The organism is Pseudonocardia ailaonensis, assembly GCF_039531635.1.
Taxonomy (GTDB): Bacteria; Actinomycetota; Actinomycetes; order Mycobacteriales; family Pseudonocardiaceae; genus Pseudonocardia; species Pseudonocardia ailaonensis.
This window is the reverse complement of the sequence record NZ_BAAAQK010000003.1, coordinates 1-57,544: the sequence shown is the minus strand read 5'-3', so window position 1 is coordinate 57,544 and position 57,544 is coordinate 1. Positions and strand designations below refer to the sequence as shown.

53 protein-coding genes and 1 pseudogene (1 of these 54 cut by a window edge) are annotated in these 57,544 nt (G+C 74.4%); 14 read left to right on the top strand and 40 right to left on the bottom strand.

Annotated elements, in window-relative coordinates; translation table 11 throughout:
* The 12 genes and pseudogenes from ABD324_RS03100 to metK all read right to left on the bottom strand — a co-directional run.
* Positions 1-366: the start of an HAD family hydrolase gene (locus tag ABD324_RS03100; protein ID WP_344412108.1), read on the bottom strand. The gene continues 471 nt to the left of window position 1, outside the view; 366 of the gene's 837 nt are visible here — the first part of the coding sequence; it begins with the start codon at positions 364-366; its stop codon lies off the left edge, out of view.
* A gap of 291 nt (positions 367-657) precedes the next feature.
* Positions 658-1,152: a PH domain-containing protein gene (locus ABD324_RS03095; protein WP_344412106.1), complete on the bottom strand. Its 495-nt coding sequence runs from the start codon at positions 1,150-1,152 to the stop codon at positions 658-660.
* On the bottom strand, positions 1,149-1,631 hold the full coding sequence (gene ribH, locus ABD324_RS03090) for a 6,7-dimethyl-8-ribityllumazine synthase (RefSeq protein WP_344412104.1): 483 nt from the start codon (positions 1,629-1,631) through the stop codon (positions 1,149-1,151). Before ribH ends, ABD324_RS03095 begins: the two co-directional genes overlap by 4 nt.
* A gap of 43 nt (positions 1,632-1,674) precedes the next feature.
* Positions 1,675-2,991, bottom strand: coding sequence for a bifunctional 3,4-dihydroxy-2-butanone-4-phosphate synthase/GTP cyclohydrolase II (locus tag ABD324_RS03085; RefSeq protein WP_425565717.1), 1,317 nt, complete (start codon positions 2,989-2,991; stop codon positions 1,675-1,677).
* The gene (locus tag ABD324_RS03080; protein ID WP_344412102.1) at positions 2,988-3,620 is read right to left on the bottom strand and encodes a riboflavin synthase; all 633 of its coding nucleotides are present in this window, start codon (positions 3,618-3,620) and stop codon (positions 2,988-2,990) included. The genes ABD324_RS03085 and ABD324_RS03080 overlap by 4 nt, the downstream gene beginning before the upstream one ends.
* A gap of 19 nt (positions 3,621-3,639) precedes the next feature.
* Positions 3,640-4,629, bottom strand: a complete 990-nt coding sequence (ribD, locus tag ABD324_RS03075; protein ID WP_344413369.1) for a bifunctional diaminohydroxyphosphoribosylaminopyrimidine deaminase/5-amino-6-(5-phosphoribosylamino)uracil reductase RibD — start codon at positions 4,627-4,629, stop codon at positions 3,640-3,642.
* Positions 4,630-4,694: 65 nt separating this feature from the next.
* The gene (gene rpe, locus ABD324_RS03070) at positions 4,695-5,381 is read right to left on the bottom strand and encodes a ribulose-phosphate 3-epimerase (protein WP_344412100.1); all 687 of its coding nucleotides are present in this window, start codon (positions 5,379-5,381) and stop codon (positions 4,695-4,697) included.
* 97 nt (positions 5,382-5,478) lie between these two features.
* Positions 5,479-6,921: pseudogene (locus tag ABD324_RS03065) on the bottom strand (RsmB/NOP family class I SAM-dependent RNA methyltransferase); the annotation flags it as partial.
* Between the two features lie 1,099 nt (positions 6,922-8,020).
* Entirely contained in the window at positions 8,021-8,953 is a 933-nt protein-coding gene (gene fmt / locus ABD324_RS03060; RefSeq protein ID WP_344412098.1) for a methionyl-tRNA formyltransferase, read from the bottom strand.
* Positions 8,950-9,498, bottom strand: a complete 549-nt coding sequence (gene def, locus ABD324_RS03055) for a peptide deformylase (protein WP_344412096.1) — start codon at positions 9,496-9,498, stop codon at positions 8,950-8,952. Before def ends, fmt begins: the two co-directional genes overlap by 4 nt.
* A 166-nt stretch (positions 9,499-9,664) precedes the next feature.
* Positions 9,665-11,701: a primosomal protein N' gene (locus ABD324_RS03050; protein ID WP_344412094.1), complete on the bottom strand. Its 2,037-nt coding sequence runs from the start codon at positions 11,699-11,701 to the stop codon at positions 9,665-9,667.
* A 184-nt stretch (positions 11,702-11,885) separates the two neighbouring features.
* The gene (metK, locus tag ABD324_RS03045) at positions 11,886-13,088 is read right to left on the bottom strand and encodes a methionine adenosyltransferase (protein ID WP_344412092.1); all 1,203 of its coding nucleotides are present in this window, start codon (positions 13,086-13,088) and stop codon (positions 11,886-11,888) included.
* A 319-nt stretch (positions 13,089-13,407) separates the two neighbouring features.
* Between metK and ABD324_RS03040 the strand changes: the two genes are divergently transcribed.
* Positions 13,408-14,058, top strand: coding sequence for an SH3 domain-containing protein (locus ABD324_RS03040; RefSeq protein WP_344412090.1), 651 nt, complete (start codon positions 13,408-13,410; stop codon positions 14,056-14,058).
* Between the two features lie 127 nt (positions 14,059-14,185).
* Here ABD324_RS03040 and coaBC read toward each other — a convergent pair whose 3' ends face one another.
* The 11 genes from coaBC to pyrR form a co-directional block, all read right to left on the bottom strand.
* Positions 14,186-15,412, bottom strand: coding sequence for a bifunctional phosphopantothenoylcysteine decarboxylase/phosphopantothenate--cysteine ligase CoaBC (gene coaBC / locus ABD324_RS03035; RefSeq protein WP_344412088.1), 1,227 nt, complete (start codon positions 15,410-15,412; stop codon positions 14,186-14,188).
* Between the two features lie 9 nt (positions 15,413-15,421).
* The gene (rpoZ, locus tag ABD324_RS03030) at positions 15,422-15,694 is read right to left on the bottom strand and encodes a DNA-directed RNA polymerase subunit omega (protein ID WP_344413367.1); all 273 of its coding nucleotides are present in this window, start codon (positions 15,692-15,694) and stop codon (positions 15,422-15,424) included.
* A gap of 2 nt (positions 15,695-15,696) precedes the next feature.
* Entirely contained in the window at positions 15,697-16,281 is a 585-nt protein-coding gene (gene gmk, locus ABD324_RS03025; RefSeq protein ID WP_425565739.1) for a guanylate kinase, read from the bottom strand.
* A 25-nt stretch (positions 16,282-16,306) separates the two neighbouring features.
* Positions 16,307-16,621: an integration host factor, actinobacterial type gene (mihF, locus tag ABD324_RS03020; protein WP_344412084.1), complete on the bottom strand. Its 315-nt coding sequence runs from the start codon at positions 16,619-16,621 to the stop codon at positions 16,307-16,309.
* Between the two features lie 288 nt (positions 16,622-16,909).
* Positions 16,910-17,485 carry a response regulator gene (locus ABD324_RS03015; protein WP_344412082.1) on the bottom strand — a complete coding sequence of 192 codons (576 nt, stop codon included), beginning with the start codon at positions 17,483-17,485 and terminating at the stop codon, positions 16,910-16,912.
* Positions 17,486-17,908: 423 nt separating this feature from the next.
* Positions 17,909-18,739 carry an orotidine-5'-phosphate decarboxylase gene (gene pyrF / locus ABD324_RS03010; RefSeq protein ID WP_344412080.1) on the bottom strand — a complete coding sequence of 277 codons (831 nt, stop codon included), beginning with the start codon at positions 18,737-18,739 and terminating at the stop codon, positions 17,909-17,911.
* 88 nt (positions 18,740-18,827) lie between these two features.
* Positions 18,828-22,130, bottom strand: a complete 3,303-nt coding sequence (carB, locus tag ABD324_RS03005; protein WP_344412078.1) for a carbamoyl-phosphate synthase large subunit — start codon at positions 22,128-22,130, stop codon at positions 18,828-18,830.
* Positions 22,130-23,335 carry a glutamine-hydrolyzing carbamoyl-phosphate synthase small subunit gene (gene carA / locus ABD324_RS03000; RefSeq protein WP_344412075.1) on the bottom strand — a complete coding sequence of 402 codons (1,206 nt, stop codon included), beginning with the start codon at positions 23,333-23,335 and terminating at the stop codon, positions 22,130-22,132. Before carA ends, carB begins: the two co-directional genes overlap by 1 nt.
* Positions 23,332-24,624: a dihydroorotase gene (locus ABD324_RS02995; RefSeq protein WP_344412073.1), complete on the bottom strand. Its 1,293-nt coding sequence runs from the start codon at positions 24,622-24,624 to the stop codon at positions 23,332-23,334. The genes carA and ABD324_RS02995 overlap by 4 nt, the downstream gene beginning before the upstream one ends.
* Positions 24,625-24,635: 11 nt before the next feature.
* Complete coding sequence (locus ABD324_RS02990) at positions 24,636-25,580, bottom strand: aspartate carbamoyltransferase catalytic subunit (RefSeq protein WP_344412071.1); 945 nt, start codon at positions 25,578-25,580, stop codon at positions 24,636-24,638.
* Positions 25,577-26,182: a bifunctional pyr operon transcriptional regulator/uracil phosphoribosyltransferase PyrR gene (gene pyrR, locus ABD324_RS02985; protein ID WP_344412069.1), complete on the bottom strand. Its 606-nt coding sequence runs from the start codon at positions 26,180-26,182 to the stop codon at positions 25,577-25,579. The genes ABD324_RS02990 and pyrR overlap by 4 nt, the downstream gene beginning before the upstream one ends.
* A gap of 644 nt (positions 26,183-26,826) precedes the next feature.
* On the opposite strand from pyrR, the gene bldD reads away from it, so the two are divergent.
* Positions 26,827-27,315, top strand: coding sequence for a transcriptional regulator BldD (gene bldD, locus ABD324_RS02980; protein ID WP_344412067.1), 489 nt, complete (start codon positions 26,827-26,829; stop codon positions 27,313-27,315).
* 173 nt (positions 27,316-27,488) lie between these two features.
* On the opposite strand, the gene ABD324_RS02975 is transcribed toward bldD, so the two are convergent.
* The 7 genes from ABD324_RS02975 to ABD324_RS02945 form a co-directional block, all read right to left on the bottom strand.
* The gene (locus ABD324_RS02975) at positions 27,489-28,127 is read right to left on the bottom strand and encodes an energy-coupling factor transporter transmembrane component T family protein (protein WP_344412065.1); all 639 of its coding nucleotides are present in this window, start codon (positions 28,125-28,127) and stop codon (positions 27,489-27,491) included.
* Positions 28,124-28,798 (bottom strand): energy-coupling factor ABC transporter ATP-binding protein, encoded by a 675-nt coding sequence (locus tag ABD324_RS02970; protein WP_344412063.1) that lies wholly within the window; start codon positions 28,796-28,798, stop codon positions 28,124-28,126. The genes ABD324_RS02975 and ABD324_RS02970 overlap by 4 nt, the downstream gene beginning before the upstream one ends.
* A complete protein-coding gene (locus ABD324_RS02965) occupies positions 28,795-30,063 on the bottom strand; it encodes a thiolase family protein (RefSeq protein WP_344412061.1) in 1,269 nt (422 codons plus the stop codon). Before ABD324_RS02965 ends, ABD324_RS02970 begins: the two co-directional genes overlap by 4 nt.
* 205 nt (positions 30,064-30,268) lie before the next feature.
* Positions 30,269-31,519: an AMP-binding protein gene (locus ABD324_RS02960; RefSeq protein WP_344412059.1), complete on the bottom strand. Its 1,251-nt coding sequence runs from the start codon at positions 31,517-31,519 to the stop codon at positions 30,269-30,271.
* Entirely contained in the window at positions 31,516-32,112 is a 597-nt protein-coding gene (locus tag ABD324_RS02955) for a biotin transporter BioY (protein ID WP_344412057.1), read from the bottom strand. The genes ABD324_RS02960 and ABD324_RS02955 overlap by 4 nt, the downstream gene beginning before the upstream one ends.
* A gap of 92 nt (positions 32,113-32,204) precedes the next feature.
* A complete protein-coding gene (locus ABD324_RS02950; protein ID WP_344412055.1) occupies positions 32,205-32,981 on the bottom strand; it encodes a DUF5995 family protein in 777 nt (258 codons plus the stop codon).
* Between the two features lie 57 nt (positions 32,982-33,038).
* Positions 33,039-33,785 carry a dienelactone hydrolase family protein gene (locus tag ABD324_RS02945; protein ID WP_344412053.1) on the bottom strand — a complete coding sequence of 249 codons (747 nt, stop codon included), beginning with the start codon at positions 33,783-33,785 and terminating at the stop codon, positions 33,039-33,041.
* A gap of 135 nt (positions 33,786-33,920) precedes the next feature.
* On the opposite strand from ABD324_RS02945, the gene ABD324_RS02940 reads away from it, so the two are divergent.
* Positions 33,921-35,390, top strand: coding sequence for an aldehyde dehydrogenase (locus ABD324_RS02940; RefSeq protein ID WP_344412051.1), 1,470 nt, complete (start codon positions 33,921-33,923; stop codon positions 35,388-35,390).
* A gap of 82 nt (positions 35,391-35,472) precedes the next feature.
* Positions 35,473-36,687 (top strand): DNA polymerase IV, encoded by a 1,215-nt coding sequence (gene dinB / locus ABD324_RS02935; protein WP_344413364.1) that lies wholly within the window; start codon positions 35,473-35,475, stop codon positions 36,685-36,687.
* A gap of 198 nt (positions 36,688-36,885) precedes the next feature.
* Here dinB and ABD324_RS02930 read toward each other — a convergent pair whose 3' ends face one another.
* Positions 36,886-37,449, bottom strand: coding sequence for an Rv1733c family protein (locus tag ABD324_RS02930; RefSeq protein ID WP_425565738.1), 564 nt, complete (start codon positions 37,447-37,449; stop codon positions 36,886-36,888).
* A 126-nt stretch (positions 37,450-37,575) separates the two neighbouring features.
* Between ABD324_RS02930 and ABD324_RS02925 the strand changes: the two genes are divergently transcribed.
* Complete coding sequence (locus ABD324_RS02925; protein WP_344412046.1) at positions 37,576-38,874, top strand: acyl-CoA dehydrogenase family protein; 1,299 nt, start codon at positions 37,576-37,578, stop codon at positions 38,872-38,874.
* A 109-nt stretch (positions 38,875-38,983) separates the two neighbouring features.
* Here the strand turns inward: ABD324_RS02925 and ABD324_RS02920 are convergent, their stop codons facing one another.
* Positions 38,984-39,772 (bottom strand): carbon-nitrogen hydrolase family protein, encoded by a 789-nt coding sequence (locus tag ABD324_RS02920; protein WP_344412043.1) that lies wholly within the window; start codon positions 39,770-39,772, stop codon positions 38,984-38,986.
* Between the two features lie 49 nt (positions 39,773-39,821).
* Between ABD324_RS02920 and ABD324_RS02915 the strand changes: the two genes are divergently transcribed.
* Complete coding sequence (locus ABD324_RS02915; protein ID WP_344412041.1) at positions 39,822-40,475, top strand: GntR family transcriptional regulator; 654 nt, start codon at positions 39,822-39,824, stop codon at positions 40,473-40,475.
* Here ABD324_RS02915 and ABD324_RS02910 read toward each other — a convergent pair.
* Positions 40,447-41,784 (bottom strand): MFS transporter, encoded by a 1,338-nt coding sequence (locus ABD324_RS02910; protein WP_344412038.1) that lies wholly within the window; start codon positions 41,782-41,784, stop codon positions 40,447-40,449. The two genes, ABD324_RS02915 and ABD324_RS02910, sit on opposite strands and share 29 nt — an antisense overlap.
* A 103-nt stretch (positions 41,785-41,887) precedes the next feature.
* On the opposite strand from ABD324_RS02910, the gene ABD324_RS02905 reads away from it, so the two are divergent.
* Positions 41,888-42,577, top strand: a complete 690-nt coding sequence (locus ABD324_RS02905; protein WP_344412036.1) for a DUF2848 domain-containing protein — start codon at positions 41,888-41,890, stop codon at positions 42,575-42,577.
* 121 nt (positions 42,578-42,698) lie between these two features.
* On the opposite strand, the gene ABD324_RS02900 is transcribed toward ABD324_RS02905, so the two are convergent.
* On the bottom strand, positions 42,699-43,523 hold the full coding sequence (locus ABD324_RS02900; protein WP_344412034.1) for an ArsR/SmtB family transcription factor: 825 nt from the start codon (positions 43,521-43,523) through the stop codon (positions 42,699-42,701).
* Positions 43,524-43,598: 75 nt separating this feature from the next.
* Here ABD324_RS02900 and ABD324_RS02895 point away from each other — a divergent pair, with 75 nt between their 5' ends.
* Entirely contained in the window at positions 43,599-44,654 is a 1,056-nt protein-coding gene (locus ABD324_RS02895; RefSeq protein WP_344412032.1) for a methyltransferase domain-containing protein, read from the top strand.
* Positions 44,655-44,774: 120 nt separating this feature from the next.
* Positions 44,775-44,915, top strand: coding sequence for a hypothetical protein (locus ABD324_RS02890; RefSeq protein WP_344412029.1), 141 nt, complete (start codon positions 44,775-44,777; stop codon positions 44,913-44,915).
* Here ABD324_RS02890 and ABD324_RS02885 read toward each other — a convergent pair.
* Together ABD324_RS02885 and ABD324_RS02880 are read right to left on the bottom strand one after the other, a co-directional pair.
* Positions 44,912-45,946, bottom strand: coding sequence for an LLM class flavin-dependent oxidoreductase (locus ABD324_RS02885; RefSeq protein WP_344412027.1), 1,035 nt, complete (start codon positions 45,944-45,946; stop codon positions 44,912-44,914). The two genes, ABD324_RS02890 and ABD324_RS02885, sit on opposite strands and share 4 nt — an antisense overlap.
* Positions 45,946-46,455 carry an SRPBCC family protein gene (locus ABD324_RS02880; protein ID WP_344412024.1) on the bottom strand — a complete coding sequence of 170 codons (510 nt, stop codon included), beginning with the start codon at positions 46,453-46,455 and terminating at the stop codon, positions 45,946-45,948. The genes ABD324_RS02885 and ABD324_RS02880 overlap by 1 nt, the downstream gene beginning before the upstream one ends.
* A 132-nt stretch (positions 46,456-46,587) precedes the next feature.
* Here ABD324_RS02880 and ABD324_RS02875 point away from each other — a divergent pair, with 132 nt between their 5' ends.
* The 4 genes from ABD324_RS02875 (at position 46,588) to ABD324_RS02860 (ending at position 52,297) form a co-directional block, all read left to right on the top strand.
* A complete protein-coding gene (locus ABD324_RS02875; protein ID WP_344412022.1) occupies positions 46,588-47,589 on the top strand; it encodes a beta-ketoacyl-ACP synthase III in 1,002 nt (333 codons plus the stop codon).
* Between the two features lie 119 nt (positions 47,590-47,708).
* On the top strand, positions 47,709-48,773 hold the full coding sequence (locus ABD324_RS02870; RefSeq protein WP_344412020.1) for an FO synthase: 1,065 nt from the start codon (positions 47,709-47,711) through the stop codon (positions 48,771-48,773).
* Complete coding sequence (locus ABD324_RS02865) at positions 48,770-50,260, top strand: flavin-containing monooxygenase (RefSeq protein WP_344412018.1); 1,491 nt, start codon at positions 48,770-48,772, stop codon at positions 50,258-50,260. The genes ABD324_RS02870 and ABD324_RS02865 overlap by 4 nt, the downstream gene beginning before the upstream one ends.
* Positions 50,261-50,308: 48 nt before the next feature.
* The gene (locus ABD324_RS02860) at positions 50,309-52,297 is read left to right on the top strand and encodes a potassium transporter Kup (RefSeq protein ID WP_344412016.1); all 1,989 of its coding nucleotides are present in this window, start codon (positions 50,309-50,311) and stop codon (positions 52,295-52,297) included.
* On the opposite strand, the gene ABD324_RS02855 is transcribed toward ABD324_RS02860, so the two are convergent.
* On the bottom strand, positions 52,240-55,068 hold the full coding sequence (locus ABD324_RS02855; protein WP_344412014.1) for a hypothetical protein: 2,829 nt from the start codon (positions 55,066-55,068) through the stop codon (positions 52,240-52,242). The two genes, ABD324_RS02860 and ABD324_RS02855, sit on opposite strands and share 58 nt — an antisense overlap.
* A gap of 323 nt (positions 55,069-55,391) precedes the next feature.
* Here ABD324_RS02855 and ABD324_RS02850 point away from each other — a divergent pair, with 323 nt between their 5' ends.
* Positions 55,392-56,036 carry a carboxymuconolactone decarboxylase family protein gene (locus ABD324_RS02850; RefSeq protein WP_344412012.1) on the top strand — a complete coding sequence of 215 codons (645 nt, stop codon included), beginning with the start codon at positions 55,392-55,394 and terminating at the stop codon, positions 56,034-56,036.
* A gap of 16 nt (positions 56,037-56,052) precedes the next feature.
* On the opposite strand, the gene ABD324_RS02845 is transcribed toward ABD324_RS02850, so the two are convergent.
* The 3 genes from ABD324_RS02845 to ABD324_RS02835 form a co-directional block, all read right to left on the bottom strand.
* Positions 56,053-56,826 carry an NADP-dependent oxidoreductase gene (locus ABD324_RS02845; protein ID WP_344412010.1) on the bottom strand — a complete coding sequence of 258 codons (774 nt, stop codon included), beginning with the start codon at positions 56,824-56,826 and terminating at the stop codon, positions 56,053-56,055.
* A 3-nt stretch (positions 56,827-56,829) separates the two neighbouring features.
* Positions 56,830-56,961: a hypothetical protein gene (locus tag ABD324_RS02840; RefSeq protein WP_344412008.1), complete on the bottom strand. Its 132-nt coding sequence runs from the start codon at positions 56,959-56,961 to the stop codon at positions 56,830-56,832.
* 134 nt (positions 56,962-57,095) lie between these two features.
* The coding region (locus ABD324_RS02835) for an integrase core domain-containing protein (protein WP_344412006.1) at positions 57,096-57,544 on the bottom strand (449 nt) is incomplete at its 5' end.

Sequence of the window (57,544 nt, the reverse complement as noted above, 5' to 3'; positions counted from 1 at the left end):
CAGCGCGTCCGCCACGATCCGGTCGAAGGGCGGCGGGGTCCCGCCGGCCAGGGCGAGGCCCCGCGCGTCGCGCAGCGCGTGGGCCAGGAAGAGCTCGTACTCGTGCGCCGGGCGGCCGACGTCGAGGAAGCGCGCCCGCAGCGCCTCGACCTGCAGGAGGGTGCCGTACACGTCCACCAGCACCGCCCGCGGCCGCCGGGCCGCGACCGGCTCCGCCGTGGGGACCCGCGGTTGGGGGGCCGGTCGCCGGGCCAGCTCCACCACGGTCCCGCTCGCCGCGCCGCCCTCCGGGGCGCGGTCCCCCCGCCGGCGACGGGGTCCGCGGAGCCCGCTCCCCCGGGCCGTGCCACGCTGCACGACGGTCATCGGTCCTCCGCCCGACAGGCGTGTCGGTCCCCCGACCGATCCGTACACGCATGATCACGCTCTGCGATTCGACGATCAGTCTGGCGGGCCGGGCGGGCCGCTCCCGGCCACCGGCAGGCCACGGCGCCGAGCGGTCGCGGTGGGTCGCCGAAACGGCTGCGGCCGCCTTCCGGCGGATCGGCCGCGGCTCGGCCCCGGATCGGTCGCGACGGCCCGTCGCAGAGCGGATCCGGCCGCCGCGGATCACAGCAGCCGCCCGCCGCGGAGCGGATCCGCCGCGGCGACCCGGGGTCAGTCGTCGGCGCGCGCGGCGGCGTGGAGGGCGCGGACCCGGCGGATCGCGTCGACCGCGCGCTGCCGGTCCACGGCCTGGATCGCCAGGACCGGGAGGTACTCGAAGTCGGGGAGGTCCAGCCGCGCCCAGGACGCGCCGTCGGGGAACGCCACCCGCTCCACCGCGGACCACGGCAGGTAGCGCGCGAGGCCCGCGTTGCGCACCTCGATGCCGTGCTCGTCCGCGCGGACCCGGGGCCTCGCGAACAACAGCAGGCCGCCCGCGACGAAGAGCCCCAGCAGGACCAGGGAGACCTGGTCGGCGAAGCGGAAGTACACACCGGTGGAGACCTCGCGCAGCACGATCGCGATCGCTACGAAGATCACCACGATGACCACCGCGGACACCCAGCCCAGCCAGCTGGCCAGCCGTGGGCGGATCACGATGGCGTCCTTCCCCACGGTCGTCGGCACGTCCGCCCCGATGTTCCCCTCCCGCGGCGCCGTGCTCACTCCATCCCCCGCAGCTCGGCGAGGACGATCGCGGTGCGCAGCGCGGCCGCGCAGGCCTCGGCGCCCTTGTCCTCGCTGCTGCCGGGCACGCCGCTGCGGTCCACGGCCTGCTCGAGGGTGTTCGTGGTGAGCACCCCGTTGCCGACCGGGGTGGACTCGTCGAGCGCGATGCGCGTGAGCCCCGCCGTCACCGAGTCGCAGACGTACTCGAAGTGCGGCGTGCCGCCCCGCACCACCACGCCCAGCGCGACCACCGCGTCGTGGGTGCGGGCCAGCTCCTGGGCCACCACGGGCAGCTCGACCGTGCCCGGCACCCGGACGACGGTGGGCACCGCGCCGGCCTTCTCCGCGACCGCCAGCGCCCGCTCCACCAGGACGTCGACGATCTCGGCGTGCCAGGTCGCCGCGACCACACCCACCCGGAGCCCGGCGGCCCCGGTCAGGTCTCCCGGGCCCTCGGGCCTGCCCTCACCACTCATGCCGGTGATTCTCCCAGGCCAGATCCGCGGGTGCGGCCGCGGGTCAGAGTCCGACGCCGTCCGTCAGGTTGCCCGGTCCGTCCGATTCGCCCAGATCGGGCAGATCGTGGCCCATCCGGTCCCGCTTGGTGCGCAGGTACCGCAGGTTCTCCGGGTTCGGCCGGATCGGCATCGCGATGCGCTCGAGGATCCGCAGCCCGTAGCCCTCCAGCCCGGCGCGCTTCTCCGGGTTGTTGGTGAGCAGCCGCATCGACTTCACGCCCAGGTCGGAGAGGATCTGCGCGCCGATGCCGTAGTCCCGCGCGTCGGCGGGCAGGCCCATCGCGAGGTTGGCGTCGACGGTGTCCGCCCCCGCCTCCTGCAGCTGGTAGGCCTGCAGCTTGTGCAGCAGGCCGATGCCCCTGCCCTCGTGCCCGCGCATGTAGAGCACGACCCCGCGGCCCTCCTTGTCGACGGCCTCGAGGGCGGCGTCGAGCTGGGGGCCGCAGTCGCAGCGCAGCGAGCCCATCACGTCCCCGGTCAGGCACTCCGAGTGCACGCGGACCAGCACGTCCTCGCCGGTGCCGTCCGGGGTGCCGACGTCGCCCTTCACCATGGCGATGTGCTCGATGCCGTCGAGCAGGGAGTCGTAGCCATAGGCCACGAACTCACCGTGGGCGGTGGGGATGCGCGCCTGCGCCACGCGCTGGATGTGCTTCTCGAAGCGGCGCCGGTAGGAGATCAGGTCCGCGATCGTGATCAGGGTGAGCTCGTGCGCGTCCGCGAAGACCTGCAGCTCGTCGCCGCGGGCCATCTCCCCCTCGTCCTTCTGGGAGACGATCTCGCAGAGCGCACCGGCGGGCGCGAGCCCGGCCATGCGGGTGAGGTCGACGGCGGCCTCGGTGTGCCCCGGCCGGCGGAGCACGCCGCCCTCGCGGGCGCGCAGCGGCAGCACGTGCCCGGGCCGGACGAGGTCGACGGGCTGGGTGTGCGGGTTCGCGAGCAGGCGCATGGTGTGCGCGCGGTCGGCCGCGGAGATGCCCGTCGTCACCCCGTCCTTGGCGTCGACGGTCACGGTGAACGCGGTGCGGTAGGCGTCGGCGTTCGTGTGGTGCATCGGCGGGAGGTCGAGGCGGTCGCACTCGCCGTCCGTGAGCGCGACGCACACGTAGCCAGAGGTGTAGCGCACCACGAAGGACACCAGCTCCGGCGTCGCCTTCTCGGCGGCGAAGATCAGGTCGCCCTCGTTCTCGCGGTCCTCGTCGTCGACCACCACGACGGCCTTGCCGTCCGCCAGGTCGCGCAGCGCCCGCTCGATCCGCTCGAAGCCCCCGGAGAGCCCGGCCGCGGCGGCCCGCCCCTGCTGAGCGATCTCGGTCACTTCACACCGTCCTGTCCCTGCGCCCCGCCCAGATAGCCGGCTGCGAGCCGTTCCACGTACTTGGCGAGGACGTCCACCTCGAGATTGACGATATCTCCCGGCTCCCGCAGGCCGAGGGTCGTGTCCGCCAATGTGGTGGGGATCAACGCGACGGTGAACGTCTCGCCGTCCGTGGCCGCGACCGTGAGCGACACGCCGTCGACCGCGATCGAGCCCTTCTCCACGACGTAGCGCGAGAGCTCGGCCGGGAGGGCGAAGCGCACCTCGTCGCTGCGCTCGCCGGGGGTGCGCGAGAGCAGGGTGCCGACGCCGTCGACGTGGCCCTGCATGATGTGCCCGCCCAGCCGGCCGTTGGCCGGGAGCGCGCGCTCCAGGTTGACCCGGGCCCCGGTCGCGGCGGCCCCGAGCGAGGTGCGCTTCAGCGTCTCGGGCACGAGCTCGAGGCGGAACTCGTCGTCTCGTGCACCCTCGTCGTCGGCCACGGTCAGACAGCAGCCGTTCACCGCGATCGAGTCCCCGTGCGCGGCGTCGGTCGACACGACCGGACCCCGCACCGTCAGCACGACGACCTCGCCCGTCTGCCGGACGCCGACGATCTCGCCGACCTCCTCGACGATCCCCGTGAACATCCGCTCGCCTTCCCTTCCGTCAGGGACGCCCGTCGACGAGAACATCGCCGCCATCGCCCCCCACCACCCGCACGCTGTCGACCTTCAACCGCATGAGGTCCGAGATCGTTCCCACCCCGGCGTCCGCCAGTGCCGCCGCACCCGCTCCGAGCAGCGCCGGGGCCAGATAGGCCAGCACCCGGTCCACCCGCTGCGCCCCGAGGAACGCCCCGGCGAGCCGCGGCCCGCCCTCGAGCAGCACGTCGACCACCCCCCGGTCGGTGAGCTCCTTGAGCACGTCGTCCGGGGAGTGTGTGCGCAGATGTAGCACGTCCGGTGCGTCGAGGCGCGCTCCGGCGGGCACGTCGCGGTTGCCCACCACGACGCGCAGCGGCTGGCGCTCGCGATCGGTGCCGTCCGGGTACCTGGCCGTCAGCGCGGGGTCGTCCGCGATCACCGTGCCGGTGCCGGCGACCACGGCGTCGACGTGCGAGCGGAACTCGTGTACCTCGGCCCGCGCGGCCTCGCCGGTGATCCACCGGCTGGTCCCGTCCGCGGCGGCGCTGCGGCCGTCGAGCGTGGCGGCGAACTTCCAGGTCACATGGGGACGACCGGTGCGCACGGCGTGCAGCCAGGCCCGCAGCGGGCCGGTGGCCACCTCGTCGCCGAGCGTGCCGAGCACGACCTCGACGCCGGCCGCGCGCAGCCGCTCGGTGCCGCCCGCGGCCTTCGGGTTCGGGTCCGCGACCCCCGCGTGCACCCGCGCGATCCCGGCGGCGACCAGGGCCTCCGAGCACGGCGGGGTGCGGCCGTGGTGGTTGCACGGCTCGAGGGTGACGACGGCGGTCCCGCCCCGGGCCCGCTCCCCCGCCTCGCGCAGGGCGACGACCTCGGCGTGCGGGCCACCGGGCGGGGCGGTCGCACCGGTGCCGACGATCTCGCCCGCGGCGTCGAGGATCACGGCGCCGACCGGCGGGTTCGGGCTGGTGGTGCCGTGCACGGCGACCGAGGCGGCCAGCGCCGCCCGCATCGCCTGCTCCGGCGTCGTCCCCGGCACCCCGTCAGCCCTCCCGCTCCGTCGGCCCGGCCACCCGGTCAGCCCCGCCACCGGGTGTGGGCGGAGACCACCTGCTCGCGCAGCGCGGCGACGGCGCGGCCCGGGTCGTCGGCGCCGTAGACGGCCGAGCCCGCGACGAAACAGTCCACGCCCGCCTCGGCCGCCGCCTCGATCGTCGACGCCGCGATGCCGCCGTCGATCTCGACCAGGACCTGCAGGTGCCCGGTGTCCACGAGCCGGCGCGCGGTGCGGACCTTGTCGAGCACCTCCGGCATGAACGCCTGCCCGCCGAAACCGGGCTCGACGCTCATCACCAGCAGCGTGTCGTAGTGCTTGAGGACCTCGACGTACGGCTCCAGCGGGGTGCCGGGCTTGATCGACAGCCCCGCCCTGGCCCCGGCCGCACGCAGGTTCTTCGCGAGCATCACCGGATCCGCGGCGGCCTCCACGTGCACCGTGACGTTGTACGCGCCGGCCTCGGCGTACGACGGCGCCCAGCGGTCCGGGTCGTCGATCATGAGATGGCAGTCGAGCGGGGTCGGGGTCGCCTTCAGCAGCGACTCGACGACCGGCAGCCCGAGCGTCAGGTTCGGTACGAAGTGCGCGTCCATCACGTCGACGTGCAGCCAGTCCGCGCCCTCGGCGCCGGCCGACACGACCGCGGCCTCCTCGGCGAGGCGGGCGAAGTCGGCGGACAGGATGCTCGGGGCGATCAGGGGACGCACGCTGGCAGGTTACTGCCCGCTCCGGGTCGCCGCGTCACCCCGAGACCGCGCGGCACGCACGGTCACGGGGTGACGAGAGTCCGGTCACACGTCCGGGTCAGGCGGTGCGCCGCAGCAGCGCGAGGAACATCGCGTCCGTGCCCTGCCGGTGCGGCCACAGCTGCACGGACGGTCCCTCGCCGAGCTGCGGGACCCCCTCCAGGTACGGCCGGGCGTCGATCCACTCCGCCGTGACCCCGAGATCCTTCCGGCGCACCAGCCCCCCGATCACCCCGACCGTCTCGGAGAGATGCGGGGAACAGGTGACATAGGCCACGACGCCCCCGATCCGGGCGTGCCGCAGCCCGGCGAGCAGCAGCTCGCGCTGCAGCTTCGCCAGCGCCGAGACGTCGTCGGGGGTGCGGCGCCAGCGTGCCTCGGGCCGGCGGCGCAGCGCACCGAGACCGGTGCACGGCGCGTCGACGAGCACCCGGTCGAAGGTGTCGTGCGGGAGCGGGGCCTCCCGGCCGTCCGCGGTGTGGACCGTGACGGGCAGCCCGTCGACGGCCCGGCGCACCAGGTCGGCACGGTGCTCGGCGGGCTCGACGGCGTCCAGCGTCCCGCCCTCGATCGCCGCCAGACCGCCGAGCAGCACGGACTTGCCGCCCGGGCCGGCGCAGAGGTCCAGCCAGCGCCCGGTGTCCGCGCTCTGCAGCCCGGCCCGGGCGAGCGCCAGCGCCACGAGCTGGCTGCCCTCGTCCTGGACGATGGCCAGGCCCTCCCGGACGGCGTCGAGCTCGCCGACGTCCCCCGAGCCGGGCTCCAGGTGCACGCCGTACGGCGAGTACGGGGCCTCGGTACCGCCGGTGACCAGCGCGAGCTCCTCGGCGCTGATGTCCCCCGGCTTCGCCAGCAGGTGGACGACGGGGCGGGCGTCGTCGGCCTCGAGGGCCGCGGGCAGCTCCTCGCGGCTGCCCAGCGCGTCCGCGAACGCCTGGCCGATCCACTTCGGGTGGGCGTGCAGGAAGGCGGCCCGGCCGATCGGGTCCTCCTGCTCGTCCGGCGCGAGGGAGGTCAGCCAGTCCTGCGCGCCCTGCTCGGCGACCGTCTCGGCCATCTTGCGCAGGATCGCGTTCACGAAGCCCGACGACGCGGTGCCGGCGATCCCCCGCACGATGTCGACGGTCGTCGCCACGGCCGCGTGCTCGGGCACCCGCATGCGCAGCAGCTGGTAGGCGCCGAGCCGCATGGCGTCGACCAGCGGGCCCTCGATGCGGTGCAGCGGGCGGTCGGCACACGCCTGGATGGCGGCGTCGAGCTGGCCCTGGGCGCGGAGGGTGCCGTACCCCAGCTCGGTCGCCAGCGCGGCGTCGCGGTCGCGGAGCCGGTGGCGGCGCAGGATCCCGGGAAGCGCGAGGTTGGCGTAGGCGTGGCGCTCGCGCACCGCCGTGAGCAGCTCGAACGCCGCCGACCGGGCGGGATCGCCCGAGGGCGGGCCCGCGGGGTTCTCGCGGCCGCGGGGCGGGCCGGAGTTGCGGGGCCCCGAGGGCCGGCCCTGCCGGCCACCGGTTCGCGGCGTGCGGTCGCCGTACCCGCCCCGCTCACCGGGCTGGGGCCGCTCGTCTCGCCGCGGCCGGTCGCTGTGCTGGGGTCGGTCGGAGCGCTGGGGTCGATCGGAACGCTGCGGCCGGTCGCCGTACCCGGGGCTGTCGCCGCGGTCGGGACGGTCGGACCGTTGGGGCCGGTCGCCGGCACCGCTCCGGTCCCGCTGCGGCCGGTCGCCCCGGTCGCCCCGCGGGCCGCCGCGATCGTCCCGGCGCTCGCCGTCACGGTCGGAGCGGTCCGGCCGGTCGGAGCCGCCCCGGTAGCCACCGCGTTCCGGCCGGTCCCCGCGGAAGCCCCCGCGGTCCCCACGGTCGCCGCCGCGGTCGTCACGGCGGTCAGCGTCGCGACGGGGGCCGCCCCGGTCGTCCCGGCGGTCACCGCCGCGAGCACCGGCCCGGTCGTCCCGGCCCCCGCGAAATCCGCCGCTCCGGTCGCCACCCGAACGGCCGGCCGCGCCCCGGTCGTCGCGGACACCCGAGCGGCCGTCACCACCCGGCCTCCCACCGCGGTCGTCACGCCCACCACGGTCCGGCCGGCCCGAACCGCTCCGCCCACCGCGGTCGTCCCGGTCACCCGAGCGCGGAGCCCAGCCGCTGCCCCGGCGCTCCCCCGAGCCCGAGCCGCGACGGTCGCCGGAGCCGCTGGAGCGGGCACCGCCCCCACTGCCGCCCTGCCGGTCCGCGGAACGCGGCGCACTCCGATCGCCGCTGCCGCGGTCGTCACGACCCCGGCTCTCACGCCCGGTGCCGGACGCCCGCTCCTCGCGCTCCGGGCGACCGCCCTCGGGGTCGCTCATCGCCGGCCCTCGCCGATCATCGGCAGGCGCGTCGCGCGGGCAGGCCGCCCACGGTTCGCTCGCTGGCGCTCGCTCACTGGAACTCTCCTCGTCCGGGCCGTCACGGCCGGTCGTCCGGCCCCCGAGGGACCTCGTTCGTCTCGGCGGCACGCGTCACCGCGACCACCGCGTCCATCGTCCCAGGCATCCGCCGGCGGCCCGGGAGTGGAGGGAACGATCGCCGCGCGAGCGTGTCCCTCCGGTCGCGGACGCGGCCGGTTCAGCCCAGGATCTCGCCGGGCTCGATCCGCACCCCGCGCGCCCAGTCGGCGGCGGGCATCGCCCGCTTGCCCACCGGCCGCACCTCACCGAGCTGCACCGGCACGGTGGCGGTCCCCACGAGCACCCGCTTCTTCTCCGCCAGCAGCTCACCCGGCTTCAGCTCGACCTCGCCGGTCCGCACCGGCGCGACCGGGCCGAGCCCGAGCCGCGCGTCCCGGAACCCGCACCAGGCCCCCGGCTCCGGCGTGACCGACCGGACCAGCCGGTCGATCGCGAGCGCCGGGCCCGACCAGTCCACCCGCGCATCCGCCACGGTCACCTTCGGGGCGTGCGACACCCCGTCCGCCGGCTGCGGGACGGCGCGCAGGGTACCGTCCTCGATACCGTCCATGGTGGCCGCGAGCAGCGCCGCGCCGGAGCGGGAGAGCCGCCCCAGCAGGTCGCCGGACGTCTCCCGCTCGCTGATCGCGTCCGTGACCACGCCGTAGGTCGGGCCGGTGTCCAGCCCCTCCTCCAGCAGGAACGTGGTGGCGCCGGTGATCTCGTCGCCCGCCCGCACCGCGGCCTGCACCGGCGCCGCCCCGCGCCAGGCGGGCAGCAGCGAGAAGTGCAGGTTGACCCAGCCGTGTGCCGGGATGTCGAGCGCCACCCGCGGTACCAACGCCCCATAGGCGACGACCGGCACGCAGTCCGGCGCCAGCTCGCGCAACGCCTCGAGGAACTCCGGCTCGCGGGGCTTCGCCGGGGTGAGCACCGGGATGCCCGCCTCGTCGGCCAGCGCGCCGATCGGCGACCGGACGAGCTTGCGCCCTCGCCCCGCGGGCGCGTCCGGCCTGGTCAGGACTGCGACGACCTCGTGGCGCGGCGAGTCGAGCAGCGCCCGCAGCGCCGGCACGGCCGGATCCGGGGTGCCCGCGAAGAGCAGCCTCACCGCGACTTCCCGAACATCGGGTGCGGGCTCACCTTCACGACGGGCTCCTGCTCCCCGAACCACGACGCCGCCCGGATCTCCGCCATCGCGATCTTGCGGGTGGCCGCGTCGAGGCGGTCCACGAACAGCACCCCGTCGAGGTGGTCCGTCTCGTGCTGGATCGCGCGCGCCAACCGGGCCGTGCCCTCGACGGTGATTGGCTCGCCGTGCATGTCCCACCCCGCGGCCACCACGTTCAGCTTCCGCAGGCACTCCCACCCCAGCTCGGGGATCGAGAGGCAGCCCTCCATGCCGAGCTGCTCCTCGGCGTCCGTCGCGGTCCAGGTGGGGTTGACCATGTGCCCGGCCGCGCCGTCGACGTCGTAGGTGAACACGCGCAGCCCCACGCCGATCTGCGGTGCGGCCAGGCCGGCACCGCCCTCGTCGTGCATGGTGTCGGTGAGGTCGGCGACGAGCTTGCGCAGCTCGGCGTCGAAGGTGGTGACGGCGGCGGCGGGGGTGCGCAGCACCGGATCGCCGAAGAGGCGGACGGGCTGGACGGACACGGAGCTCCCAACGGTCGAGCGACAGCCCCACGATTCTGCCACTCGCCCCGCCCGGCCCCCGACCCGAGCATCGCCACCCCGGGCGAGCGCACCCCCGGGTCCGGACCTCGCGAGCCGGGCGCCGCCCCGACCACCCCGGCGCCGGGCTCCACGCGAGTCGAGAGCCTCAGCCCACCTCGGACGGATCCAGCCGCACCCGCACCGGATCGGGAGCCTTGCGGCTGCTGCGCGTCGCCTGCGCCACCGCGAGGTGCTTCGCCAGCACCCGCCCCTGCGTGCGGGGTACTCGCACCAGCGCCCGCTCGCGCACCTCGTGCGTGGTGGCTCCCGGCTCGTCCGGCGGGTCGATCTCCACGGGCCCGAGCACCTCGATCCGCGGCTCGGCCGCCAGCACCGCGTCGACGACGTCCGCGACCGCGCCGGGCGAGCCCTCGACCGCCGCCATCCGCACCGCGGGCGGGAACCCGACCTCCGCGCGGGCGGCCAGCTCCTCGGCGGCGAACCCGGCCGGGTCCCACCGCACCAGCGCCTGCACCACCGGGATCGCGGAGTCGGCCACCACGATCACCCGCCCGCCCTCCGAATGCGGCCGGACCAGCGCCGAGGCGGCGAGCCAGCGCCGCAGCGCCTCCTCCATCACCCGCAGGTCCGCCCGCGAGAGCATCGCCCAGCCGTCGAGCAGCAGCGCGGCCCCGTACCCGCCCTCGGCCGGGGGCTCGGCCCCCGGTGTCGCGACCACGATCCCGGCCGCGGACGGCACCGACGCCAGCACCGGCGCCCCGCCCCCGGACGACCTCACCGACACCCCCGGGAACGCCCGGCCCAGCTCCTCCGCGGTCCGCCGGGAACCGACCACCCCGGCCCGCAGCCGCCGCCCGCCGCACCCGCCGCAGCGGTAGGTGGACTCGACCCGCCCGCACCACCGGCACGTCGGCAGGCCCGCGTCGTGCTCGGCGCCCCGCGGGAGCCCCATCGGCCCGGCGCAGTGCCGGCAGCGCGCCGGCTCGCGACACTGCGCGCAGGACAGCCACGGCAGGTAGCCCGCCCGCGGAACCTGGACCAGCACCGGACGGTCGGCCCCGAGCGCCTGCCGCGCCGCCTCGAACGCGACGGCCGGCACCCGCGCGCCGCGGGCGTCGGGATCCCGTGCCAGCTGGGTGTCCGACTCCCCGATCGCCGTGACCCGCGGCGCCGCGGCCCGCACGACCGCCCGGTCCGGCGAGATCGGCCGCGCCCATCCGGACTCGACGAGCAGCTGCGCCTCGGCCGTGCGCGCGTGGCCGCCGACCAGCAGCGCGGCGCCTGCCGCGTGCGCGCGCGTGATCAGCACGTCCCGGACCTGCGGATACGGCGACCGGGGCTCGGCGTGGCTGTCGTCCCCGTCGTCCCAGACGGCGAGCAGCCCGGGCTTCTCGACGGGCGCGAACGCGGCCGACCGCGTCCCCACCACCGCCCGCACGGCACCCCGCCGCACCGCGAGCCAGCGCCGGTAGCGCTCGGCCGGCCCCAGATCGGCGGTGAGCGCCACGACGCCGTCCGCCCCGAGCCGCGCGGCGAACGCGGCGTGCGCGGCCTCGACGTCCCGCTGGTCCGGCACCACGAGCAGCGCCCCGCGCCCGGCCGCGACGGTCGCGGCCGCGGCCTCCGCCAGCCGTTCCGGCCACGACTCCCCCGGCAGCGCCTGCCACACCGCATGCGCCGCGCGGCCGCTCCCGAGCGCCTCCAGGAAGGCGGCCCCGTGCTGGTAGCGGGCCCAGGCCGCAGGATCCGGCGACTCCACCGGTGCGATCTCCCGCTCGCGGGGCGCCTCCTTCTCCACGCGGGCGTGCCGCGGCGGCACCGCCATCCGCACGACGTCCGCGAACACCCCCGCGTACCGGTCCGCCACCGCCCGGCACAGGGCCGCCACCTCGGCCGACAGCACCGGCTCCGGGGACACCACCTTGTCGATCCAGGCGAGCTTCCCCCGCCCCGACCCGTACTCCGACTCCTCGACCCGTTCGATCAGGAACCCGTCGAGCAGCCGGCCGGCGAACCGCACGCGCACCCGCACGCCCGGCACCGCCTCGGCGTCGAGATGCGTGGGCACGCGGTAGTCGAACGGCCGGTCCAGGTGCGCCAGCGGGACGTCCACGGCGACCCGCGCCACGGGCAGCACGGCAGCGGCGGTCCACTCCCCGCGCGTCCGGCTCGCTGTACTCACGCCGCAGTCCTACCCGATCACCCCGACAACCCCGCACCCACCCATGAGCGAACGGCGCTCTCGCTCACTCCTACTGAGCGAACGACCCACTCGCTCAAGTCCTGCACCCGTCGAGCGAACGGCACCGGGAACGCGAACGGCACCCCCACCGCAGCAGGGGTGCCGTCCGGACGTGCGGCGGGGATCAGACCCCGGCAGCCGCCTTCAGCGCCTCGGCGCGGGAGGTGTCCTCCCACGGCAGGGCCACGTCGGTGCGGCCGAAGTGGCCGTACGCCGCGGTGGGCGCGTAGATCGGGCGCAGCAGGTCGAGGTCGCGGACGATCGCGGCCGGACGGAGGTCGAACACCTCCGTGATGGCGGACTCGATCTTCGCCGGGTCCACGTGCGCGGTGTCGAACGTCTCGACGAACAGGCCGACCGGGGCCGCCTTGCCGATCGCGTACGCGACCTGGACCTCGATCTTCTCGGCCAGCCCGGCGGCCACGACGTTCTTCGCCACCCAGCGCATCGCGTACGCGGCGGAGCGGTCCACCTTCGACGGGTCCTTGCCCGAGAAGGCACCGCCGCCGTGGCGGGCGAACCCGCCGTAGGTGTCGACGATGATCTTGCGGCCGGTCAGGCCGGCGTCGCCCATCGGGCCGCCGATGACGAAGCGGCCGGTCGGGTTGACCAGCAGCCGCACGTTGGAGGTGTCGAGACCGAGCTCCGAGATCTCCGGCGTGACGATCTTCTCGAGCACGTCGGGCGCCAGCATGCCGTCGAGGTCGACGTCCGCCGCGTGCTGCGTGGAGAGGACGACCGTGTCGAGGCGGACCGGCTTGTCGCCGTCGTACTCGATGGTGACCTGGGTCTTGCCGTCCGGGCGCAGGTAGGGCAGCACGCCGGTCTTGCGGACCTCGGTGAGCCGGCGCGCGAGCCGGTGCGCGAGCGCGATCGGCAGCGGCATCAGCTCGGCGGTGTCCGTGTTCGCGTAGCCGAACATCAGGCCCTGGTCGCCCGCGCCCTGCCGGGCGATCTCGTCCTCGCTGGACTCGACCCGGCTCTCGTACGCGGTGTCGACGCCCTGTGCGATGTCCGGCGACTGGGCGCCGATCGCGATGTTGACGCCGCAGGAGTTGCCGTCGAAGCCCTTGGACGACGAGTCGTAGCCGATCTCGAGGATCTTCTCCCGGACCAGGCCGGGGATGTCGACGTACGCCGAGGTCGTGACCTCGCCGGCGACGTGCACCTGCCCGGTGGTCACCAGGGTCTCGACGGCGACCCGGCTCTTCGGGTCCTGCGCGAGCAGCGCGTCGAGGACGGTGTCGCTGATCGCGTCACACATCTTGTCCGGGTGACCTTCGGTCACCGACTCGCTGGTGAACAGCCGACGGCCCACGTTCGCCACTCGCCACTCCGTTGCTCTTCGCGCGCCCCTGCCGCGACGGTGGGGTGGGGTGCTGTTGTCCACTGGCCGAGGGAGGCCCCTGCCTTGCCAGACTAGTCGACACGGGCCCGGGACCCGTTACCGGCCGGGCCTCACCGAGCGTGACGAACGGGCCCGGGTTCCCGTCTCCGTTCACCGCTTCGGGTGGACCCCGGTCGAGGTCCCGAATCGGTCACGGCCGCCGTCGTTGGGCCCCATGACAGTTCGCGTCCGGACCGGACGCGGAGCACATCGACGGACGCCCGCTCCCCAACCGGCGTCCCACGGAGGTTCTGCTCGGATGAAGGCCCTGTTCTCGGCCCTGAGGATCTCGGCGCGCCCGGGCCGCGCGGCGGCCGCCGTCGGCGGTGTGGTCGCGGTCGGCGCCGTCGGCGCGATGGCCCTGCTCGCCCCCGCCGCCTCCGCCGCCACCGCCGGCACCTGCACCGACAACGTCAACGTGCGTGCCGAGGCGTCCGCGACCTCGCGCATCGTCGCCGTCTGCGACCGCGGCACCGCCGTCCAGGTCGGCGAGAAGAAGAACGGTTTCGTGAAGCTGGAGAACCTCCACGGCTGGGCCGTCGAGCAGTACGTCAAGACCTCCACCGGCCCGGCCGCCACCCGCGGCACCGAGTCGACCGGCGGCACGACGGCGACCCCGCGCAGCGGCAGCGCCACGACGACGACCACCCCGGCCCACGGCACCACGACCACCCGCCCGGCCCCGGCCGGCGAGGAGCGCAGCGCCCGCACCCCGAGCGGTCACGGCACCACGACCAGCGCCCCCGCCACGACCCCGGCCACGACCTCGGCCACCCCGGCCCCGGCCCGCACCGCGGGCCCCGCGGACGCCGCAGCGGCCGACCCGTCCGACAGCGGCACCGACCCCGGCACCGACCAGGGCACCGGCCCGGCCGCGCCCGGTGGCCTCGGCAGCCTGCTCGGCCGCTGACCCGGCCCGGGTCGGGCGCCCCGGTCAGGCCCTGACCCGGCGCCGGTCCTCGGCCGATCGGCGCTGACCGGCCGCACACGACGAGGGGCGCCCCGACCCGGGGCGCCCCTCGTGTGCGGTCGGCGGACTACCGGCCGAGCCGGGCACCCACGGCGTCCCACAGCCGGGACGCGAGCAGCGCCTTGGAACCCTGCGGGATCACGGTCTCGGCCCCGTCCGCGCCGAGCAGCCAGCCCTGGTTGTCGGCGTTCTCGAAGGCCCCGCCCTCACCGACCCAGTTGACGAGCAGCAGGTCGGCGCCCTTCTTCACGAGCTTGCGGCGGCCGTACTCCAGCGCGTCCGTGGTCTCGTCGCCCGTCTCGGCGGCGAACCCGACCACGACCTGGCCGGGCTCCCGCGCCGAGACGAGCTCGGCGAGGATGTCGGGGTTCAGGGCGAGGCGCACCGGCTCGGGTTCCGAACCGTCCTTCTTGATCTTGTGCGCGGCGAGCGCGGTCGGGCGGAAGTCCGCCACCGCGGCCGACATGACGACGGCGTCCGCGCCCTTCGAGGCCCGGTGCATCGCCTCGCGCATCTCGACGGCCGATCCGACGTGCACGACCTCGACCGCGGCCGGATCGGCCAGCTCGGCGGTGTGCCCGGCGACGAGCGTGACGTGCGCGCCGCGCTGCGCCGCGACCTTGGCCAGCGCGTACCCCTGCCGCCCCGACGAGCGGTTGCCCAGGAACCGGACGGGATCGAGCGGCTCCCGGGTGCCCCCGGCGGACACGACGACGCGCCGGCCCTCGAGATCCCGCGGCAGCGCGTCCGGCCGCTCGAGCAGGAGCCGCGCGAGCTCGGCGATCTCCTCCGGGTCCGGCAGCCGGCCCGGGCCGGTGTCCTTGCCCGTGAGCCGCCCCGACGCGGGCTCCATCACGATCGCGCCGCGCGAGCGCAGCGTGGCGACGTTGGCCTGCGTGGCCGGGTGCTGCCACATCTCGGTGTGCATGGCCGGCACGTAGAGCACCGGACAGCGGGCGACGAGCAGGGACCCGGTGAGCAGGTCGTCCGCCCGGCCCGCCACCGCGCGGGCCAGCAGGTCCGCGGTGGCGGGGGCGACGACGACGAGATCCGCGTCCTGACCCAGCCTCACGTGCTGGACGGACGGCACGTCCGAGAACACGCCGGTGTGCACCGGCTGCCCGGACAGCGCCTCGAACGTGGCGGCGCCGACGAAGTTCAGCGCCGACTCCGTCGGGACGACGCGCACGGAGTGCCCCGACTCGGTCAACCGGCGGAGCAGCTCGGCGCTCTTGTAGGCCGCGATCCCCCCGGCGACCCCGAGCAGGACCCGGGGCCCCGGGTGATCGACCATGACGTGCGGCTACTCGCCCTCGGTGTGCTCGAGCAGCCCTGCCTGGATCTCGCGCATGGCGATCGACAGCGGCTTCTCGCGCGGGCCCGGCTCGACCAGCGGCCCGACGTACTCGAGCAGGCCCTCGCCCAGCTGCGAGTAGTAGTCGTTGATCTGGCGGGCGCGCTTCGCCGAGTAGATCACCAGCGCGTACTTCGAGCTGACCTTGTCCAGGAGGTCGTCGATCGGCGGGTTGGTGATGCCCTCGGGGAGGGCTCCGGCCACGGGGCCGGTCAGCGGCATGCTCACTCAGGAACTCCAGAGACTGTGGGGCGCGGGTCGGGTCCCGCGGGTGCGACCAGCAACTCTACCAACCGGTCGACGACGACCTGCACCTCGTCGTTGACCACGATCACGTCGAACTCGTCCCGGGCCGCCATCTCCTCGACGGCGGTGCGCAGCCGGCGCTCCCGGACCTCGGCGCTCTCGGTGCCCCGGTCGGTGAGCCGGCGGGCCAGCTCCTCGAACGACGGCGGCTCCACGAACACCGTGACCGACTCGGGCATCGCCCGCTTGACCGACCGGGCGCCCTGGAGATCGACCTCCACGAGCACGGGCCTGCCCTGCGCGATCGGCCCCTCGACCTCGGCGCGCGGCGTGCCCGAACGCTGCAGGCCACCGTGCACCTCCGCCCATTCCAGCAGCTCGCCGGCCGCGATCAACCGGTCGAACTCCTGGCGCGAGACGAAGTGGTAGTGGATCCCCTCGACCTCCCCCGGACGCATCGCCCGCGTGGTCGCGGACACCGAGAAGTGGAGCTCGGGGAGCTCCGTACGGAGCCGGTCGACGATGCTGCTCTTACCGACCCCGGAGGGTCCTGCGAGCACCATCAGCCGGCCCCGGGCGGTGCTCACCTCAGGAGGGGAACTCGTTCAGCAGCGCCTTGCGCTGCCGCTCGCCCAGGCCGCGCAGCCGGCGGCTGGGGGCGATCTCGAGGCGCTCCATGATCTGGGCCGCGCGGACCTTGCCCACGCTGGGCATGGCCTCGAGCAGGGCCGAGACCTTCATCTTGCCGAGCACCTCGTCGGTGTCGGACTGCTTCAGCACCTCGGCGAGGGTGATGCCCCCGCGCTTGAGCCGCTCCTTCAGCTCCGCCCGGGCTCGGCGGGCGGCCGCGGCCTTCTGCAGCGCGGCAGCACGCTGTTCCTCGGTCAGCTGGGGAAGGGCCACGGTCTCCTCCGTCTTTCGTCGTGCAGTGCGGGATCGCCAGGCGGTGCGATCGCCGTCCCGGGCGGGTCTCCGGCCGGGGCTCGAACGAACGTACCCACGCACCCCCGGGGGATGCCAACGGGGGTGCCACCAGTGGGTTTGATGCCACACCCACTCCCGTGGACCCCCGGACGGGTGATAACACACCCGCGGCCCCGGACGGGTACCCGACGCGCCCGCTCGGCGACGGCGACCGTCCGTTCGGCGGCAGCGCACAGCGGCACCCGGCGGCGCGCCGGCAGGCCGGGCTCAGCCCGTGGGGCGCAGCGCGCGCAGCCGCGCGGGTGTGAGGTCTTCCTTGTTGACGTACGCCACAGCGCCGCAGTCGGCCGCGTCGGACGGCAGGTCGTCCAGGGCGTACGTGGACAGCAGCACGATGCGCGTGTCCGGGGCCGCCGCGAGGATCCGCCGGGTCGCCTCGATCCCGCTGATCCCGGGCAGGTTGATGTCCATCAGCACGACGGCGGGCCGGATCCGCAGCGCCTCGGCCACGGCCTGCTCACCGGTCTCGGCCTCGGCGGCGACCCGCCAGCCCCCGACCATGCCGACGACGGTGCGTGCGATGGTCCGGAACGGCCGCTGGTCGTCGACGATCAGCACCTCGACCGCAGTGGTACCCGGCTCGACCGCCGTGCCCCCGGCGGTCCCGGCAGCCGACACCCCACCCGTCGACGCACCCGTCGAACCGGCCGTCGACGCACCCGTCGAACCGGCCGTCGGCGCGGGCGTCGAACCGGCCGTGGGCAGCGGCACGGGCGTGGGCAGCACGGCGCCGACCGTCGTCCCCGGTGCCGGTCCGGCCGCCCCGGGGTCCGCAGCCGTCACCGCACCCCCCGCCGGGTCGACCGCTGATCCGGCCGGCTCCCGAACCCCGTCCACTGCCACCTCCGTGCTCCCCCGCGTGCCACCGGGACACGTACCTCCCGGTCGGGCCAGCGTGACGGTCGAGCGCCCGAGGCACCAGGGTGCCACCATCCCCACCGAACGGGTGAACGATATCGGCCACTCACTGGGCCGAACGGCCCACTAGTCGGTCCTCGATGCCTGTTCCGCCGCTCCCGGCAGCCCCTCGCGCCGGCGCACCCCAACGCCGATCATCACCGCGGGCGCCGCCGACAGCCCGGCGCAGGGAGGTCGCGGCGGGTCGTCCCGACCACCCGACCCGATACGCCGAGATGAACCTGAGGGCGATTCCGACCCCACCGAAATCGCCCTGAGGTTCATCTCGGCCGGTGTGGATGGTCGGCGTCAGCTCAGGACGGTGAGTGCCGCCGCGAGCTCGTCCCGCTGGGCTTCCGCCGCACCCCGCAGCGCCGCGACGTCCGGGCCCGCCTTGAGGATCGACCGGCTCGCCGCGGGCAGCACGAGCCCGCGCAGCCCCGCGAAACGCTCGGCGATGTCCGCCGGGGTCGCCCCCTGCGCCCCGAGGCCCGGGGCCAGCACGGCGCCGTTCAGGGCCCCGAGGTCGAGTCCGTGGTCGTGGGTGGCGCCCACGACCACCCCGATCCCGCCCAGCGGCGAGGCGCCGGCGTTGCGGACACCGGCGGCGGTGACCATCCCCTGCGCCACCGTGACCCCGTCGACCGACGCGAGCTGCACCGTCCCGCCCTCCGGGTTCGAGGTGCGGGCCAGCACGAACACCCCGCGCCCGGCCTCCTCGGCGGCCCGGAAGGCAGGTTCCAGCGACCCGAAGCCGAGGTAGGGCGACACCGTGATCGCGTCCGCCGCGACGGCCGCGCCGACGCCGAGGTAGGCGTCCGCGTACCCGTCCATCGTGGAGCCGATGTCCCCGCGCTTCACGTCGAGCAGCGAGAGCGTGCCCGTCCCCGCGAGGTCCGCGAGCGTCTGCTCGAGGACCGCGATCCCCCGCGACCCGTGCCGCTCGAAGAACGCCGCCTGCGGCTTCACGACGGCGACGTGCCCGGCGAGCGCCGCGACGGCGGCCGAGCAGAACCCGGCCAGCCCCTCCGCGTCGTCCGTCAGCCCCCACTCGGCCAGCAACGACGGGTGCGGATCGATCCCCGCACACAGCGGCCCGAACCGCCCCACGGCGGCAACGAGCCGCTCCCCGAAACTCACCGCCGACCTCGCACCATGGAACCATGACGCGCGATTCCGAGCCCGAAATCAGCGTTATGGTTCCATGACGCGATCCGGGACGGCGTGATCACGGGCGGGCCTTGCGGAGGGCCGCGTGGGCGTCCTGCAGGCTCCGCACGCCGATGTCGCCCCGCTGCATCGCCTCGATCCCCTGCACCGCGGCGCCGGCACCCTGGACCGTGGTGATGCACGGGACCCCGCGCGAGACCGCGGCCGCCCGGATCTCGTAGCCGTCCACGCGCGGCCCGGAGTTGCCGTACGGCGTGTTGATGATCAGCGCGATGTCCCCGGCCAGGATCTGATCGACGATCGTCTCCCCGTGATCCTTCTCGCTGTGCTTGCGCACCACCGTCGTGACGATCCCGTGCCGGCGCAGCACCTCCGCCGTGCCCTCGGTGGCCAGCACCTCGAAGCCCAGGTCGGCGAGCCGGCGCACCGGGAACACCATGGCGCGCTTGTCCCGGTCCGCCATGGACACGAAGACCTTGCCCGACGAGGGCAGCGAGCCGTAGGCGGCGGCCTGGGACTTGGCGAACGCCGGCCCGAAGGACGCGTCGATGCCCATGACCTCGCCCGTGGACTTCATCTCCGGGCCGAGCAGCGGGTCCACGCCCTGGCCGGACGGCGTGCGGAACCGGTTGAACGGCAGCACCGCCTCCTTGACGGCGACGGGCGCGTCCGCGGGCAGGTCCCCCACGTCCCCGGTGGCGGGCAGCAGCCCCTCCACGCGCAGGTCCGCGATCGAGGCACCGAGCATGATCCGCGCCGCGGCCTTGGCGAGCGAGACCGCCGTGGCCTTGGAGACGAACGGCACCGTGCGCGAGGCCCGCGGGTTCGCCTCCAGCACGTAGAGGGTCTCGCCGTGCAGCGCGTACTGCACGTTCAGCAGCCCGCGCACCCCGACTCCGTGCGCGATCGCCTCGGTGGAGCTCCGCACCGTCTCGAGGACGCTGCGCCCCAACGTGATCGGCGGCAGCGTGCAAGACGAGTCGCCGGAGTGCACCCCGGCCTCCTCGATGTGTTCCATCACGCCGCCGAGGAAGACCTCCTCGCCGTCGCACAGGGCGTCGACGTCGATCTCGATGGCGTCGTCGAGGAACTTGTCGACGAGCACGGGCCGGTCCGGCGAGATCGTCGTGGCCCGGGCGATGTAGCCGGCCAGCGTGGCGTCGTCGTAGACGATCTCCATGCCGCGCCCGCCGAGGACGTAGGACGGCCGCACCAGCACGGGATAGCCGATCCGCTCGGCGATCTCGCGGGCCTGCTCGAACGACGTCGCGGTGCCGAACGCCGGCGCGGGCAGCCCGGCCTTGCGCAGCACCTCGCCGAACGCCCCGCGGTCCTCCGCGAGGTCGATGGCCGCAGCCGAGGTCCCCACGACGGGAACGCCCGCGGCGGTCAGCCTGGCCGCGAGCCCCAGCGGCGTCTGCCCGCCGAGCTGCACGATCACGCCGACGACCTCGCCGGACTCCTGCTCGGCGTGCACGACCTCGAGGACGTCCTCGAAGGTGAGCGGCTCGAAGTACAGCCGGTCCGCGGTGTCGTAGTCCGTGGAGACGGTCTCCGGGTTGCAGTTGACCATCACGGTCTCGAACCCGGCCTCGCGCAGTGCCTGCACCGCGTGCACGCAGGAGTAGTCGAACTCGATGCCCTGCCCGATGCGGTTCGGCCCGGAGCCCAGGATCAGCACCTTGGGCTTCTCCGTCTGCGGCGCGATCTCGGACTCGGCCGACGGGTCGGTCTCGTACGCGCTGTAGTGGTAGGGAGTGCGAGCGGCGAACTCGGCGGCACACGTGTCGACCGTCTTGTAGACGGGCCGGATGCCGAGCCGGTGCCGCAGCGACCGGACGCCGTCCTCCCCCGCGAACTCGGGCCGGACGGCCGCGAGCTGCCGGTCCGACAGCCCGGCCCGCTTCGCGCGCCGCAGCAGGTCGGCGTCGAGCACGGGAGCGTCCTCGATGACGGCGCGCAGCTCCACGAGCAGCGCGATCTGGTCGAGGAACCACGGGTCGATGCCGGAGATCGTCGCGACCTCCTCGACCGACCGCCCGGCCCGCAGCGCCCGCTCGACGCTGTAGATCCGCCCGTCCGTGGGCGTGCGGATCTCCTCGTCGGTGGGCGGCGAGGCCGGGTCCGGCGTGGTCCAGAAGCCGATCGCCGTGGTCTCCATGGACCGCAGTGCCTTGCCGAAGGCCTCCTGGAAGGAGCGCCCCAGCGCCATCGCCTCGCCCACGGACTTCATGGTCGTGGTCAGCTCGGTGTCCGCGCCGGGGAACTTCTCGAACGCGAACCGCGGGATCTTGACGACGACGTAGTCGAGCGTGGGCTCGAAGGCCGCCGGCGTCTCCCCGGTGATGTCGTTGGTGATCTCGTCGAGCGTGTACCCGACGGCCAGCTTCGCGGCGATCTTGGCGATCGGGAAGCCGGTGGCCTTCGACGCCAGCGCCGAGGACCGCGACACCCGCGGGTTCATCTCGATGACGACGAGCCGCCCCGTCTCCGGGTGCACGGCGAACTGGATGTTGCAGCCGCCGGTGTCCACGCCGACCTCGCGCAGGACGGCGATGCCCACGTCCCGCATGTGCTGGTACTCGCGGTCCGTCAGCGTCATCGCCGGGGCGACGGTGATCGAGTCGCCCGTGTGGACGCCCATCGGGTCCAGGTTCTCGATGGAGCACACCACCACCACGTTGTCGTGGTGGTCGCGCATGAGCTCGAGCTCGTACTCCTTCCAGCCCAGCACCGACTCCTCGATGAGGACCTCGGTGACCGGGGAGGCCGCGAGCCCGCCGCCGGCGAGCCGCTCCAGGTCCTCCTCGGTGTGGGCCATGCCGGAGCCGAGCCCGCCCATGGTGAACGACGGGCGGATGACGACCGGGAGCCCCAGCTCGCCGACCGCGGCCCGGACCTCGTCCATGGAGTGGCAGACGGCGGACCGGGGCACCTCGCCGCCGATCTTGAGCACGATCTCCTTGAACTTCAGCCGGTCCTCGCCGCGCTCGATGGCGTCGACGTCGGCCCCGATGAGCTCCACGCCGTAGCGCTCGAGCACACCGTTCTGGTGCAGGGCGATCGCGGTGTTCAGCGCCGTCTGGCCGCCCAGGGTGGCCAGGATGGCGTCCGGCCGCTCGGCGGCGATGACCTTCTCGACGAAGTCCGGGGTGATCGGCTCGATGTAGGTGGCGTCGGCGAACTCCGGGTCCGTCATGATCGTGGCCGGGTTGGAGTTGACCAGCGAGACGCGGATCCCCTCGGCGCGCAGCACGCGGCAGGCCTGGGTGCCGGAGTAGTCGAACTCGCAGGCCTGACCGATGACGATCGGCCCGGAGCCGATGACCATCACGTGCCGGATGTCCTCACGGCGCGGCATCAGACGTTCTCCCCGTTCTCGGTGGCAGCGGCGGTGTCGGACACGCCGGCGTTCTCGACGATCCGGTCGGCGTTGAGGTGGTGGCGCCCGGCCGAGCGGCGGCCCGTCTCCATCAGCCGGCAGAACCGGTCGAAGAGGTCCGCGGCGTCGTGCGGGCCCGCGGCCGCCTCCGGGTGGTACTGCACGGAGAAGGCCGGGAAGTCCACTCCCGCAAGGCCTTCGACACAGCCGTCGTTGGGGCAGGTGTGCGTGATCTCCGCGGTGCCGTAGGGCGTGGTGAACCGCTCCCCGGCGCTCCCCTCGACCGCGAAGCCGTGGTTCTGCGAGGTGATGGCCACCCGGCCGGTGGCGTGCTCGACGACCGGGATGTTGATCCCGCGGTGGCCGTAGCGCAGCTTGTAGGTGCCCCGGCCCAGCGCGCGGCCGAGGATCTGGTTGCCGAAGCAGATGCCGAACAGCGGGATCCGCTGCTCCAGGACCTGCTTCGTCAGGGCCACGGGCGCGTCCGCGGTGGCCGGGTCGCCCGGGCCGTTGGACAGGAAGAACCCGTCCGGCTCCAGCGCCAGCACGTCCTCGATCGTCGACGCCGCGGGCAGCACGTGCACCTCGATGCCGCGCTCGGCCATCATCCGCGGGGTGTTGAACTTGATCCCGACGTCGAGCGCCGCGACGGTGTAGAGCTTCTCCCCCGCGGCCGGCACGACGTAGGTCTCGCCGGTGGTGACGGCGCCGTAGAGGTCGGCGCCCTCCATCCCGGGGCTGCGGCGCACGCGCTCCACCAGCTCCGGGTCCGCGGCCAGGGCGGCGCCGGAGAACACCCCGGCCCGCATGGCCCCGCGCTCGCGCAGGTGCCGCACCAGGGCCCGGGTGTCGATCCCGGCGATGCCGACGATCCCCTGCGCCGCCAGGGCGTCCGCCAGCGTGCCGGTGGCCCGCCAGCTCGACGCCCGCGGGCTGGGGTCGCGCACCGCGTACCCGGCGACCTGGATGCCCGCGGACTCGTCGTCCTCGTCGTTCCAGCCGGTGTTGCCGATCTGCGGCGCCGTCTGCACCACGATCTGGCGGTGGTACGACGGGTCCGTCAGGGTCTCCTGGTAGCCCGTCATGCCGGTGGTGAACACGGCCTCGCCCAGGGCCTCCCCCACGGCGCCGAAGGGTTCCCCGCGGAAGATCCGCCCGTCCTCCAGCACGAGTACTGCGCTCATGCCACAACCTTCCCGTCGCGGGCCGTGATCCGGCCACGCAGAACCGTGGCGACCACCGCACCGGGCAGCCGCATTCCCTCGTACGGAGTGTTGGCCGACGGCCCGGCCAGGGCCGTACCCCGGACCGTCCACTGGGCGTCCGGGTCGACGAGGCACAGGTTCGCCGGCTCACCGACGGCGATCGGCCGGCCCTGGTCGGGCAGGTTCCCGATCTCCGCGGGCCGCTCGCTCATCACCCGCGCGACGCCGTGCCAGTCCAGCAGCCCCGGCTCGACCATCGTGTGGATCACCACCGAGAGCGAGGTCTGCAGGCCGAGCATGCCCGGCCGCGCCACCGCCCACTCCGTGTCCTTGTACTGGTGGGCGTGCGGCGCGTGGTCCGTGGCCACGACGTCGATCACGCCCTCGGCCAGCGCCTCGCGCATGGCCTGGGTGTCCGCGCCGGTCCGCAGCGGCGGGTTCACCTTGTTGACGGGGTCGTACCCGGCGAGCCGGCCGTCCGTCAGCAGGAGGTGGTGCGGGGTGACCTCGGCGCTCACCCGCACGCCCTGCGCCTTCGCCGCGCGCAGCACCGCGATCGTGTGCAGCGACGACACGTGGCAGACGTGCAGCGCCGCACCGGCCTCGCGGGCCAGCGCGCAGTCCCGGGCGACGATCGTCTCCTCGGCGGTGGCGGGCCAGCCGGCCAGCCCCAGCCGCGCGGCGGTCGCGCCCTCGTGGGCCTGGGCGCCCTCGGTGAGCCGGTGGTCCTCGGCGTGCTGGGCGATCACGACGTCGAGCGCGCTCGCGTACTCCAGCGCGCGCCGCATGATCACCGGGTCGTCCACACAGGACCCGTCGTCGGAGAAGATCCGGACCTGCGCGGCCGAGCTCGCCATCGTGCCGAGCTCGGCGAGCTGGGAACCCTTGCGCCCCTGCGTGACCGCACCCACCGGGTGGACGTCGACCAGGCCGATCTCCGCGCCGCGGCGGCGCACGTGCTCCACCACGACGGCGGTGTCCTGCACCGGGTCCGTGTTCGGCATGGCGAAGACGGCGGTGAACCCGCCGAGCGCTGCGGCGTGGCTGCCGGACTCGATCGTCTCGGACTCCTCGCCGCCCGGCTCACGCAGGTGCACGTGCAGGTCGACCAGGCCGGGGAGCAGGACGTGGCCGTCGGCGTCGAGGATCTCGGTGTCGTCCGGGGCGCCGGTCGGCCCGGTGCCGATCTCGGTGATCACCCCGTCGGTGACGAGGATGTCGACGGCGTCCTCCCCGTAGGGGCGGGCGTTCTTGATCAGGAGTGTCATGCTCGGCTGACTCATTCTGGGGCTCCGGCGAGCAGGTGGTAGAGGACGGCCATCCGCACGTGCACGCCGTTGCGCACCTGGGCCAGGACCGCGGAGTTCGGGGAGTCGGCGACGGCGGGCGCGATCTCCATGCCGCGCACCATCGGGCCGGGGTGCAGCACGGGCGCGCCCTCGGGCAGCAGGCCGAGGCGGTTCTCGTTGAGCCCGTACGCGATCGCGTACTCGCGGGCGCTCGGGAAGAAGCCGCCGCGCATCCGCTCGGCCTGCACGCGCAGCATCATCACCGCGTCGAGCGCCGGCAGCTCGGCGTCGAGGTGGTGGGAGACCCGGCAGGGCCACTCCGCCACACCCGTCGGCAGCAGCGTGGGCGGGGCGATCAGCACGACCTCCGCACCCAGGGTGGAGAGCAGCAGCACGTTCGACCGCGCGACCCGGGAGTGCAGGACGTCGCCCACGATCCCGATCCGCCGGCCCGCGACCGAGCCGAGCCGGTCCCGCAGCGTGGCCGCGTCGAGCAGGGCCTGGGTGGGGTGCTCGTGGGTGCCGTCCCCGGCGTTGACGATCGAGGTGTGCGTGCCGGTCGCGGCCGCGTCCCGGTCCGCCCAGGCGGCCATGCGGTGCGGGGCGCCCGAGGCGGGGTGCCGGACGATCACGCAGTCCGCGCCCATCGCCGAGATCGTCAGCGACGTGTCCCGCAGCGACTCGCCCTTGGAGACCGAGGAGCCCTTCGCGCTGATGTTGATCGTGTCCGCGCTCATCCACTTGCCGGCGATCTCGAAGGAGACCCGGGTGCGGGTGGAGTCCTCGTAGAAGAGGGTGACGACGGTGCGGCCGCGCAGCGTGGGCAGCTTGCGGACCTCGCGGCCCAGCAGCGTGTCCTTGAGCCGGGCCGCGGTGTCGAGCAGACCGGTCGCGGACGCGGCGTCGAGGTCCGCGATCGAGAGCAGGTGCTTCACTCCGCGCCCCCCGTGTCGGGGCCGCGCTCGATCAGGACGCCGTCCACGCCGTCGGTCTCCGTGAAGCGGACCAGGATCTTCTCCGATCGCGAGGTGGGGACGTTCTTGCCCACGTAGTCCGCCCGGATCGGCAGCTCGCGGTGCCCGCGGTCGACCAGGACGGCCAGCTGGACCGCGCGCGGGCGACCCTCGTCCCGCAGCGCGTCGAGCGCCGCGCGGGTGGTGCGGCCGGACATCAGCACGTCGTCGACCAGGACGACGAGCTTGCCGTCGATCCCGCCCTCCGGCACCGCCGTGTCCTCCAGCGCGCGGGCGGGGCCGCGGCGCAGGTCGTCCCGGTAGAGCGTCGCGTCGACCGAGCCGACCGCGGGGACGGCCCCGGCGAACTCGGTGATCGCCACCGCCAGCCGGTGCGCCAGCGTGACCCCGCGCGTAGGCACACCCAGCAGGACGAGGTCCGCGGTGTTCCCGGCGTCGAAGGCCGTCTTCTCGATGATCTGGTGCGCGATGCGCGCGATGGTGCGGGTGACGTCGGCGGCGCTGAGGAGCTCACGAGGAAGCTCACGGGCCTGGCCGGCGCCCCCGCGGCGTTCGTCCGCCACGAGGTGCTCTCCTTTCCCGCCTCACGGGACGGGGTTAAAGGACGTGTTGTGCTCACGACCCTAGCAATCGCGCCACCGGTGCCGGGGCCGGTGCGGGCGAGCCGTCCGTCACGTCCCCCCGGCGTCCCGCCGAACCCGCTGCGACGTGGCCCGCGACGGCGCTCCGACGGCTCCGCCCGGTCACAGGATCGTCACGATCCGACAACACGCCCGCACCGGGCTGGCAGCCGGGCGGAACGCGGTTCCGGTCACCCGCAGTGTGCTCACCGAGCGCTCACGACCGCCACACCCACAGGGCCACCAGGCGTCACAGTGCTCGCGGGCTGTCGTCGGGCTCTCCGCCGACGCGCCGGATTGATACCGCTGACGGGGGAACACACGTCGATCGATCGGGTGGGAAAGGCCCACCGGGCACTCGACCGGGTAGACCCGGCTTGACCAGCGCCGCGCTCCCGGCGCATGATTACTCTCCGTATTGATCGACAGTGGCGAGGGTGGCCGCGGACGCGGGGCGCCGAGCTCGTCCACGAGGCAGCAACTCGCAGGACGACTCGCGACACCCGGTACAGAAATCCATCCACACGTCCAGCGGTACAGGTCCCGTCGGCCCCGCGGCCGACGACCAGGAATGAGGAGATCGCCACATGGGCGACTACGCCAAGGCGCTCGGGAGCAAGCTCCGGGCCATCCGGCAGCAGCAGGGGCTGTCGCTGCACGGCGTCGAACAGAAGTCGGGGGGCCGCTGGAAGGCGGTCGTCGTCGGTTCGTACGAGCGCGGCGACCGCGCCGTCACCGTGCAGAAGCTCGCCGAGCTCGCCGACTTCTACGGCGTGCCGGTGGCCGAGCTCCTGCCCGAGGGCCGCGTGCCGTCGGGCTCCGAGCCGGCCACGAAGATCGTCATCAACCTCGAGCGGCTCCAGCAGCTGCCCGCGGACAAGGTGGGCCCGCTGGCCCGCTACGCCGCCGCGATCCAGTCCCAGCGCGGCGACTACAACGGCAAGGTCCTGTCCATCCGGGCCGAGGACCTGCGCTCGTTGGCGATCATCTACGACATGACCCCCGGCGAGCTGACCGACCAGCTGATCGACTGGGGCGTCCTGCCCCCCGAGGCCCGTCCCTCGCACCGCGAGTGACGCCTCACCGGTGAACCTGCCGGGACCGTGCACCGGGGAAGGGCGCACGGCACCGGCATCCGGCGCGCGGGGCGGCCCACCGTCCCGCGCGCCCACCCGCTGACGGGACCACCGCGTCATGGATCCACCGCGTCATGGATCCACAACGCGAACCGGGACCCCGGAAAAGCGCGTCATGGATCCATAACGCGAGTACCCGGCGGATCGTCCTCGTCGCCGATGCCGCGGGCGGCCAGGGCGTCGCCCAGCTCGTCCGCGTGGGACAGGGTGCGGATCACGAAGGGCACGGCGAAGGCCGTCGGGGAGCGCCCGGCGCCACGGGCCTGCGCCGCCTCCCGCACCGAGCCGGCGATCGCCGAGAGCGTCGCCACCGCCTGCACCGTGAGACCCACGAGCAGGCCCAGGCGGTCCGGCCGCACCCCCACACGCCGCAGCGGGCCGAGCGCCCGCTCGACCACGGACACGACGTCGTCCACCCGCGTGGTCAGCGTGAACAGCGTCGCCGCCGCCACCGCGGCCACGAGCCGCAGCACCGTGACGATCGCGGCCTGCGCACCCACCAGCCAGAGCTGCAACCCGCCCACCAGCACCGCGAGCATCACGACGGTCCGCAGCACCGGCCACAGCCGCACCCACGGCACGCGCGCGACCGCGTAGCCGAGCGCGACCAGCGCGCACGCCCCGCCGAGCCACCAGGGCGAGCCGACCAGCACCGTGGCGGTGACGAACACCAGCAGGACCGGCAGCTTCACCGCCGCCGGGGTCCGGTGCAGCGGGCTGCGGCCCGGGACGTACAGGCCCAGGACGCTCACGTCACGAGCTTGCGGTAGTGGTCGAGCGCGGGCTCCGGCTCGTCGTCGGCCACCACGCGCCCCTCGTCGAGGACGACGACGCGGTCGAAGTCCGCCAGCAGCTCCAGGTCGTGGGTGACCACCAGCACCTGCTGCCGCAGGCCCCGGAGCAGCTCCGCGAAGTGCCGGGCGTTGCGCAGGTCGAGCAGGGTGGTGGGCTCGTCGCAGACCAGGACGTCCGGATCGAGGGCGAGCATCCCGCACACCGCGAGCAGCTGCTTCTGCCCGCCGGAGAGCTGGTGGGCCGGATGGTCCGCATAGCCGGCGAGCCCGTGCTCGGCGAGCACCTCGGCCGCGCGCCGCGCCCGCTCGGCGCGCGGGAGTCCGCTGCGCCGCAACGAGAACGCGACGTCCTCCCCCGCCGTCGGCATCACGATCTGGCTGTCCGGGTTGGTGAAGACGAACCCCACCTTGCGCCGCACCGCCGCGCCGTTGCGCACGGGATCCAGCCCGTCGACGCGGACCGTTCCGCTCGACGGCCGGACCAGCCCGTTCACGGTCCGGGCCAGTGTGGACTTCCCGGACCCGTTGGCGCCCACGAACCCCACCCGCTGCTCGGGCAGGGTCAGCGTGATCTCCTCCAGCACGACCCGCTCGCCGAACCGGTGCCCGACACCCTCGAACTCGATCACGGCGCCATCCTCCCCGGCACCCCGTCGGGCCCCACCGCCTGCCACAGCGTCGCGACGCCGAGCCCGCCCCCGGCGGACAGCGCCGCCAGCCCGACACCGCCCGCGAGCGCCTCGCCCGGGCCCCGACCGGCCGCCACACCGGGCCGCTCCGGCGTACCGGAGCCCTGCCCGGCCTGCCCCGCCGGACCCGCGGCCACACCGGCCGCCTGTCGGACGAGACGGGAGAACAGGCGCACCACCAGCACAGCGCCGGACGCACCCCACGGGTGCCCGAGCGCGATGGCTCCGCCGTCCGGGCTCGCGGTGCGCTCGTCGATCCCGGCGGCATCGAGGCAGGCGAGCGCCTGGCCGGCGAAGGCCTCGTTGAACTCGGTGACGACCGGGCTCCCGGCCTTCAGCACCTGCTGCATCGCCGGGACGGCCCCGAGCCCGAGCCGCCCGGGCTCGACGGCCGAGGTGGCCGCGCCCAGCAGCCGCAGCCCGGGCAGCCCGAGCTCGCGCCGGACCCGCTCGCTGACCAGCAGGACCGCGGCGGCCCCGTCGCTGACGGCGCAGGAGTTCGCCGCGGTCGCGGTGCCCCCCGGGGTGAAGGCGGGGCGGAACCGGGCCAGCCGCTCGGCGGTGAAGCCCGCGCGGGGCCGCTGGTCGCGGTCGACCCCCGCCACCGGCACCAGCTCGCCGGCGAACCGGCCCGCCCGCTGCGCGGCGACGGCGCGCTCGTGGCTGCGCAGGGCGAAGGCGTCCTGCCGAGCGCGCGAGATCCCGGCCTCGGCGGCGACGCGGTCCGCGGCGACCCCCATCTCCGGGTCCTCGTGGCCCGCGGGAGCGAAGGGCGCGCGCGTGTACTCGACGGGCGGGCTCCCCCGCCGGGCCCGGTGCGGCGCGGTCGACGCGCTCTCCACCCCACCGGCGAGGTAGACCTCACCCTCCCCGGCCCGGATCATGGCGGCGGCCAGCGTGATCGCCGCCAGCCCGCTCGCACACTGCCGGTCCACGGTGATCCCCGGCACGGCGTTCCCCAGCCCGGCGGCGAGCGCCGCCACCCGCGCGGTGTTGCCCCCGGGGCCGAACACGTTGCCCAGTAGCACGTCGTCGACCGAGGTGACGCCGACGTCGTCGAGCACGGCTCGCAGCACCGGGGCCGCCAGCTCGTCGCAGCCCAGCGCCCGCAGCAATCCCCCGCCGTTCCCGATCGGCGTCCGGCGAGCCGCCACCACCACGACCCCGCGCTCCCCGTCCCCACCGAGGTCACGCCCCCCGCTCACGACCGACCCCCGGTGCAGACACGGCCCACCACAAATCCCGCGAGTCGGCACTTTCGGTAGGCCGAAACACACATCTGCAACTTCTCGTCGGCGCGGCCCCGCGACGAGCGACCCGCCCGCAACCGGCTCGGGTGCCCGCGGGTCGGCCCGTCGGTCGGCAGTCCGCCCCCGAGCGCAGGCCGGAGCCCGACACCTCTGCGACGTCTCATCGCAGCGGACCCGCGTCGAGGGTCCCGTTCGCGATCGCCTCGACCACCGCCGCCCGCGCCACCTTCCCGGACGCGGTGCGCGGCAACGCCTTGACCACCAGCCACCGCCGCGGACGCGCCTCCGGCAACAGCCCCTCGCGGGCGGCCGCACGCAGGAGGGCGAGCGACGGTGTGCCCTCGCTCTGCACCACCGCGGTGACCAGGGCCCCCAGCCGCGGGTGCGGGGTACCGGCGACCAGCACGTCGTCGACCGCCGGGAGGCCGCGCAGCGCCGCCTCGACCGCCTCGGCCGCGACCAGCCGCCCACCCGTCGAGATCATCGCGCCGCCCCGACCGGCGACCGTGACGACGTCCCCGGCGACTGTCCCGCGGTCCCCGACACCGGACCACGCGGGAGCCGGATCCAGCGCTCCACCGCGCAGGTAGCCGTCGAAGGCCAGCGGCGAGCGGACCCACAGCTCCCCGGCACGCTCCTCGACCTCGACACCCGCCACCACCCGGAGCGGCCCGCCGCCGCGGCGGAGCGCGATGAGGGAGTGCTCGGCGGAGCCGTAGTACTCGACGATCTCCGGCCCCCGCACCCGCTCCCGCAGCTCGCAGGGCAGGTGAGCACCGCCGCACACGATCGTCCGCAGGTCGCCGAGATCCTGGTCCGCGAGCTGCCCGAGCATGGCCGGGACGACGTGCACCGTGCCGGCCTCCCGCGCGTCGGTCACCGTGAGCCGGGGCCGGAACCGCACCGGAACCCCGCTCCAGAGCGCGTGCAGCGCCCCGAACAGGAAGAGCGACGAGCTCAGCGGCCCCGCGATCAGCACGGGCCCGGGGACCGGCCCGAGGGCGGCGAAGCTGCGCAACCACGAGTCGCGGGAACGCTGCAGCACCTTCGGCCGCCCGCTGCTGCCCGACGTCGTCGGGAGGTAGAAGGCGTTCCCCCGCGCGGCCGCACCGACGACACCATCCGGGCCCGGGCCGACAGGGCCGCCCACCGTCACGTCCGGCCGCGCGTCGTCCAGCACCGCCTCGCGCTCCCGCACCGCCCAGCCCGGCTCCAGCACCAGCGCCGCCGCCCCCACCAGGTCCGCGCCCAGGAACCAGGCCAGCACGTCGTCCGCGGACCCGGGGGCGACCGCCACCCGCGAACCGGGCCCGATCCCCCGTCGCCGCAGCTCGGCGGCCGCACCGCGCACCCGGCTGAGCAGCACCGCCGGCAGGGCGGCGCCGCCGAGGACGGGCGGCCCTGCGGTCATCGCGAACGGGCCCCCACGAGCCGGTCCGGCAGGGCCCGGTGCACGACCGACGCGATCAGCGCCGCGATCACGACCTTGGCCAGGTCGCCGGGCACGAACACGAGCGAGCCGGTGAACGCGGTGCTCCACGAGCCCGTCTGCACCGCCAGCCACGGGATGCCGACCGCGTAGTCCACGAGCAGCCCGGCCAGCGCCGCGACCAGGAGCATCGGCAGCCGCGGGGCCCGGGTGCGGGCCGCGGCCTGCGCGATCAGGCCCGCGACCAGCGCGGACAGGATCCAGCCGAACAGGAAGCCGCCACTGGGCCCGACGAACGGCGCGATCCCGCCGCGCCCGCCCGAGAGCAGCGGCAGTCCGATCGCCACGAGCGCGAGCAGCAGCACCACCGCGAGGACCGCGCGGCGTGCCCCGACCAGCACGCCCGCCAGGAAGGGCCCGGCGTTCTGCACGACGATCGGCACGCCCGTGGCCCCGACGTACACGCCGGGGAACAGCCCGAGGACCGCGATGAACGCCGCGACCACGACGGTCGTCGCGATGTCCGCCGCGGGAGTGGCACGGCGGGAGGTCGCGGGAGGCAGCTGTTCGGGCACCTGAGCAGGCTAGACGGCGTCCGGCCGACTTCCCCCACCCGCGGGCTGTCATCCCCGCCACTGTGGGCCGGACGCACGTGCCCGACGCGACCTCAGAAGGGCAGCACCGGGGCCGCGAGCACCGCCCGTCCCAGCCAGGAGGCGTGCTCGTCGAGGATGCGCAGCGAGTCGGAGTACGCCGCGTCGTAGTGCTCGGTCGAGGGCAGCCGCTCCCAGATCTCCTCGGCCTTCTCCCAGGCCAGGTGCCGGGTGAGCCGGACGACGAGGTTCGCCCCGTTGTTGCCCACCAGGTCGCCCACCGAGTCGGTGCCGTCGGCGGAGAGCCACGACTCGAAGTCCGCCCGCAGGCCGTCCATCTCGTCCGCGAAGATGTCGTTGATCGTGTCGTAGTCCGCGCGCCGGGCCGGGGTCGGCGGGAACTTCCGCCAGGTCTCCAGCAGGGCGAAGGTCAGGTCGAAGTTGACGTGCGCGTTCACACCCGCGGCCGCGAAGTTGGCGTGCGGGATGTCGTGGTCGCGGCGGGCGAAGAGCACCCACCAGGCCCTCGGCGTCGCGCTGCGGACGGTCCCGTCCCCGGCGTAGTCCCGGATCGCGGCGAAGTAGCGGCGCGCGAACTCCAGGTCCAGGAGCGTGATGAAGTCCGGATCGGCGAAGCGCCGCTCCGGGTTCTGCCCCGCCGCGGTGCGCCCCACGTTCCGCGTGATCGTCGCGTAGAGGCGGCTGAAGCAGGCGATCCCGTCCCGCGCCTCGCGCCCGGGATGCTCGGCAGCCCGGTCCCGCACCGCCTCCAGCTGCGCGACCACCTCGTCGATGCTCTGCGCGTCGTCGGCGCAGCACGCCGCCAGCGCCGAAGCGCTCCCCGGTCCCACGATCCGTGCTCCTCTCGTCACCGATGGAAGGAGCACGGGCCGCGGTGCTCCGATACGTCAGCCGGACAGATGCGTCCCGAACCACGTCTCGATGCGTTCCCAGCCGTCGAGCGCCGCCTCGACCCGGTAGGCCGGTCTGTCGACGGAGAAGAACGAGTGCCCGGCCCCGTCGTAGCGGTGGAACTCGTAGGTCTTCCCGTTGTCCTGCAACAGCTTCTCGAGCTCGTCGACGTGCGCCGGCGACGGATGGGCGTCGTCGTTGCCGAACAGGCCCAGCACCGGAGCGGTGATGTCCGGGATCCGGTGCCGCAGCGGCACCATCGGCTTCGGCAGGCCCTCCGGCGGGTCCTCCACGACGAACCCGCCGTAGCAGTCCACGACCGCGTCGACGTCCACCTCCGCCGCGGCCAGGATCGACTGCCGGCCGCCGGAACAGTGGCCGATCAGCCCGACCTTGCCGTTCGAGGTGGGCAGGTCGCGGAGCCACCGCGCCGCGCCCGAGGCGTCCCCGGCGAACCGCTCGTCGGGCACCCAGCCGGCCTCCCGGGACACCTTCGCCGCCTCCGCGGGCGGCAGGCCGGGGGCCTCGCGGCTGTAGAGGTTCACGCAGATCGCGTCGTACCCCATGACCGCGAAGCGGCGCACGAACTCCTTGTTCTCGCGGTCGTAGCCGGGCAGGTGATGGACGACGACGACCCCGCCGCGCGGCCCCGGCGCCATCGGGCGGGCGGTGTAGGCCTCGACGAGGTCCCCGCCCGCCCCGCGGATCCCCACGGTCTCGGCCAGCACTGCGTCGTACCCCACGGGCTTCCCCCTTCGCGAGTGATCACTTCCGGTCATTGCCTACACCTGTTCCGTCCCACCCGGAAGGGCGGGGCACCCTAGGCTCGGACCTGCGCGGACCTGGACCAGAGTCGATGCGGACGGAGGGGACGGACCATGACGGAACGGTTCCGGATGCTCATCGGGGGCGAAGCGGTCGACGCCGCCTCGGGGGCGACCTTCGAGTCGGAGAACCCCTACACCGGGCGGCCCTGGGCGACGATCCCGGACGGCGGGACCGAGGACGTCGACGCCGCGGTGGCCGCCGCCCGCGCCGCACTCGACGGCGAGTGGGGCGCCACCACCGGCTTCGCCCGCGCCGCCCTGCTGCGCCGGCTCGGAGACCTCATCGGCGAGAACGCGGAGCGGCTCGCCCGGCTCGAGGTCGAGGACTCCGGCAAGCTCTACCGGGAGATGATCGGCCAGCTCACGGGCCTCGGCGGCTGGTACCACTACTACGCGGGCCTGGCGGCGACGACCGAGGGCCGCCAGATCCCGACGCCCAACCCGAACTACCTCGTCTACACCCGCCGTGAGCCGGTCGGGGTGGTCGCGGCGATCACGCCGTGGAACTCGCCGCTGCTGCTGATGACGTGGAAGGTGGCGCCCGCGCTGGCGGCCGGCTGCACACTCGTCGTCAAGCCGTCGGAGCACGCGCCGGCGTCGACCCTCGGGTTCGCCGAGCTGATCGCGCAGGCCGGGTTCCCGCCGGGCGTGGTCAACGTGGTGACCGGCCTGTCCCGCGAGGTCGGGGCGCACCTGGCCGGGCACCCGGGCGTCGACAAGGTGGCGTTCACGGGATCGACGGCCACCGGCCGGGCCGTCGCGCACGCCGCGGCCGAGAACCTGAACAAGGTCACCCTCGAGCTCGGCGGGAAGTCTCCGCAGGTCGTGTTCGAGGACGCGGACCTGCAGGCCGCCGCCAACGGCCTGATCGCGGGCGTGTTCGCGGCGACCGGGCAGACCTGCATGGCCGGCTCCCGGCTGATCGTCCACGAGTCGGTGCACGACGAGCTGGTCCGGCTGGTCGCCGAGCGCGCGGCGACGATCAGGCTCGGCGACCCCAACGACCCGGACACCGAGATGGGCCCGGTCGCGAACGGCCCGCAGTACGAGAAGGTGCTGGGCTATCTGGAGACCGCCCGCGCGGAGGGCGCGACGGTCGCGTACGGCGGGGCGGCCGAGGAGTCGCTCGGCGGGTACTTCGTGAAGCCGACCGTGCTGACGGGCGTCGGGCCGGAGTCGACGATCGTGCGCGAGGAGGTCTTCGGTCCTGTCCTGTCCGCCTACACGTTCACGGACGAGGCGGAGGCGGTGACGCTCGCGAACGACACCCCGTACGGCCTGGCCGGCGCGGTGTGGACGAAGGACGTGCACCGCGCGCACCGCGTCGCCGCGAAGATCCGGGCGGGCTCGGTGTGGATCAACGCCTACCGCGTGGTGGCCCCGAGCGTCCCCTTCGGCGGCTACGGCCAGTCCGGCCTGGGCCGCGAGAACGGCGCCGCGGCCGTGGACGAGTACCTGGAGACCAAGGCCGTCTGGGTCGAGCTGGGCGGGGGCACCCGGGATCCGTTCACCCTGGGTTGACCGACCCCGTGAGTGGCGATCACCGCTCCGGCGACGATCGCCACTCACGAGGGTCGTTTTTGTCGGTGCTCGATGCGAACATCTGTTCGTGTCCCGAATCCGGTCGCGCGCCGAGGCGAGCATCCTGCACGCCGACCTCGACTCCTTCTACGCGTCCGTCGAACAGCGCGACGCGCCGCGGCTGCGCGGGCGTCCGGTCATCGTCGGCGGCGGCGTGGTGCTCGCGGCCAGCTACGAGGCGAAGGCCTTCGGCGTGCGCACCGCGATGGGCGGGCGGCAGGCGCGGGCCCTGTGCCCCCGCGCGATCGTCGTCCCGCCCCGGTTCGGGGCGTACACCCAGGCCAGCAAGGACGTGTTCGCGGTCTTCCGGGACACCACGCCGGTGGTCGAGGCCGTCTCGATCGACGAGGCGTTCCTCGACGTCGGCGGCCTCTGGCGGATCGCAGGCGCCCCCACGGCGATCGCGCAGCGGCTCCGCGAGCAGGTGCTGGCCGAGGTCGGCCTGCCGATCACCGTGGGCGTGGCCTGCACGAAGTTCCTCGCCAAGGTCGCCTCGGGGGTCGCCAAGCCGGACGGGCTGCTGGAGGTGCCACCCGGCGGCGAGCTCGCGTTCCTCCATCCGCTCCCGGTCGAGCGGCTGTGGGGCGTCGGCAAGGTCACGGCGGCGAAGCTGCACGCCACGGGGATCCGCACCGTCGGGGAGGTGGCCGGCCTGGGCGAGCCCTACCTCGAGTCACTGCTCGGCCGCGGCTCCGGGCGCCACCTGCACGCGCTGGCCCACAACCGGGACCCCCGGGTCGTCGAGACCGGGGTGCGACGGCGGTCGATCGGCTCCCAGCGGGCGCTCGGCCGCCGCTACCGCACGCCGGAGGAGATGGACGTCATCCTGGCCGGGATCGTCGACCGGCTCGGCAAACGGCTGCGCGGGGCGGAACGCACCTGCCGCACGGTCGTGCTGCGGCTGCGCTTCGGCGACTACACCCGCGCCACCCGCTCGCACACCCTGGCCCGCGCCACGGACCACACGCCGACCCTGCTCGACGCGGCCCGCCACCTGCTCCGCGAGGCGCTCACGATGATCCTCGACCGCGGGCTCACGCTGATCGGGATCTCGCTGACGAACCTCGACGCCGACGAGGGCATGCAGCTCGCCCTGCCGTTCGGCCCCACCAGCGGACCGGAGCTGGACCGCACCCTCGACTCGCTGCGCAGCAGGTTCGGCGCGGAGTCGGTCACCCGGGCGGCCCGCCTCGGCAAGGACCAGGGCATGGAGGTGCCGATCCTGCCGGACGGCTGAGCGGTTCGGCGGAGACCCCGGAAACGGGGCCTCTCCGGAACCCACGGGCCCCGGAGAGGGATCTGCCGAGCCGGCGGGGGGCTCCCCAGTTCCCGCCGGCCCGACACCGGGTCCAACGAGCCTGCGGCCGAGGGGTCACCCGTCGATCTCGTTGCGAGCGGGTGAACGATTCGGACGGGTGACGCGACGACGGCGGATTCAGCTGGTCGTGGTGCGACCGGACCAGTGCGGCTCGACCTCGGCCCAGCCCGCTTCCCAGGCCCGGGCGTTGCTCCGACCGGTGGCGCGGCGCACGAGCTGCCACACCCCGAGCAGCAGCATGATCCCGATCACGGCCCCGGCCGCGGCCACGACCACTCCGACGAGGAGCCCGGCGTAGGGGGAGGTGGGGGCGGACGCCTGCCTGCCGTCCCGGTCGAGCCAGACGACCACCTCGGAGCCGGCCACGGCGGCCACAGGCACCGAGAGGCGGCCGGCGCGGGGGGTGCCGTCGGGAGCGGTCCAGGTGACCTCGGCGCGGCGGGTGCCCGCTCCGGCGCCGGCGGCCGTTCCCTCGAGCGCCGTGACCAGGGCCTGGACCCGCACGCGCTCGCTCGACTCGCGACCGGCCCGGTCCACGACGGCGCCGTTCGCGGCGACCCCGCCGATCGCCGCCAGGACCACGACGAGCACGCCGACGGCACAGAGGAACACGGCCACCAGATCCTCGAGGCGATCGGTTCGCCGTCGGGTGGTGCGCGGGGAGGGGTGTCGCTCGTCCACGGGCGGGGACTCGTCCGGCCCCACCCCCGCCGTTACCGGGCTCGTCACCAACCCTGTCCTGAAGCACCTGCATCAACTAGGGTCCGTGACGACGGCAGCGCGGCACGATCCGAGGAGGGACGAACGATGGCGTGGGACTTCTCCACCGAACCCGAGTTCGACACGAAGCTCGACTGGATGCGGGAGTTCGTCCGGGAGGAGATCTACCCGCTGGAGACCCTGGATCTCGATCCTGACCAGTTCGCCCGGATCACCGCACCGCTCAAGGAGCGGGTCAAGGAGCAGGGCCTGTGGGCCGCGCACCTGCCGCCGGACCTCGGCGGCAGCGGGTTCGGCCAGGTCAAGCTCGGGCTCATGCACGAGATCCTCGGCGCGTGCCGCTTCGCCCCGGGCATCTTCGGCAACCAGGCGCCGGACTCCGGCAACGCGGAGCTGCTGGCGATCGGCGGCTCGCCGGAGCAGAAGGAGCAGTGGATGCACCCGCTGCTGCGCGGCGAGATCCGCTCCAGCTTCTCGATGACCGAGCCCGGCGCGGGCGCGGACCCGACGCTGCTCACCACCCGCGCGGTCCTCGAGGGCACCGGCGACGGTGCGGAGTACGTGATCAACGGGCACAAGTGGTTCTCGTCGAACGCCGGCCGGGCGGACTTCCTGATCGTCATGGCCGTGACCGATCCCGACGTGAGCCCGTACCAGGGTTCGTCGATGATCATCGTCCCGGTCGACACCCCCGGGGTGACCATCGTCCGCGACATCCCCGTGATGGACCACTCGTCCGTCACCCCGCAGCTCGAGGGCGGGCACGCGGAGATCCTCTACGAGAACGTGCGCGTGCCGAGGGCGAACCTGGTGGGCAACCCCGGCGACGGCTTCAGGCTGGCGCAGCAGCGCCTCGGCCCGGGCCGCATCCACCACGCGATGCGCTGGCTGGGTCAGTCGAAGCGGGCCTTCGACATGCTGTGCGAGCGGGCGGTGTCGCGGTACTCGCACGGCTCCGTGCTGGCCGACAAGCAGATGGTCCAGGACTGGGTGGCCACCTCGGCCGCGGAGATGCAGGCCGCCCGCCTGCTCACCCTGCAGGCCGCCTGGACCATGGACCGGGTCGGCGCGGCCAACGCGCGCAACGAGATCGCGATGATCAAGTTCTGGGGTGCCCGGGTGCTCCACGACGTGATCGACCGGGCGATCCAGGTCCACGGCTCGCTGGGCTTCTCCGGCGACCTCCCGCTCGAACAGATGTACCGCGCGGCCCGTGCCGCCCGCATCTACGACGGCCCGGACGAGGTGCACAAGGCCACCCTCGCCCGGCGGATCCTGCGCGGCTACGAGCCCCACGAGGTGCCCTCGGAGCACGTGCCCACCCGCACCGCGGCGGCGCGGGAGAAGTTCGCGCAGTACCTGGAGCTGGCCACGGCGAACGACTGACGGCGGCCGTCCGGCACGCCGCCGAACGGACCCGACCGGCTCCGAGCGGGCCGACGATCAAGGCTGACGATCGGGGCCGGCGATCGGGGGCCGGCGATCGGGGCGGCGCTCAGAAGCGGCGGTTCGCCAGCACCGGGATCGCCCGCCGGGCGGCGTCGACCCCGTCGAGGTCGACGTCCGTGACCAGCAGCCCGGGCTCCTCCCCCAGCTGCGCCACGATCGCGCCGAAGGGGCTCGCCACGAGGCTCGCGCCGATCCCGGTGGGCGCCCTGCCGCGCTCCCGGCCGACCGTGGTCGGGTCGGCCTGGTCGCAGGCCGCCACCACGCAGGTCGAGTCCAGCGCCCGGGCGCGCACGAGCAGGTCCCACTGCTCCCGCTTGCCGGGCCCCGCGCCCCAGGACGCCGGCGTGAGGACCAGCCGCGCCCCGGCGTCGCCGAGCTTCTGGAACAGGCCCGGGAAGCGCAGGTCGTAGCAGGTCGCGAGGCCCACGGTCACGCCGTCGACCGTGATCGTCGCGATCTCCGACCCGGGGGCCACGGTGTCGGACTCGGCGAACCCGAAGGCGTCGAACAGGTGGATCTTGTCGTAGTGCGCCTCGACCCCGCCGCCCGTGGCGAGCAGCGTGTTGCGCACCCGGCCGTCCGGGTCCGGGGTGAACATGCCGGCGACGACGGTCAGCCCGGCGTCCGCCGCGATCTCCCGGACGCCGGTGGCCCACGGGCCGTCGAGCGGTTCGGCGACCGGGCCGAGCCGCACCCCGAAGCAGCACATCGTGGCCTCCGGGAACACGACGACGCGCGCCCCGTCGGCGGCGGCCGCCGTCACCTGCGCCGAGACGAGCTCGAGGTTCTCCGCCGGCGACGGTGTGGACACGATCTGGGCCAGGGCGATCCGCACCGGGCTCCTCCTGCGGTGGTCGGGCTGAGGGTTGCTGTATACGTAGCGTATGACGAGTGCGCGCGAGCCCGGGCGGAGCTCGGGCCGCGACCGGGCCCTGCTCTACCTGCGCGAGACCGTGCTGGCGGATCCCGCGGTCCAGGGGACGTTCCTGAACGAGGGCGAGCTCGCCGTGCGGATCGGCGTCTCCCGCACGCCGGTCCGCGAGGCGCTCCTGCTCCTGGTGGCGGACGGGCTCGTCGAGATGCTCCCCGGCCGCGGCGCGTACGTCCCGCCCCTGACGGGCCGGCAGATCCGTGAGCTGATGGAGCTGCGCGGGGTGCTGGAGCGGCACGCGGCGAGCCGGGGGCTCGCCGAGGGTGTCGCGCCCTTCGTCCTGCTGGGCGAGATCCTCACCGAACAGGCCGCCCTCGCCCGTTCCGGCACGGACGCCACCGCCTTCATCGACCGGGACATGGAGTTCCACCAGGCACTCGTCGACGCGGCCGGGAACAGCCTCGCCTCGCGCACCTACGCGGGCCTGCGGGTGCGACAGCGCCGCCTGGGCGTGGCGGCGGTCGACGGCTCGGCCGCCCGGCAGCAGGCGGTCTGCGCCGAGCACGCCCGGATCGTCGACGCCCTCCGGGACGGCGACGAGCCGGCGTCCCTCGCGGCCATCGACGAGCACCTGGACCTCACCTTGCGGGTGCTTCTCGAGGCGTGAGCCCGAGGTAGGCCTCGTCCTCGGCGAGGTCGGGGTCCCGCCCCACGAACAGGCCCACGACCGTCACCACGCAGGCGACCCCGACGTAGACGGCCACGGCGACCCAGCCGTAGGCCCCGTTGAGCGCCGTGAACGCGAGCGGTGCGACCGCACCGCCGAACAGGCCGGCGATCGTGTAGGCCAGCGAGCTGCCGGTGTAGCGCAGCCGCGGCCCGAACTGCTCGATCACGAAGGCCGCCTGCGGCCCGTACATGAGCGAGTGGAACACCAGGCCGACGACCACCCCGAGGATCAGCAGGCCCACCGAGCGCCCGGCGATCATCGGGAAGAACACGAAGGTCCAGACGATCGCGCCGACCGCCGCGATCCCGTACAGCAGCCGCCGGTTGATCCGGTCGGTGAGCGCGCCGGCGAGCGGCATGAGCGGCAGCTGCAGGGCCGCGCCGATCAGGGTGGCGGTGAGGACCTCGGCGCGCGAGTAGCCGTGCGTCGTGCCGTAGGCGAGGACGAACACGGTGAACAGCGCGTACAGCACGTCGGGCCCGATGCGGGCGAGCACGGCCGCGAGCAGCCCGCGGAACTCGTGCCGGAACACCTCGGTGACCGGCGCGGACGGCCGGTCGCCCTTCTCCGCGATGGCCTTGAACACGGGCGTGTCCTCGAGCTTGAGCCGGATCCACAGCCCGAACGCGATGAGCACGGCCGAGAGCAGGAACGCGACCCGCCAGCCCCACGACAGGAAGGCCTCCTCGGAGAGCACCGCGGTCAGCACGGCGAGCACACCGTTGGACAGCAGGTTGCCGGCGGGCGGCCCGACCTGGGCCGCCGAGGACCAGAACCCGCGCCTGCGCGGGTCGCCGAACTCCGACGACAGCAGGACCGCGCCACCCCACTCGCCGCCGACGCCCACGCCCTGGGCGAACCGCAGCAGCACCAGGATGACCGGGGCGGCCACCCCGATGGTGCCGTAGGTCGGCAGCAGGCCGATGAGGAACGTGGCCGCGCCGATCAGCAGCAGCGTGACGACCAGGACCTGTTTGCGGCCGATCACGTCACCGAGGCGGCCGAACACGATCCCGCCCAGGGGTCGTGACACGTAGCCGACGGCGTAGGTGGAGAAGGCGAGCAGCGCGCCGGTGAGCGGGTCCGAGTTCGGGAAGAACAGCTGCGGCAGCACGAGCGCCGCGGCCGCCGAGTAGACCGCGAAGTCGTACCACTCCAGCGAGGTGCCGGACAGGCTCGCGGCGAAGGCCTTCACCAGTGAACGCCGGTCCACCGGTGGTGCGGACGAGGGCTGGCCGGTACTCATCGCGTCTCCTCGGGTCGTTCCGACTGCCTGGACTCCCAATATACTTGCTGTATACACTCGGCATGCGCAAGCCCGAGGAACGAAAATATGGACAGGAGTACCCGTGTCGGAGCTCGTTCTCACCCTTCCCGGCGGCGAGGTCCGCCGGATCGCCGTCCGGCGCGTGTTCAACGCCGGGTATGCCGGCCGCGCCCAGGAGGAGGTCGCCGCACACGTCGCCGAGCTGGCCGAGCTCGGCGTCCCGGCGCCGGCGGTGGTCCCCGCCCTCTACCCGATCGCGCCGTACCTCGCCGTGCAGACCGGCCGCGTCCCCGCCCAGCACGGGCGGACCTCCGGCGAGGCCGAGTGGGCGCTCGTGATCGGCGACGACGTCGTGGACCCGCTGCTCACCGTGGCCTGCGACCACACCGACCGGGACCTCGAGGTCCACGGCGTGGCCTGGAGCAAGAACGCCGGGCTCGACGTGCTGGGCGGCGAGGCGTGGCGGCTCACCGAGATCGCCGACCGGCTCGACGCGATCACCCTGCGCGCGTGGGTGCGCCACGGGGCGGGCGAGACCCTGATCCAGGACGCCACGCTGGCCGCCCTGCTCACCCCCGCGTACTGGCTCGACCTGCTGCGCGAGCGCGGCTGGCTCGAGCCCGGCACCGTCCTGCTGTCCGGCACGGTCGCGATGAGGCCCGGCGTCGACCAGTTCGCCGAGGGCTGGCGGGTCGAGCTCGCGGACCCGGCGACCGGCCGCGCGCTCGGTCTGTCCTACTCCGTGGACCGGCTCCCGGAGCCGATCGGCTGAGCGGGCGGCTCTCCGGGACCGGCTCGGCGACACGCCCGCCCGGCGCCACCCGAGCGACCGGACGCGCCGGGCGGGCCGGGCGGGCCGGGCGGGCCGGGCGGGCCGGGCGGGCCGGGCGGGCCTACACCGGCTCGGACATGTATGCGGTCCCCGTCTCGAGCAGCGACTTCAGGTCCGACAGGATGTACGGCCAGCCACCGCCACCCTGTAGCGTCTCCCCCGAGACGAGCGCGGCGTGCAGCGGCGCGCCCTCGACGTCGTGCACCACGGTGAGCCGCACGAGCCCGCCGGGCAGGTCCTCGATCTCCCAGGTGATCCGGGTCAGCGGTTCGGCGGCCTGGCCGGGTTCGAAGAGCATCCGCCAGGTCTGGACGAGCCGGTGCGGCGCGTCGACCTCGAGCACCTCCCCCTCGACGACGACGTCCGCGGCCCCCATCGCCTTCATGCCCTCGTTGGCCAGCGCACGGAAGGTCCCGCCCGGGCGCAGGTCGTACTCGGAGACCGTGCGGTAGCCGTAGCGCTGCGTCCACTCCGGCGAGGTGATCGCCTGCCACACCTGCTCCGGCGTCGCCTTGATGTGGACGCGGAAGACCTGCGTGGTGGCCGTGGCCGTGTCGTTCATGGGTGCCTCCAGTGCCGCCTTGAGATCCGCGAGCGCCGCGACGCGGTGCTCGGTGTACTTGCCGATCCACCGGTCGTGGACCAGCCGGATGGGCACCGGGTTGAGGAAGTGCCGCCGCTCACGCCCCTGCTTGCGGGACACGACCAGACCGGCCTCCTCCAGCACCCTGAGGTGCTTCATGACGCCGAACCGCGTCATCTCCAGCTCCGCCTCCAGCTCGGTCGACGTCTGGCCGTCACGGGCCAACAGCCGGTCGAGCAGGAGCCGACGGGTCGGGTCGGCGAGCGCCCTGAAGACGCTCGCGGACCCGTCGTCCTCCGGCATGCCCGAAAGATAGGTGACCAAATGGTCACGTGTCAACGCTCGAACCGTCGTGCGCGGGGTTGCAGGATCAGGGCCATGAGCGAACCCGACCGGAAGGCCGTGCGCGCCTTCTCCCGGCGCCTCTTCGACCTCTACACGGCGGCCGGCCTCACCCTGATGATCGACGTCGGCCACCGGACCGGGTTGTTCGAGGCCGTCGCGCAGGGCCCGGCCACGTCCGCCGAGCTGGCCGAGCGGGCGGGCCTGCAGGAGCGCTACGTGCGGGAGTGGCTGGGCGCCATGGTCACCGGCGAGCTCATGACCCTCGACGGCGATCGCTACGCACTGCCCCCGGCGCACGTCCCGGGGCTGACCGGCGGCGGGGCGAGGAACCTGGCACCGATGGCCGGCATGGTGCCGCTCATGGGCCGCAACCTCGACGGCATCGTTCGCGCCTTCCGGGAGGGCGGCGGGCTGCCGTACGAGGACTTCGCCCCGGACTTCACCGGCGTGATGGACGGCCTCAACCGCCGCCCCCTCGACGAGCTGCTGGTCGACGCGTGGCTGCCGCTGATCGACGGCCTCCCCGAGCAGCTCACCGGAGGCGTCCGGGTCGCGGACGTCGGGTGCGGCACCGGGCACGCCCTCGTCGTCCTCGGCCGCGCGTTCCCGGCCAGCGAGTTCGTCGGCTACGACATCGCCGAGGAGGCACTGGCCCGGGCCCGTGCGGAGGCAGCAGGCCTGCCCAACGTCCGGTTCGAGGCCGCGGACGCCGCCGCGTTCCGCCCGGACCGGCCGTTCGACGTCGCGTTCGCCTTCGACTCGGTGCACGACCAGGCCGACCCGGCCGCGATGCTGCGCGGGATCCACGATGCGCTGGTGCCCGGTGGACGGTTCGTCATGCTGGACATGGCGGCGTCGTCGGACGTGGCGCAGAACGTCGGGAACCCGTTCGCACCCTGGATCTACACGATCAGCACGCTGCACTGCATGACCGTCTCGCTCGCCGAGGGCGGCGCCGGCCTGGGTGCCGCCTGGGGCCGCGAGCTCGCCACCGCGATGCTCGGCGAGGCCGGTTTCACCGCCGTCTCGGACCGTCCCGCGCCCGGCCAGGCACTCAGCCTGCTCTATTCGGCCGCCCGGCCCGCCTGACCGCCGTCACCCCACGGAAGGGGGATTCGCGGCGTCCGTTCGGGCGATCCGGTATCGGGAACGGCCCGCGCCGCCTCGTCACCGGGTACGCGTCGAAGCGACGACCAAGGGAGGTGCGTCATGGACGACATCGCCGACGTGGCCCCGGAGCGGACCGCCGCGGCCCCCGCGGACGGGCCGCGCGAGCCCGACGAGGAGCAGCTCTGGGCGGTCGTGCGCGCCCTGGCCGAGCCCGTCCATCGGGAGCGGCTGAACCTCTAGGCCCCCCGCACCAGCTCGATCGCCCGTCCCAGGGTGTCGAGCCGCGCACCGAGCGTCTCGCCCGCCGGGTAGAGGCGCACGGTGTCCACACCGGCGGCCCGCCACACCCGCAGCCGCTCCCGCACCATCGCCTCGGTGCCGATCAGCGTCGTGGCGAGCACCATCTCGTCCGTGACGAGGTCGGCCGCGCCGGCCCGGTCCCCCGCGCGCCACCGCTCGCGGACCTGCGCCGCGACCTCCGCCCAGCCCTGCCGGCCGTAGGCCGCGCTGTAGAAGTTCGTGGTGGCCGATCCCATGCCGCCGAGGCTGAACGCCAGCTCGCCGCGCCGCCCCGCGACCATCCGGCGCAGCTCGTCCTCGTCCGCGGCGAACGCCACCTCCGCCCCCTGGCACACGTCCAGGTCCGCCCGCGTGCGCCCGGCCGCGGCGAGACCGGCGTCGAGCGGGTCGAAGTAGGCCGCCGCACCCTCGGGCACGAAGCTGGTGCCCAGCCAGCCGTCGGCCACCCGGCCGGTGAGCTCGAGCATCCCCGGCGCGAGGGCGGCCAGGTAGACGGGGACGTCCACGGGCCGGGTGGAGAGCCGCATCGGACGCCCGTCCCCGCCCGGCAGCGGGATCGCGACGGTCCGGCCCGCGTGGGCGACCTTCTCCCCCGCGAGCGCCTGCCGCACCACCTCCACCGTCTCCCGCACCCGGGTCAGGGGCCGGGCGAACGGCACCCCGTGGAGGCCCTCGATCACCTGCGGGCCGGAGGGCCCGAGCCCGAGGAGGAACCGGCCGTCGGAGAGGTCCGCGAGGGTGGCGGCGATCTGGGCGAGCGCGACGGGGGTGCGGGTGCCGACCTGGAGCACGCCCGAGCCGAGGAGCATCCGGTCCGTGCGCGCGGCGAGATGGCCGAGCACGGACACCGCGTCCGCACCCCAGGCCTCGGCGACCCACGTGACGTCGAGACCCAGCTTCTCGGCCTCCACCACGAACTCGACGGTCCCCGCCGCCCCACCGGACGCCTCGACCGTCGTCGCGGTGCGCATCAGGCGCCCTCGACCCGCCTGCGGATCGCCTCGAGGGTGCCGGTCATGTTCGTCTCGAACTCGCGCAGCCGCACGAAGACGATCTTCTGTTCCCGGTCCGGCATCCGTTCGATCGCGAGGCTCAGCCCCGAGCGCCCCGGACCGAGCCGGACCCATTCGCTCAGCCGTGTGCCGCCGTCCTCCACGGCGAGGGAGAAGCGCCAGGTGGCGCTCGCGTCGCCGTCCGGACCCTCGACCGCCCAGGCGAACCGGGCGGGCTCCTCGCACTCGACGACCTCGGACACGGTCGACCACGATCCGAGCGCGTCGTGCCGGCTGTGGCCGCGGAACCGCGCACCCACCTCGGGTCGGCCGCTATCGAGCCATTCGACCTGCACGACCTCCGGGCTCTGGGAGGGCATGGCCACCACGTCGACGACCGCGGGCCAGACGGCCGCCGGGGGCGCATCGACCCAGGTGGAGACCTCGACGGTCGGGCCGTCGGCGTACCTCGCTCCGGTCCACTCCATGCGAGCCAGGGTTTCGGAGGGAGACCCACCTGTCAACGTGAGGGGTACCCGGTTGTGGCCGCGACGGCCGGGAGGCGACACTGGTCGGGCCCTGTCGCTCACCCTCCGACACCGAACGGGTACCGCTTACCCATGGATCCCGCCGACCGCCCCACCGTCCGCATCACCGGCCTCGGGCACGCCCTGCCGCCCAGGGTCGTCACGAACGACGACCTGGCGGCCTCGCTCGACACGTCGGACGAGTGGATCCGCAGCCGCAGCGGCATCGTCACCCGGCGGCACGTCGACCCCGGCACGGCGACCTCGGACCTCGCCGCGGAGGCCGGTGCGCAGGCGCTCAAGTCGGACGTGCAGGCCGGCGGGGACGGCGCGGTCGACCTGGTCATCGTGGCGACCACCACGCCGGACCGCAGCTGTCCGGCCACGGCGCCGCTGGTCGCGGCCCGGCTCGGGCTCGGCACCATCCCCGCGTTCGACGTCAACGCCGTGTGCTCGGGTTTCCTCTACGGCCTGCACTCCGCGGCCGGGATGATCCGCGGCGGCGCGGCCCGCTCGGTCCTGCTCGTCGCGGCGGACACGTTCTCCACGATCATCGACCCGACGGACCGGCGGACCGCCTTCCTGTTCGGCGACGGCGCGGGCGCCATGGTGCTGCGCGCCGGCGGCCCCGACGAGGCGGACGCCGTGCACGCCCTCACCCTGGGCAGCGACGGCGGCGAGGAGGAGCTGATCATCGTCCCCGGCGGCGGCTCCCGGGACCCGGAGTCGGACAACACCTGGTTCACCATGCAGGGCCAGGCCGTCTACCGGCAGGCGGTGGACCGGATGACCCGGTCCAGCCAGGAGGTCCTCGCCCAGGTCGGCTGGCAGGTCGCGGACGTGGACCGGTTCGTCGGGCACCAGGCGAACCGCCGGATCCTCGACGCGGTCGCCCACCGCCTGGGGCTGCCCGCGGACAAGCTCGTCGTCAACCTGGACAAGGTCGGCAACACCGCCGCCGCCTCCATCCCCATCGCGCTGAGCGACGCGGCGGAGCACGGCTTCCTGCGCGCCGGGGACAAGGTCGTCCTGGCCGCCTTCGGCGGCGGGTCGACGTGGGGTGCCGCGGCGCTGACCTGGCCGTCGCTCCCGTAGGTGGGTGCCGACGAGCTCCGGCCGTCGCGCGGTGGGCCCGAGCTCGTCGGCGCGCTCCTGGGACGGATCTCGCGCCACACGGGGTCCGCGTCCGGCCGATCTCGGGTTAGTTTGGAGCCGTGCCCGCCCCGCAAGCCCCCTCCCGGTCGTCCCTCGCCGGCCCGCTCGGTCGCGCCGAGGCCGCTCCCGCCGGTCTCTCCGACGCCGACTACGAGGCCCTCCTCGGCGCCGACGGCGCGGACCTCCGCGCGCTCACCACGCTCGCCGACTCGGTCCGCCGGGACACCCTCGGGGACGGACTGACCTTCGTCGCCAACCGGAACCTCGACACCGCCGTGGCCGGCCGCCCCGGTGCGGAGGACCTGGTCGACGCGCTGGTCGACGAGGCCCGCGCCCTGGGGGCCACCGAGATCTGCCTGCAGGGCCCGCTGCCCGCCGAGGCTCCCGACGACGGCTACCGCGCCCTCGTCGCCCGGATCACCGGGCGGGCGCCCCTGCACCTGCACGCCTTCCGCCCCGCCGAGATCGCCGACGGCGCCCGCCGTGCCGGCCTGGGCGTCGCCGAGCACCTGGCGGCGCTGCGCGAGGCGGGCCTCGGCTCGGTCCCGGGCACCGGCGCCAAGATACTCGACGACGAGCTGCGCACCACCCTGCTCGGCGGGCCCGACCTGCCCGTCGCCGAGTGGGTCGCGCTGATCGAGGCCGCCCACGCGGCGGGCCTGCGGTCGACGTCCACGATCATCCACGGCCACCTCGAGTCGCCCGCCCAGGTCGTCGCCCACCTGCGCACGCTGGCCGCGATCCAGGACCGCACCGGCGGGTTCAGCGAGTTCATCGCCATGCCCATGACCCCCGACACGACTCCCCCGCACCTCGCCGGCCGGATCCGCGGCGCGGACGAGCGCGAGGTCCGGGCGGTGCACGCCGTCGCCCGGCTGCTGCTGCACGGTCGCATCGACCACGTCCAGGCGGCCTGGCCCAAGCTCGGCCCCGAGCTCACCCGCACGGTGCTGGCCGGCGGGGCGGACGACGTCGGCGGGCTGCTGCTCGACGGCCGCCTGCTGCCCGGCGCGGGCCCCGAGGAGGGGCTGGAGCTCACCCGCACGGAGATCGACGCCACCGCCGCGGCACTGGGCCGCACCGTGCGGCAGCGCACCACGCTCTACGACGTCCCCGCGCGGTGACCGCTCCCACCACGGACGGTCACACGGCGGCCGGCGACCTGACGGACGGCGGCGTGACGGACATCGACGTGGCGATCGTCGGCGCCGGTTTCGCCGGGCTCGGCATGGGCATCCGGCTGGCCCGCCGCGGCCGCGAGTCGTTCGTGCTGCTGGAGCGGGCCGCGGAGGTCGGCGGCACCTGGCGGGACAACACCTACCCGGGCGTGGCGTGCGACATCCCGTCGCACCTGTACTCGTTCTCGTTCCGGCCCCGCCCGGACTGGTCCCGGGTGTTCGCGCCGGGCTCCGAGATCCAGGAGTACCTACGGGAGGCGGCCCGGGCCGAGGGGCTGCTCCCCCACCTGCGGTTCGGCGCGGACATGCACGAGGCCCGGTGGGAGGGCGACCGCTGGCGGATCACGACGGGTGCGGGCACCTGGCGGGCCCGCGTGCTCGTGATGGCGGCCGGCCGGCTCTCCGAGCCGCGCATGCCGGAGCTGCCCGGGCTCGAGTCGTTCCCCGGGCCCGTGTTCCACACCTCCCGCTGGGATCCCGGGGCCGACCTGACCGGCCGCGTCGGCGTCGTCGGCACCGGGGCCTCGGCCGCCCAGGTGATCCCCGGTCTGGCCGAGCGGGCCTCGCAGCTGGTCGTCTTCCAGCGCAGCGCGCCCTGGGTCGTGCCGCGCAACGACCGCGCCTACAGCCCCGAGGAGCTCCGCGAGCTCGCCGACCCGGCCCACGCCGCGCGCGTCCGGGACGGGATGTTCGCCGACGCCGAGCGCAACTTCCCGCAGCGCCTCGGCCGCCACCCGGACATCGACCGGCTGCGCGACACCGCGGAGCACCACCTCGCCGCGCAGGTCCCCGATCCCCGGCTGCGGGCGCTGCTCACCCCGGACTACGAGATCGGCTGCAAGCGCGTGCTGCTCTCCGACGACCTCTATCCGGCCCTGGCCAGGGAGAACGTCACCCTCGAGCCGAGCGCGCTCACCGCGATCGAGGGCGGCAAGGCGGTCGCGGGCTCCGGCGCCCGTCACGACGTCGACGCCCTGGTGGTCGCCACCGGTTTCCGTTCGACCGACCCGCCCTTCGCCCAGCGGGTGGTGGGGCGCACCGGCCTGCTGGCGGAGCACTGGTCCGCGGGCATGACGGCGTACGCCTCCACCGTCGTCCACGGCTTCCCGAACCTGTTCGTGCTCGACGGCCCCAACGCCAGCCTCGGTCACAACTCGGCCGTCCACATGATCGAGACGCAGATCGGCTACGTGGAGGGCGCACTGGACCATCTTGCCCGGTCCGCGGAGCCACTCGAGGTCTCCCGGGCCGCCGAGGCCGGGTACACCGCCGAGATCGACGCCCGCAGCCGGGACACCGTCTGGCTTCGCGGTGGCTGCCGCAGCTGGTACGTCGATCCCCGCAGCGGCCGGCTCACGCTGCTGTGGCCGGGCACCGCCGGCTCCTTCCGGGAGCGCAACGGCCGCTTCGATCCGTCTCCTTTCGGACACTAGGCGCGGCCGGGCGCCCACGGAGCCCTCCGGGTGGGCAGACTGTGCGACGTGGACGAAGATCGACCCGCCGCCGCCCCCACGCAGGAGGCGGACGCCGCGGCGACCCCCGCGCCGGCCCCGGAGCGCGGGCAGGGCAACCCGCACCATCCGGCGGCCCACAGCGGCGGCCTCCTCGGGCTGGCCCTGGGCGCGCTCGGGGTCGTGTTCGGCGACATCGGGACGAGCCCGCTGTACGCGATGCAGACGGTCTTCGCCATCGACGACAACGCGGTCAAGCCGACCCCGGGCGACGTCTACGGCATCGTGTCGCTGATCTTCTGGTCCATCACGCTCGTCGTCTCGGTGAAGTACGTGACCTTCGTGATGCGGGCGGACAACGACGGCGAGGGCGGGATCATGGCGCTCGCCGCGCTCGTCCGCAGCATCGGCGGGAAGACGGCGCGCCGCGCGGCCGTGGTGCTCACCCTCGGCGTGCTCGGCGCGTCGCTGTTCTACGGCGACTCCCTGATCACCCCGGCGATCTCCGTGCTCTCGGCCGTCGAGGGCATCGAGGTGGCCCGCCCGGAGCTGGCCGACGTGGTGCTGCCCATCGGCATCGCCATCCTCGCCGTGCTGTTCCTGGTGCAGCGCTGGGGGACCCACCGCGTCGGACGGCTGTTCGGGCCCGTCATGGTGCTGTGGTTCCTGGTCCTGGCGGCACTCGGCATCCCGCACATCGTCGAGCGGCCGGGCGTGCTCGCGGGCCTGTCGCCCACCTACGCGTTCTGGTTCATCGGGGACCGCCCCTACACGGCGTTCCTGGCGATGGGCGCCGTGGTCCTGGTGATCACCGGGGCCGAGGCGCTGTACGCCGACATGGGCCACTTCGGACGGCGGCCGATCCGGGTGGCGTGGTTCGCGCTGGCCTTCCCCGCGCTCATCCTGAACTACCTCGGCCAGGCCGCGCTGCTGCTGAACGACCCGCGCGCCATCGACAGCCCGTTCTACCGGCTCGCGCCCGGCTGGGCGCAGCTGCCGCTGGTCGTGCTCGCGACCTTCGCCACGGTGATCGCCTCGCAGGCCGTCATCTCCGGGGCGTTCTCGGTGTCCCGCCAGGCGATGCGGCTGGGCTACCTGCCGCGGCTCACCGTCAGGCACACCTCGTCGCACGAGAGCGGCCAGATCTACCTGCCGATGGTGAACTGGCTGCTCTTCGCCGGTGTGCTCGTGCTGATGGTCGCGTTCCGCTCGTCGGACAAGCTCGCCACGGCCTACGGGCTCGCGGTCACCGGCACCCTGCTGCTCACCACGAGCCTGCTCCTGCTGCTGGCCCGGACGTCGTGGGGCTGGGCCTGGTGGAAGGTGATCCTGCTCGGCGTGGTGCTCGGCGGGCTGGAGCTGCTGTTCTTCGCCGCGAACCTCACCAAGATCGCCCACGGCGGCTGGCTGCCGCTGCTCATCGCGCTCTGTGTCGTGGTGGTGATGACCACCTGGCAGCGCGGCCGGCGGATCATCACGGCCCGGCGGATCGACCGCGAGGGCGCACTGCGGGAGTTCGTCGACGAGCTCCGCGGATCCGGGATCGACCGGGTGCCGGGCACGGCCGTGTTCCCGCACCCGACGAACGCCACCGCGCCGCTCGCCCTGCGCGCCAACGTCGAGTTCAACCACGTCCTGCACGAGCGGGTGGTGATCGTGTCGATGCTGTCCGAGGAGGTGCCGCACGTCCCGCCCGGCGACCGGCTGACCGTCGACGACCTCGGCGATCCCGCCGACGGCATCGTGCACGTCACCGCGCGGTTCGGCTTCCAGGACGTGCAGGACATCCCCGCCGTCGTCGCCCAGGCGCGGGGGCTGCACCCGGAGCTCGACGTCGACGCGGAGTCCGCCTCGTACTTCGTGTCCCGCATGACGATCGAGCGCTGCGACCGGCCCGGCATGCGCTCCTGGCGCAAGCGGCTGTTCATCGCCCTCTCGCACAACTCGGCGAGCCCCGCGACCTACTTCAAGCTGCCGTTGGAGCGCACCGTCGTGATGGGGTCCCGCATCGAGCTGTGACGGACCTCGGGTTCCGACGGGCGGGTGAGCCAGTCCAGGTCGGCGGCGTACGCGAGGGTCCGCGGGTAGCCGCTGTGGGTCGCGACCTGCGGCAGGTAGCCCGTCGTGTCGAGCTCCTCGGCCCGACCGTCGATCTCGTCCGCTGCATAGCCGTGGACCGGGAACCCGAGGTAGTCCGTCGGCCGCCACAGGCTCCGCCATCCCGTGCGCCCCACCAGCTCCCGCACCGAACCGGTGCCGGTCCGCGGCGGCTCGGCTACCGGGCCCCGCTTCTCCGCGGCCCACGGGTCCGCGCTGAACAGTCCCGCCCCGCGGCAGGGCGGCGTCCCGAGCACCGGTGAGCCGAACAGCTCCGGGAAGATCCGGCCGAAGTAGGGCCGCAGCTGGGAGCCGTAGGTCAGGAGCCGGGTGCGGTCCGTGCGCCGGGCCGGGCGCCCGGGTTCGGCGGGACGCGCGGAGTCCAGCTGCATCAGCGCGGCGACGGCGAGGCTCGCCCCGAGGCTGTGGGCGCTGAGCACGAGCCGCCGGTCCCCGGTGGCCCGGCGCTCGCCGTCAGCGCTCCCGTCAGCGCTCCCGTCAGCGCTCCCGTCAGCGCTCCCGTCAGCGCTCCCGTCAGCGCTCCCGTCAGCGCTCCCGTCAGCGCTCCCGTCAGCGCTCCCGTCAGCGCGGTCCAACCACCACAGCGACCTGCTGACGATCTCCGGCACCGCCCGCTCGGCGTAGCAGGGCGGGGCGAAGGGGTGCCCGGCCCGCGGCAGGAAGCACATGAGGTCCCAGACCAGCCCGAGCGGTCGCGTCCCGCCGGTGACCGCGCCCCCGGCCAGTCCCAGCACCGCGGCGAGCCCCGCAGCGGCGAGCGCCACCGCGCTGCGGTCGGCGAACCAGCGCGCGACCCCGCCGTCCTCCCACGGTGCCCAGCCGAGCCCCGCCGCCACCACGGCGCCGAGCGCGGCGGCCAGCCCGGTGAACGCCAGCACCCCCACGAGCGGCTCGGCCCGGTGCGCGAACGCCGCGCCCCGCCGGAAGCGGGCCAGCCGCCGCGTCATGCTCGCCCCGGTCGGGATCCCCGACCCACCCGGCCGTGGCCCGGCCACCGTGCCCTCGCCGACCACCGTGCCCTCGCCGGCCACCGTGCCCTCGCCGGGCGCCCCGGGATCGGGGGCCCGCACGTCTGTCCGCAGGAAGGCGACCAGGGCCAGCCCCAGGAGCACGAGCAGCGCCACCAGCGCCGCGGCCCCGAACGCCAGGTAGACCGCGGGAACCTGCATGCCACCGGAGCGGGGATCGGACGACACCAGCATCGCGGCGCCCCTCCCCCCGTTGAGGAAGTCCCCGCTCGCGAGCACCAGCAGCGCGGACACCGCCAGCGCGGTCACCGTCGCGGTGCCCATCAGCACTCCCGGCCCCATCCCGCGCCAGGCCCAGTACTGCGCCTGGTCCTTCGCCGCGCGGACCTCGCGGACGAGCCTGCCCAGGCCCACCAGCAGGACCACCCCCACGGAGATCGCCGCGGCCCGGCCACCGGTCCCGGGCAGCTTCGTGAGCACCAGGCTCAGCGCCAGCAGGCCGGCCCAGACCAGCGGCCACCTCCGCCACGTCTGGGTCCGCCATGCCAGCCCGGACAGGGCGAGCGCCACCAGCACCGCGGCCGTCCACGCCGGGCCGATGCCCGAGAGCAGCAGCATCCGGTCCTCCGCGAGCACCGGCTGCCCGAACCACAGGACCGCCTGCGTCAGGGCGAAGGCCGCCCCCGCCAGGCCCAGCGCCGCGAGGCCCACCCGGTCCCGGGCGTTCTCGCCCCGGCCCGTCGATCCCGTCCGCCCGGCGCCGCGCTCGCGGGACGCGACGTCCGGCGCATCCCCCGCCGCGCGGCACGCGGTGACCAGCACCGCGATCCCGGCCCCGAAGGCGAGCACGACCGCCACGATCGCCCATCCGAAGGGCGCCCCGGCCCCCGATCCGGCTCCGACGACGGGGGCGGCACACAGGACCGCGACCACGACCGCCCCGGCGGCGAGGTGCAGCCGCGCCGTCCCCCGGACCAGCTTGCTGCCCGTCCAGAAGCCGCGGTTCGACAGCAGCGGGGCGCGGGGTTTCGGCTCCGGATCCCCCGTGACCTCGGCGCCGGACGCCTCGTACCGGTTGCGGGTCAGTGTCGACAGAGCCCACAGCCCCAGGACGACGACGATCGGCAGCCAGGCCGCGACCGCCAGCCGGACCGCGAACGGCCGCCCCACGAACACGTCGTCCACGAGACCGGGCAGCGCCCCGCATCCGGCGGCGACGCCCGGGGCATAGCACTGCCGGGCCACCATGTCCGTCGCGAGCACGGCGACGGTCTGCACGAGCAGCACCGTGAGCCCCAGCCCGAAGATCCGGAGGCTGACCGCGCCGCGGCCCGCGCTCGCGTCACCCTCCTCCGGGACGAGCGTCCGCGACCAGTACGCGAGGTTGACCAGCCCGAACGGCAGCAGCAACGCCCACCCCACCCGGGCCGCTGCGCGACCGGCCACGGCGAACGCACCCATGCCGGAGGCCTTGGGCCCCAGCGTGTTCCGCGCCAGCCCACCCCACGAGTACGCCTCGCGCCGGATCCCCGCCGGGACCTCGCCCGGCCCGGGCGGCGGGTCCCCCGAGGGCCGCCAGAAGCTCCCGAGATCGTCCCCGCCGACCTGCTCGATGCCCGAGGCCGGCAGCTCGAGCATGCTCGCGGGTGACGTGTTGTTGACGCCGTGGATGCGCAGCTCCAGGGCGTGCGGCAGCTCGGGCACGGGGTGCCTCCGGACTCTCGGCGGTGTACGGGAGTCGACGCCGCGGTGACCTCCGCTGATACGCGCCCCCACCCGTTCGGCCGCAGGCGCGCCCCGCTCGGCCGAACCCGCCGGGCTCGGCCGGCCAGGTGCACGGCCATCCGGTCGTCGATCGACACGTCCCCCGCCACCCCGGCCCGTGAGCCCGTGCCGTGCACGACTCCGATCGCGGGGTTCTCACATCGTGAAATGCTTGCGGCACTGAGGGAAACGACGTAGCCATGGCATCGGGAAGGCCTCCACCGTCCCCGCGACACCGCCGTCACGAGAGAAGGCACCGCACCATGGCCCTGGTCCCGTACCTGGACGAGTCCGACCTCCCGGAGTCCGACCGCGCGCTGCTCGCGCGGCCGATCAACCTGCACCGCGCCCTGGCCAACTCCCCGGACGGCCTGCGCCGGTTCTCCGGCCTGGGGCACTGGATCCGCTGGGAGTGCGAGCTCGACCCACGGCTGCGGGAGCTCGCGATCCTGCAGGTCGGATACCTCAACGCGAGTCCGTACGAGTGGAGCCACCACGTGAAGATCGGCCACGACTTCGGCGTGACGGACTCCGACATCGAGGCGCTCGTCGCCGCGACCGAGGGGCGGCCGCACTCGTTGGGCGATCTGGAGTCCACGGTGCTGCGCGGCGCGCGCGAGGTCACCGCGGACCAGCGGATGGCGCCGGAGACCTGGACGGCGCTGGAGGCCGCGCTGGGTCGTGCCCGGCTGGTCGACCTGGTGATCGTGGTCAGCTTCTACAACGCCGTGGTGCGAATCCTCGGGACGCTCCAGATCGACGTCGAACCGGACTACGCGCAGTACCTCGAGGCCTTCCCCCTCCCGACGTCCGCTCCGCCCCCCACCGGCCTGTCCACCACCGGCCTGTCCACCACCGGCCTGTCCACAGCCAACCCGACCACCACCGGCCTGCCCCCGACCCGCTGACGTCCTCCGCCCGGCGTCACCCGACCACGATCACGACCTTCCCCAGGCTGTGCCCCTCCTCCACGAGACGCAGGGCGGCGGGGGCGTCGTCGAACGGACGCACGTCCGTGACCAGGGGATCCAGCGCTCCGGCGGCCACCAGCCGGGCGAGCTGCTCGAGCACGGCGGTGCTCCGGTCCCGGGCGACGTTGCTGCCCCCGAGCTGCGCCACCAGATCCTTGTCGGACACCGAGCGCAGGTGCCGCGCCGGATCGGCGACGAGCGGGGCGACGGTCCGCAGCGCCTCCCCGCCCGCCATGTCGAAGACGGCGTCGACACCGTCGGGCGCGGCCGCGCGGACCCGGTCGAGGACGCCGTCGCCGTAGGCCACCGGGATCGCCCCGAACCGGGCGAGCACGGCGTGCTTGGCAGGGCTCGCCGTGCCGACCACGCGGAGCCCGCGCGCCCGGGCGAGCTGCACGGTGGGGATCCCGACGCCCCCGCCCGCGCCGTTGACCAGCAGCGTCGCGCCCTCGGGAAGGTCCAGCTCGTTCAGCGCGTCCCACGCCGTCCCGGCCGCGACGGGCAGCACGGCGGCGTCCCGGGGACGGACCTCGCCCGGCCGGTGCGCGGAGAAGGAGGCCGTGACGATCGCCTCCGGTGCCCAGCCGCCGACCATGCCGGGACAGCCTCCGAACACCTCGTCGCCCACGGCGAACCCGGTCACGCCCTCGCCGACCGCCGTCACCGTCCCGGCCACCTCACGGCCCAGCACCGCCTGCCCGACGGTCCCGTACGAGCCCTCCCGCACCCGCTAGTCCCCGGGGTTGACGCCCGCGACCCGCACCCGGACCCGGAGCTCGTCCGCACCGGGCTCGGGCACCGGGACCTCCAGGAACGCTTCCTTCTCCGGCCCGCCGATGTCCGTGAACCCGTACGCCCGCATGCCCCGATCATGCACCCCGTCCGACCCTCGATACCTCCCGTGAGTGGCGATAGTCGTCCTGACGACTGTCATGTCTCATCTGATGTGTCAACGATGTGTCTCATGACATCGGGCATGACCGTGATGGTTGTGGGTCAGGCTGCCGGGGCGCGGAACGCGCCCTGGTAGCGGGGCCCGTCCGGGTCGATCGTGAGATGCCCGAGAGGCTTGCCGGCAGGGTTGTAGGCGGTGACATGATCCCCGGCGCGCAGGATGGTGACCGTGGTGCCGGCCAGCGCGCGGCCCAGGGACAGAACATGGTTGCCCAGGGTGAGAGTGCCATTGGCGACCACGGTCAGGACGTGCACGGTCGCGTCGGTCTGACGAGGCAGGTCAGCGGGCCCACCATGGGCGCCGGCGCGGTCCCACGCTTGTCGGGGTGGGAGCCGCCCGATCGAGCTGTGCCGGCGGGTGTGGTTGTAGTGGGCGCGCACGACGTCGAGGCGGGCCTGCAACTCGACCATGTCGGCGGCCGCTGCAGGGTAGTGGTGGGCGAGCAAGGTCTTCGCGGTGCCGTGCAGGCGTTCACACTTGCCGCAGGTCT

Excerpts from the sequence above, each read along its gene's own strand:
- ribH (WP_344412104.1), bottom strand. The coding sequence starts at position 1,631 with ATGAGTGGTGAGGGCAGGCCCGAGGGCCCGGGAGACCTGACCGGGGCC.
- ABD324_RS03080 (WP_344412102.1), bottom strand. The coding sequence starts at position 3,620 with ATGTTCACGGGGATCGTCGAGGAGGTCGGCGAGATCGTCGGCGTCCGG.
- ribD (WP_344413369.1), bottom strand. The coding sequence starts at position 4,629 with ATGCGGGCGGCGCTGGCCGCCTCGGTCGCCGTGCACGGCACCACCAGC.
- ABD324_RS03040 (WP_344412090.1), top strand. The coding sequence starts at position 13,408 with ATGAAGGCCCTGTTCTCGGCCCTGAGGATCTCGGCGCGCCCGGGCCGC.
- coaBC (WP_344412088.1), bottom strand. The coding sequence starts at position 15,412 with ATGGTCGATCACCCGGGGCCCCGGGTCCTGCTCGGGGTCGCCGGGGGG.
- rpoZ (WP_344413367.1), bottom strand. The coding sequence starts at position 15,694 with ATGCCGCTGACCGGCCCCGTGGCCGGAGCCCTCCCCGAGGGCATCACC.
- gmk (WP_425565739.1), bottom strand. The coding sequence starts at position 16,281 with ATGGTGCTCGCAGGACCCTCCGGGGTCGGTAAGAGCAGCATCGTCGAC.
- carB (WP_344412078.1), bottom strand. The coding sequence starts at position 22,130 with ATGCCGCGCCGTGAGGACATCCGGCACGTGATGGTCATCGGCTCCGGG.
- carA (WP_344412075.1), bottom strand. The coding sequence starts at position 23,335 with ATGAGCGCAGTACTCGTGCTGGAGGACGGGCGGATCTTCCGCGGGGAA.
- ABD324_RS02995 (WP_344412073.1), bottom strand. The coding sequence starts at position 24,624 with ATGACACTCCTGATCAAGAACGCCCGCCCCTACGGGGAGGACGCCGTC.
- bldD (WP_344412067.1), top strand. The coding sequence starts at position 26,827 with ATGGGCGACTACGCCAAGGCGCTCGGGAGCAAGCTCCGGGCCATCCGG.
- ABD324_RS02960 (WP_344412059.1), bottom strand. The coding sequence starts at position 31,519 with ATGACCGCAGGGCCGCCCGTCCTCGGCGGCGCCGCCCTGCCGGCGGTG.
- ABD324_RS02940 (WP_344412051.1), top strand. The coding sequence starts at position 33,921 with ATGACGGAACGGTTCCGGATGCTCATCGGGGGCGAAGCGGTCGACGCC.
- ABD324_RS02925 (WP_344412046.1), top strand. The coding sequence starts at position 37,576 with ATGGCGTGGGACTTCTCCACCGAACCCGAGTTCGACACGAAGCTCGAC.
- ABD324_RS02915 (WP_344412041.1), top strand. The coding sequence starts at position 39,822 with ATGACGAGTGCGCGCGAGCCCGGGCGGAGCTCGGGCCGCGACCGGGCC.
- ABD324_RS02910 (WP_344412038.1), bottom strand. The coding sequence starts at position 41,784 with ATGAGTACCGGCCAGCCCTCGTCCGCACCACCGGTGGACCGGCGTTCA.
- ABD324_RS02900 (WP_344412034.1), bottom strand. The coding sequence starts at position 43,523 with ATGCCGGAGGACGACGGGTCCGCGAGCGTCTTCAGGGCGCTCGCCGAC.
- ABD324_RS02895 (WP_344412032.1), top strand. The coding sequence starts at position 43,599 with ATGAGCGAACCCGACCGGAAGGCCGTGCGCGCCTTCTCCCGGCGCCTC.
- ABD324_RS02890 (WP_344412029.1), top strand. The coding sequence starts at position 44,775 with ATGGACGACATCGCCGACGTGGCCCCGGAGCGGACCGCCGCGGCCCCC.
- ABD324_RS02885 (WP_344412027.1), bottom strand. The coding sequence starts at position 45,946 with ATGCGCACCGCGACGACGGTCGAGGCGTCCGGTGGGGCGGCGGGGACC.
- ABD324_RS02880 (WP_344412024.1), bottom strand. The coding sequence starts at position 46,455 with ATGGAGTGGACCGGAGCGAGGTACGCCGACGGCCCGACCGTCGAGGTC.
- ABD324_RS02875 (WP_344412022.1), top strand. The coding sequence starts at position 46,588 with ATGGATCCCGCCGACCGCCCCACCGTCCGCATCACCGGCCTCGGGCAC.
- ABD324_RS02850 (WP_344412012.1), top strand. The coding sequence starts at position 55,392 with ATGGCCCTGGTCCCGTACCTGGACGAGTCCGACCTCCCGGAGTCCGAC.
- ABD324_RS02840 (WP_344412008.1), bottom strand. The coding sequence starts at position 56,961 with ATGCGGGCGTACGGGTTCACGGACATCGGCGGGCCGGAGAAGGAAGCG.